The sequence below is a fragment of the Binatus soli (SeqCode) genome, assembly GCF_050015535.1.
Taxonomy (GTDB): Bacteria; Desulfobacterota; Binatia; order Binatales; family Binataceae; genus Binatus; species Binatus soli.
On sequence record NZ_JBEKBF010000009.1, the window covers coordinates 115,343 to 161,364 of the forward strand.

Here is a 46,022-nt window from a genome sequence, read left to right on the forward strand (position 1 = left end):
GATGGGGATGCGGGCGACGGCCAGCCACGACCTGGTGATCAAAGATGTCCGCGTGCCCGCGATCGCGATGGCGGAATCGCGGCCCATCGGTCCCGTCAACGACCAGGCGATTTCGCTGTTTGCATGGTTCGGTATTTCCGTCGCCGCGACCTATACCGGCGTGGCGATTGCCGCGCTGAAATTCGCCAAAGAATTTGCCGGCCGCCTCAAACCCCTCGCAATGCCGCGGACGATCAAATATTTGCCCGGCGTTCAGTTCGCCATCGCCGAGGCCGAAGCGCTGATCGCCCAGTCGCGCGCGCTCTATCTCGGCGTCGCCCGCGACTACATTCGCGATCGCGATTCATTCAAGGGCGAGACGGGATTGGCGCGAGTCGTGATGCCGAAGTATGTCGCGACCAACAACGCGATACGCGCGGTTGACCACTGCATGGAGGTCGTCGGCGCGCACGGGATGCTGAAAAAATTTCCCATGGAGCGCTACTACCGCGACGTTCGCGCCGGCCCGAATCATCCCCTGTCCAACGCCCGCGCGCGCGAGCTGCTCGGCAAGGTCGCGCTCGGCGTGGGCCTGGCCGAGACGCCGCGCTGGTAGATGCGAAACCGTGTCGCGCGTTGTCGATTGATCTGCGCGTCGCGCTGGACGCTTCCCCCCGCGAGTAATATCGTTCCAAAGCTGTGAACAATGAAATCGAACAGGTTGCGCTCCGCGCCGCGCGTGCCGCCGGCAGAATCCATCTCAAACGGCTCAGCAGAATAACAATAAATCGCAAGTCGAACTCGATAGATCTTGTCACCGAAGCCGACCGCGAATCGGAAGCCGCAATCATCGATGTGATCCATCGCGCGTTTCCAACCCATGCGATCCTCGCGGAGGAAAGCGGCGCCAGCGCGCATCAAAGCGACCATCGATGGATTATCGATCCGCTCGACGGCACCACCAACTTCGCGCACGGCTATCCGCAATTCTGCGTATCGATCGCGTACGAACGGCGCGGCCGCGTGCAGTTCGGCGTAGTCTTCGACGCGCTGAAAAAAGAATGCTTCATCGCCCAGCGCGGACAGGGCGCGCGCTTGAACGGCAAGCCGATTCGCGTCAGCACGACGCCAAACCTCTGCGCCGCGCTGCTGTGCACCGGATTCGCTTACGACCGGCGCGAACGCCGGCGCTTCTATCTCTGCTTCTGGGAAGAACTCATGACGCGTGCGCAAGGCGTGCGACGCACCGGGTCAGCCGCGCTCGATCTCGCCTACGTCGCGGCGGGACGCACCGATGGATTCTGGGAGTTCGGGCTCCGCCCCTGGGACGTGGCAGCCGGCGCAATCCTCGTCGAGGAAGCACGCGGACGCGTGAGCAACATGGACGCCTCCGAGCTTGACCTTGCCGGCGCGAATATCGTGGCGACCAACGGCCGGCTGCATGAACAGCTCATCGAAGCGATTGCTCAGGCGCGGCCGGAAGCCGACCGGCGCCAGGCCGAGATGCTTCGTGAGACCAAGGCCTCAGCGTAGAAATACTTGCTTGATTTTCGCAGCACGCCACAGATGAACGCGCAGATTCGACGCGCGACCCGCGACTAGCGCCGCGCGATGAACATCCCGGTATCCTTGCTGATTCGAATTTCGCCGCGCGCCGCGATTTCATTCTCAAGATGCCGCCGCAAGTCGGCAATCTGTTCGTTGGTGACTCTGCTTCGCACGCGCATCGAGCAGATATAGTCCATCAACGGCGCAGCTTCGGTCACAACCAGCGAGTCGGGGTAGCGTTCGAGCTTCACCTCGCCGAAAGCCCGGCGCATGTAAGCCTCGCCGCTCTCGAGGCCAAATCGCGCAGTCGCTTCCGTCATTCGCGGGACCGAAAAAAAGCGCGCCGCAAGTTCGTCGATCTCTCGCATGTTCGCTACTCCCATCGTGGCCGCATAGCAGAACCCTGACGGCTTGAGCACGCGCCGAACCTCGCCAAGAGCGCGTGGAATGTCGGGCACATGGTAGAGCATGTGATTCGCGATCACCGCGTCGAACGATGCGTCGCGAAACGCAAGCGCCTGCGCGTCGGCCTGTGCGAAGGTAAACGGATGGCCCAGCCGCGCGAGGTTGGCGCGCGTTTCGCGGATCATCCCGCCCGACATATCGGTTAGAACCACGCGCCATCCCGCAGGAACCTGCACCGAACTGCGCCACAATATGCCGGTGCCGCAGCCGAGCTCGAGTACGCTCGCGTTTTCAGGAATCCGAAAACAATCGAACATCCAACGCATCAGCCCGTAGCGATTGGTGCTGAAGCGCTGATGCAGCCGTATCCGCGCCGACAGGTTGGAGCCGTCCTTGTATTGCTCGCGCAGCAGCCGCCCAGAGTCGGTGTCGGTGTTTGTCGCCATCGCCGCGATGTTGGCGCGCGAATCCTTTTGCGTCAATCCATCGCGCTTTCTTGTCAGCTGCGATTCCTTGATATAGTGCTTGCGTCTGCGGCGCCGTTCGCCCCGGTAGTGAAAAGGACATCACGGAGGTCTCCGGAACCTCAAGTCCGGGTTCGATTCCCGGCCGGGGCACCAAAGTCCGGAAAACACCTCCAGCACACAAGATTGTCAGACGTTTCTGTTCACAGCATTCTTTGCCTTGTCGACCACGCGCTCCACGGTCTTTTTGATCTTGCCGGTGGCTTGGTCGAGCTTCCCTTCCCTCTTTAGACGTTTGTCATCTGTCAAAGCCCCAACTGCTTCTTTCACACGGCCTTTGATCTTGTCGCTCGTTCCGCTCATTACACTGTACTCCTCTTGGTCAAGGCCATTGCTGGCCAGCGTTAAGGTTCGCCAAATACATCTGCGCTGCTCGTCCGGTCACGATAAGCCGAGGCGCTGCCGCGTTGGATTAATCCCGCAGGCGCAGATCGTCCTGGACCGCGCGCACGCCCGGAACCGAGCGCGCTACCACTGCCGCCTCCAGGTTCCGCGCCCCGGTTGGGACGGTCCCAGTCAGCCGCGCGACGCCGTTCCTCATCTCCAGGCCGACGCCTCTGAACTCATGCTCGTCGAGAGCCTTCCTGACCGCGTGCTGTAGCTCGTCGTCACTCGCGTTCACAGCTTGCTGCTTCGCGCTCGGCACCACCTGCAGTTCGTTCACCACGCGCCTGACTCCGTCCACCTTGAGGGCGTCGGCCTCAGCGGCGCCCTTCGCGTCCTGTGAGGACACAATCCCGAACAGCGTCACCACCCCGTCCCACGAGTCGAGATCGATTTCGAGTCCCGGAACGTTGCTATCGGCCAGCAAGCTCACCCTCACGGCCGACGTGATCCATATGTCGCGGGCGGTGTCCCAAGCTCCGTATCCCGACCTGGGCGGCTGCGGCGTGGGCGCGCGCCAGATCTCCGCATCGGCCAGAGTGTCGGGACTCTGGATCTCGCTGGCGACCCGGCGGACACCTGGCACCGCGGCCGCAACCTCGACGGCGCGCAGGTGAGCGCTCAAGGTTTTTGCCGTGCCGCCCAGTAGCACGACGCCCTGGTTCACGGACTGCACAACGATATTGCTGCTCTTGAGTGAACGATCGGCCTGTAACGCCTGTTCGACCCGCTGCTTGAGGTTGTCATCAGACACTTGCATCGCCTTCTCATGCTGCGGGGCGACCACCTGTAGCAGGTTGCGCACGCCCTTAACGCCGTCGACTTTCCGAGCGATAGTCTCGGCCTTCGCCTTCTCCTCGGCGGAGTGCACCTTGCCGTACAGAGTGACTTGGCCGGCGATGGTGTCCACCTTAATGGCCGTCGCGCTCACGCCCTCGGTGGTCAACAGGGCCAGTTTGATTTTGGTGGTGATCCAGGCGTCCGGGGTCGCCGCCCCGGCCGGCGCGGCCAGCGCAGCGCCAAGCACCACAGCCATGACACTGTACCTAATCCACATCCACGATAGTCGCTGCATGATACTTCTCCTTAGATCGACAACGTTCACCGTATGAACCCGCCACCCATCACGATCCAGATCACCAGGACGATCAGCACGATGGTCAGCAAGCTCATTCCGCGCGGGCCGTAGTAGCCACCGCGGTAACCATAATAGCCACCGCCGCCACCGAAGAGCAAAATCAATAAGATGATCAGGAGCAACATAAGCAAGCCTCCATAGAGATCGAATTAGAACAAGTGCGCTAACTGTCAGCGCCTCTGGTAAAGCCCTGCGCCGATGAGAACGACGCCTAAGACAAGCGCGCCGGCGCTCAAAGCCTGAGGAACCACGTGCGTAGATTGCTCGGTGCTCTGGACTTTAAGAGCGCCCAGGTTTACAACGTCCTTGGTTTCTGAGGTTGTAAATACCGGGATGGTTAGTCCCAAAATCCCTAGCAACGCGAGCAGTGTACCCAGCCATACAATCGATTTCATCAGTATTGCTCCTTAATGCGGCGGGCCTACTGCTGGTTGCAGCCGGTCTTGCAGGCGGCGTATGCTGTGAGCAGCATCAACAAATTAAATGATATCTCGCCTGGGCGCGACATTCGCGCGCGACCCTGCCTTGCGGCGGCCTTGGTTTTGATGCTGGAAACGCTCGATGCTTAGTAGAGCCATGCTCAAATCCCACTAATATTCGGTCAGAAACGCGCGGCGCCGGGGATCAATTAGCAATCCTTACGTTAGCTGAGTTATAGCGCAAGGCCATGGATTTTTGACATCCAGATAGCCAAGGCGTGGTTCTCTAAAGAACCAAACCGGGAACGTATCGCAAGATTTCCTTTCCTTGAACAATCCGTGGCGATAAATTTATTTTCAACGCCCGCTTGCTCGAGCAGGCCCTTTATTCCTGGTTGCTGTTCACCGAGGGCATCTGACCCGGTGGCTCTTTGGCGGCATACTGCGGAGGGTCGCGATGCTGCCATCGCGGGTCAGATAATGACGTGGGTGAGGAAGAAGTTTGTGCGCAATCGATTGGAAACACCGTGAACCAAAACCGCGCAAACTCTTGCCGTGGGAAGCGGTCGGGGCTATAAGCCGAGTTGAAATCAGAGGGTAAAATGGAAATCGCGGTCAAAATGAAAATGGGAATTATCGGCAGTCGGAAAGTGACGATCCTCGGAGCGCTGCTCTTCGCAACTCTGGTGGCGGGTTGTTACGGCCCCGGATGGGGAGGCGGTGGCGGTTGGTGGGGCGGGGGACCGGGCTACTACTCGACCAACGTCTACCGGGGCTACGGCGGCTATTCGCACCCTGGTTGGTTCGGCGGCTATCCTTCCGCGCACGACACTTGGGCTGCGAGCACTCGCGGGCGGACCAGCTATGGTGGCGGAGGCGGCGGCCATGCCAGCGCTGGCGGAGGAGGCGGACATGCCAGCGGTGGAGGCGGCGGCGGGCATGCTGGGGGCGGTGGAGGCGGCAGTCATGGGCGCTAATCGTCGATCGCGGGAAGAAGCAATGCGTCAACCAATAGATGGTAATCGAAGAAGCACGGCCGCTTGGCTGGCTCTGTGGGTCCTGTCGGTCTGTTTCGTACTTGGGTTTTGCAGCGCCCGGACAGCCTTGGCACAAGAGTCCGGCCAGAAGACCTTCAGTTCGGCTGCGGAGGCGGCCGACGCTTTCGCCGTAGCCGCACAGAATAACGATGAGGCGGCGATGCTGGCGATTCTGGGGCCGTCCGCAGGGGACCTGATTTCCTCCGGCGATCCGGTCGCCGACAAGGAAAGACACGATACTTTTGCCGCCAAGTATCGTGCGTCGCATCAGTTTGCCGGCGCTGCCGATGGACGAACCTTCCTCTACATAGGCGCCGAGAATTGGCCGACTCCGATACCGCTGCGGCAAAATGGATCGCAGTGGTACTTCGACACTGATTACGGCAGGCAGGAGATTTTATTTCGGCGAATCGGCTCCAATGAACTGGACGTGATCAAAGTTTGCGGTGCGATCGCCGACGCCCAGCGAGACTATTACGGCGCGCTGCACGACGGTGCCTCGGAGCATCAATACGCTCAGAGGTTCCGTAGCACGGCAGGAACGCAGGACGGCTTATACTGGGAGGTCAAGGCGGGCGCGCAGCCGGACAGTCCTCTCGGTCCCCTGGTCGCTGAAGCGGCTAGCGAAGGCTATCAGCACACCGGCCAACCGCATCCCTTCCACGGCTACTTTTACCGGTTGCTGACCAGTCAAGGAGCCAACGCGCCGGGTGGCGCCAAAAGCTATATCGTCGCGGGCAAGATGACCGGAGGATTCGCGCTGCTTGCCTATCCTGCCAGCTATCGCGACTCTGGAGTGATGACCTTCATCGTCAATCAGGACGGTCAGGTCTATCAAAAGGACCTCGGTCCCAATACCGGCCAGATAGCCGGAGCGATGGCGGCGTACGATCCGGATGCGACGTGGCAACCAGCGAACAAAGCGACCGTTGCCGCGTCCAAATGAGAAAAGGATCGATCCTTGGTGAGAATCCACATGTGACTGAAACGGGATGATCCTCCTTAGAGTTTCGCGACCAGGGGTCGCCGAGCGGCTGGCCCGATTTGAGTGGGAACATCTGGTTGTTGGCCAGGCGCGGTGCCTCTTTGTGCGTGTGGAGCAACAAAATAAAGCCGCGAACATGCGCGTTGCCTAGCGAGTTCCCCGCACAGCTACAGATGAATCGAACGGCTGACAGTCGAATCGGCGAAGTTTCTAATCTCGTCGAACTTCTTCGCTGGCGCGCGCTCCAGCAGCCGGAGCAGCGGATGTACGCTTACCTGGTTGACGGAGAAATAGAAGGAGCGCATCTGACTTATGGGGCATTGGACAGGCAGGCACGGGCTATCGGTGCGCTGCTCCAAAGCTATAGAGCAAGGGGGGAGCGCGCACTGTTGCTGTATCCGGCAGGTCTCGAGTTCATCTCCGGCTTTTTTGGATGCTTATATGCTGGGGTAATTGCCGTTCCGCTGCCTCCGCCGAATATGGCCCAGCCGCAGCGGACTGTCCCGAGGCTTCGCACCATCGCAAACGATGCTCAACCGATGCTCGTGCTGACCACGTCATCGATCCTCTCCAAAGTTGAAGGCTTGTTCGCGCAAGCTCCCGAGCTACGAACGCTGCATTGGTTGGCCACCGACAAGGTTATCGGCGGCGCGGCGGATGAATGGCAGGACCCTGCGGTGACCGGCAACACGCTGGCTTTGCTCCAATACACTTCGGGCTCTACCGCATTACCGAGGGGCGTAATGGTCAGTCACGAGAACCTTATCCAGAACTCAGCCCACATCAGCCAGGCATTCGAGATTGCGCCGGATACTGTATCAGTGACATGGTTGCCGGTGTTTCATGACATGGGACTTACCAATGGAATTGTCCAACCCATATGCGGAGGAGGACGTCAGTGCATTCTCATGCCCCCACAATCCTTTCTTCAGCGGCCGTGGCGGTGGCTTCAGGCTATTTCGCGCTACAAAGCCACGATTAGTGGAGGCCCCAATTTCGCGTATGAAATGTGCGCTCGCAAGATTACTCCGGAGCAGCGCCACGGTCTCGACCTCAGCAGTTGGAAGGTGGCCTACAACGGTGCCGAGCCGGTCCGTGCGGACACTCTGAAACGGTTTGCCGCGGCTTTTTCATCCTGCGGTTTCCGACCGAACTTCTTCTACCCGTGTTACGGCCTCGCTGAAGCCACGTTGATCGTTTCGGGCGGACTTTTGAAAGAGGAGCCCGTTCTCTGCACAACGCGGGTGGCAGCGCTCGAGCACAACGGCGTCGCGGAGGCCTCGGACGCCGCGCAGAATGCACGGACACTGGTTGGATGTGGGCGCGCGATGGCCGATACGAAGATTGTTGTCGCCCATCCTGAATCGATGACCGCTTGCGCGCCCGATGAAGTCGGGGAGATTTGGGTATCAAGTCCGAGCGTGACTCAGGGCTATTGGAACCGGCCACAGGAAACCGAGCGCATCTTCCACGCCTACCTCGCAGATACTGGTGAGGGGCCGTTTCTTCGCACCGGAGACCTGGGATTCTTGAGAGACGGCGAGCTATTTATCACCGGCCGGCTGAAGGATCTGATCATCATCGGCGGCCGCAACCTTTACCCCAACGACATCGAATTCACGGTCGAACAAAGCCATGCGGCAGTACGGCCGGGGTGTTGCGTCGCGTTTTCAGTCGATGTCGCCGACGACGAACGTCTGATCGTCGCAGCCGAAGTGGAGCGCCGCTACCAACCGGAGCAGCACCAGCTCAACGGCGAATCGCGCGATCATTCACACGCGAGCAACCGGAACGGGCGGTCTCCAGCGGACCTCGACGCGGTGGTTCGGACCATTCGCCGCGCGGTCGCAGAAGAGCATGACGTGCGAGTCCATCAGGTCGTGCTCCTCAAGGCTGGAAGCATTCCGAAGACTCCCACCGGCAAGGTTCAACGTCGTGTTTGCGAAGCCAGGTTTCGGGACGGGACGCTGGAACAGTACGCGAAGAATAAGTAATGGCCGGAAATCAAATTGACGGCACTATCCGGCATGACGCGGAGCAAAATGGACGCCGCGAGAAGGGCAATCCCGCACCCGGCGCGGAAGCGATCCAGGCCTGGCTGGTATCCAAACTTTCCGAACTGCTGGAAATCGAAGCGAACGAGATAGACGTCGGGGAACCATTCGCCAGCTACGGACTGGGATCGACGGAGCTGGTCAGTCTCTCTGGTGAACTCGCAGAATGGCTGGGACGACAGCTTCCGGCCGAGTTGGCATATGAGTTTCCGACCATCGAAGCTCTCGCCCGCGGCTTGGCGGACTCATCAAGCCCGTCGCAGCCGGCCGCCGAGGTGAGCCGGGTTCGGGAGGCTAATGCCGAAGCGATCGCAATAATTGGGATCGGCTGCCGCTTTCCTGGCGCAAAGGACGCGCGAGCTTTCTGGAATCTACTTCGCAACGGAGTGGATGCAATCCGGGAAGTTCCCGCGCAACGCTTCAACCTGCACGATTTTTACGATCCCGATCCCGCGGCCCCGGGCAAAATGGTCACGCGCTGGGGTGGTTTTATTGAGCAGGTGGAGCAGTTCGATGCGCACTTCTTTGGTATCTCGCCGCGAGAAGCCGCACGCATGGACCCGCAGCAACGCCTGCTGCTTGAATTGGCCTGGGAAGCGCTGGAAGACGCCGGACAGGTGCGGGAGCATCTCGCGGGCACGCCCACCGGCGTGTTTATCGGCATCTCGAACAACGATTACGGCCGGATTCAATTCAATGATCTGGATCGTATTGACGCGTACGCGGGGACGGGCAATGCCCTGAGTATTGCAGCCAACCGTATCTCCTACGTATTTGATTTCCGGGGACCGAGTATTGCGATCGACACTGCCTGTTCATCGTCACTCGTTGCGGTCCACCAAGCCTGCGGCAGCCTGAGAAGCGGAGAGTCCACTCTGGCATTGGCCGGGGGCGTGAACCTGATCCTGTCGCCGGCGATTACGATCAATTTCACGAAGGCGGGAGCAATGGCGCCCGACGGGCGCTGCAAAGCCTTCGATGCGCGAGCCAACGGCTACGTTCGCAGCGAGGGCGCCGGGGTCGTTGTTCTGAAACCGCTATCGAGAGCCTTGGCCGACCGCGATCCAATCTACGCCGTCATTCGCGGGAGTGCCGTGAATCAGGACGGACGCAGCAACGGCCTGATGGCGCCAAATCCTCAAGCCCAGGAAGCGGTTCTGCGAGAAGCCTATCGGTGGGCCGCGGTCTCGCCGGGCGACGTTCAATACGTCGAGGCCCATGGCACGGGCACACTGCTTGGCGATCCAATCGAGGCGAAAGCCTTGGGCGCGGTGCTTGCTCTCGACCGTCCTCTTAAGCGCCCGTGTCTCCTTGGCTCGGTCAAAACCAACCTGGGTCACCTCGAAGCCGCCGCCGGTATCGCTGGATTAATCAAGGTGGCGCTGGCGCTTCAGCATCGCGAGATCCCACCGAGCCTGCATTTCGAGGAACCCAACCCTCATATTCCTTTCGATCAGCTCCCGCTGCGCGTGAACACGACGCTGTGCCCATGGCCTGCGCTGCCGGATACAGCCCTGCTGGCCGGGGTGAGTTCATTCGGTTTCGGTGGAACCAACGCCCATGTGGTTGTGCAAGGGGCTCCCACCCTCGATTCGGAAATGCATGCTGCGCAGCGCGAGAACGCAAATCGCGATGCCACGTGCACATACCTGCTGCCCTTGTCGGCACGCAGCGCGCCGGCTCTGGAATCTCTCGCGCGAAGCTACCACGATTTCCTGATTGATCCGGAGTTGACGGCGCCGCCCTACGACATTTGTTACACGGCTGGCGCGCGGCGAAGTCATCACGAGTACCGGCTGGCCGCGACGGGCAATTCAGCAGCGCAACTGGCGGATGGGCTTGAGACTTTTATCCGCGCAGAGGTTTGTCCAGAACTGTCTTCTGGCCGCAAGCTTTCCGATCGCCGGCGAAAACTGGTCTTTGTATTTCCAGGGCAGGGTTCCCAATGGTTTGGGATGGGGCGAACGCTCTTGCAGCAGGAAGCGGCCTTTCGAGAAGCCGTGGAACGCTGTGACCGCGCGATGCGGCCCCACGGAGACTGGTCCTTGCTTGCAGAACTCACAAGCACCGATGCGGCCGACTCCCGGCTGAACGAAGTCGACGTTCTGCAGCCAGCCCTGTTTGCGATTCAGGTGGCGCTTGCGGCGCTATGGCGTTCATGGGGTATCGAGCCGCACGCGGTGGTGGGCCACAGCATGGGCGAGGTCGCGGCCGCTCACGTCGCGGGCGCGCTAAGCCTCGAAGATGCGGCGCGGGTGATATGCTGCCGCAGCCGTCTTGTGAAGCCGACTATTGGTCGCGGAGCAATGGCTGCTGTGGAGCTTTCGATCGATGACGCGCGGCGCGCGTTGGCCGGCTATGAAGATCGGGTATCGATCGCCGTCAGCAACGGTCCCACTTCGACGGTTTTGTCAGGAGATCCCGCGGCGCTGGAAACAATCGTGAGTCGAATGCAGCATCAAGCCATCTTCTGCCAAATGATCAAGGTTGATTTTGCCGCTCACAGTCCGCAGATGGAGCCGATCCGCGCTGATTTGGAGCGCGCGTTGGAAGGACTACAGCCCCGACCCGCATCGGTGCCGATCTACTCGACAGTAACCGGCCAGGTTGCCGACGGCTTGAGCTTCGACCCGCTCTATTGGAGCAGGAATCTCAGAGAGCCTGTGCTCTTTTCAACTGCGGTTCAGCAGTTGCTGAAAGATGGACATGACATTTTTCTTGAGGTCAGTCCGCACCCTATTCTCCTCAGTAGCATTCAGCAGGGATTTCGTCATGCCGGGATAGAAGGCGCGGTAATCGCGTCGTTAAGGCGCGAGGAAGACGAAGGCAAAGTGTTGGCTCGGTCGCTGGGGATGCTTTACACCCTGGGACATCCAATCGAGTGGAGCCGCATCTATCCCCAGCGCGGACGATCCGTTCAGCTTCCGTCCTACCCGTGGCAGCGGGAGCGTTGTTGGATGGACACGCCAGCAGGCGAGGTCGGTGGTCAATCGCGATCGCAGTACGTCTCGAGCGATGGCGCGGAGAAGCATTCTCTTCTCGGCCGGCATTTCAAATCGGCGCAAACGGAAACCCACTTCTGGGAGAGCGCTCTGGACAGGAGCGCGCTATCTTACCTGGATGACCATCGCGTCGAAGGACTCGCGGTACTCCCCGCCGCGCTCTACGTGGAGATGGCGTTGGCGGCCGCCACTGAGGCGTTTCCGTCGCGGTCGTTTGTGCTGAAAGATGTGGAATTTCAAAAGGCGCTCTTCATCCCCGACGGCGGAACTCGGACGCTCCAGGTGATCCTCTCTCCCGGCGCCGACGCGGCGGCATCCGTTCATATCTACAGTTGCCCGCACGATGTAGAGCAAGCCAATCGATCGTGGACGCTACATGCGACAGCAAAGGTTTGTCCTGAGCCAGACAATGGAATTCCCGCGGCCATCGAGCAGGAAGCGCTCGCGGAGGTCCAGGCTCGATGCTCGGAACAGATCTCCGGACAGGACTACTATATGAGGCTTCGCGAAAGTGGTGTCGACTATGGCCCCTCTTTCCAGAGCATCACTCAGTTGTGGCGATGCAACGGAGAAATGCTGGGTGAAGTGAAAGTCCCCGATGGACCGCATGGAGAGTTCGACGCCTGTCAATTCCATCCGGCCCTTCTGGACGCTTGCTTTCAAACCCTTGGAGCGGGTGTAGCCGCTCAGGCGACGAGAAACGACGAACAGGGCACCTATATGCCCACTCATATAGATGAGATTCGGGTCCATGGTGGCCAGGGTTTGCATCTATGGAGTCACGCCCATCTGCAAGCACCCGACGCCTACAGCATCAAGGGAGACGTGCGGCTCCTGGATGAAACTGGCCATGTGGCGGTCGAAATTGTCGGACTGCGCTTCGATAGCATCGGCAGCGATACAAAGCGTGCCGCCGATGAGAACCTGGACGACTGGCTCTACGAATTCCAGTGGCAGCCAAGAGAGCGTCCGGATGAACAGCCGGCCCCGGAAGGGTCCGCGCCAGCCACTAGCGGCAACTGGCTTATCTTTGGGGACAGCAGCGGCGTCGGAGAAAAGCTTGAAGCACTGATCAAGACACAAGGAGACGGCAGCGTTCTGGTCACTCGCGGTGAATCGTACGAGCGCACGGACGGCCGGCATTTTCGCATCAATCCTCGACGGCCGGAGGACATCCGACAGCTCCTCGAGGCGGTGTTGGCGCCCGATCAGCCAATCTGCCGCGCGGTTGTCCATCTCTGGAGTCTTGATGCTCCTCTTCCAGAGGAGAGCACCGTAACTTCGCTGAAGACAGCTCAGACTCTTGGCTGTAGCAGTGTCTTACAGTTAGTCCAGGAGCTGGCTCGGGTCGAACGGAATCACTTACCCCGCTTGTGGCTGATCACGCGGGGATCTCAATCAGCCGGCGAAGAGACCTTGCCCCTGGACCCAGCCCAGTCGCCGCTTTGGGGATTGGGTCGCGTTGTCGCTCAGGAGCATCCCATGTTCTGGGGAGGACTGATGGACCTGGAACCCGGGCCTTCGGTTGCCAAGGACGCCGCTCATCAGTTGTGGAAAGAAATCACCGCTCCAGACGGAGAGGATCAGATTGCGTTCCGGCAAGGTCGGCGATACGCAGGCCGCTTGATCCGCAAACCTCGCTCGGCCACGGAGCCCGCTCCCCTTAGCTGGCGCACTGACGGCTGCTACTTGATCACCGGTGGACTGGGAGACCTAGGCCTTTCGGTAGCCCGCTGGATGGTGGAGCAAGGGGCCCGGCGGTTGATCCTTATGGGACGCACCAAGCTTCCGCCACGCGCGCGATGGAACTCAGCCGAAGCGGAAAGCCGGCTGGCCCGTCAAATTGCCGCGATTCGTGAGCTGGAAGCCCTGGGAGCGTGCGTTCATCTTGCTTCGGTGGATGTGGCTGATGAGGGACAGTTACGCGCCTATCTAGATGAGTTTCGAGCTGAGGGTTGGCCGCCTATTCGAGGCGTAGTGCATGCGGCGGGAGTACTGCAGGACGGACTGCTGGTGCAGCTCGACGCAGCCGCACTGGATTCGGTTTTGCGGCCCAAGATGATCGGCGGCTGGCTGCTGCATCGGCTCCTCAAAGACGACCCCCTGGACTTTTTTGTACTCTTTTCTTCCGCGGGTTCCCTCCTGGGCCAGCCTGGCCAGGGGAACTATGCGGCAGCAAACGCTTTTCTCGATGCGCTGGCTCATCATCGAAGAGCCCTGGGCAAACCGGCGCTGAGCATCAACTGGGGAGCGTGGAGCGGATTGGGCTTCGCGGAAACGCCCGGAGGAAAGCGCCTTGCCGCGCGCCTCGCGCTGGCGGGAATCAGGAGCATCGCACCCGCGCAAGCGCTGGAAGTGATGGAACGACTGCTACGTCAAGGCTCGACCCAGGTCGCGGCGGTGCCCGTTGACTGGGCGCTGTATCGCCAGTTTTATCCGGCGGGAACAGAGTCACCGCTGCTCTCTGAACTAGCACGTGAGGAAGCCGACACCTTAGCCCAGGCGGGTCATCCCGGCGAGAAGAGGAATACGATCCTTGCCGCTCAACCAGCGGAGCGCCTCCAGTTAATCCAGTCCTACTTGACTGAGCTAGTGGCTCGTGTGCTAGGGCAGTCAGTATCCAAGCTGGACGTACAGCAACCGCTCAGCAATCTGGGACTGGACTCCTTGATGGCAGTCGAGTTGAAGAACCGGATCGCGGTAGAACTGGGAGTGAACGTGCCGATGGTCACGTTTCTTTCGGGACCCAGCGTCGAACAGGCTGTGCCGCAACTGCTTGATCTGCTTACGTCCGAGACTCCTGGCTCATCAGCGCCTCTCGCCTCGGCAAATGGTCATCTCCAAGGGCAGCAAGGAAACGGCGGCATCGATGACCAGTTGTTGGAGAATCTTGACCAGTATTCGGATGAGGAAGTGAATTCGTTGCTCACTGAGCTGTTGGCCAAACAGGAAGTCAGTGAAAAGTGAATAGCAGCATTTCACAGCGAATCGCCGATCTTTCACCTGGCGAAAAGCGGGCCCTCCTTGCCCAGCTTCTTCGCAAGCAGGCGAGCAACTCCAAATTAATTTATCCCCTCTCGTATAATCAGCAGGGCATTTGGTTTCTTTATCAACTGGCGCCGGAGAACGCGGTTTACAACGTCAATTTTGCGGCGCACATCTCGTCCGAGGTAAACGTTCCGGCACTGCGACGCGCGTTGCAGAGCTTGCTCGACCGCCATCCTTCGCTTCGCACTACTTTTCCCGCACACGCCGGCAAGCCGGTCCAGCAGGTCCACGAACACCTGAAGGTCAGCTTCGAGGAAGTGGACGGCTCGACCTGGAGCGGCGACGAACTGAAGGCCCGACTGCTCGCGGAAGCGTATCGCCCGTTTGATCTGGAACGAGGGCCATTGCTACGAGTGAGCCTGATCAGGCGGTCGGCACGGGAGCATATTCTTCTGCTGGTCGTGCATCACATAGCGATCGACTTCTGGTCTCTGGCAATACTTTTGGATGAACTCGGCGTCCTATACCCGGCGGAAAGCGCCGGCGTGAAGGCCCATCTACCTCCTCTTGATTTGCAATACACTGACTATGTCCGTTGGCAGGCCGAAATGCTGGCAGGCCCGGATGGAGAGCGGCTGTGGGCATACTGGCGGGAGCAATTGGCCGGGGATCTACCGGTACTGAATCTTCCGACCGACCGGCCGCGTCCCGCGTTTCCGACTTATCAAGGGGCATCGCACGACTTCACTATGGACGCGGAGCTGAGCTCCGGGCTCAAGGCTCTCGCCAAGGCTCATGGAGCGACGCTGTACATGGTGCTTCTCGCGGCGTTCCAGGTACTGTTGTCCTACCATAGCGGCCAGGAAGACCTATTGGTGGGAACTCCCATGGTGGGCAGGAGCCGGGCCGAGTTCGAAGGTATCGTCGGCCTTTTTACGAACCCCGCAGTCTTAAGGGCGAATCTCTGCGGGAACCCTGCGTTCGCGGCATTTCTTGGCCAGGTTCGCCACACCGTGCTGTCTGCTCTCGAGCATCAGGATTACCCCACCGTTCTATTGGTTGAGCGCCTGCGGCCGCCCCGCGAACTCAGCCGCCCACCGCTGTGCCAGGCGATGCTCGTGCTCGACAAGCCCCACCGAATGGCGCAACCAGGCGCGTCTCCATTTGTGGCGGCCGAGACAGGGCTGCGCATGAATCCTGGGGGACTTGTTATGGAGTCGGTGGCGCTGGAACGCCGGGCAGCCACTCTCGACGTGGTGTTGTTGATAATCGAGACGCAGGAATCGCTTGCCGCTTCGATGCGGTACAACAGCGACCTGTTTGATAGCGCGACCATTGGCCGCATGTCGGAGCATTTCGAAACACTTCTGCGTCGCATACTTCAAGAGCCAACCGCCAGACTGGATGCGCTAAAGCTAACGCTCGCTAAGGCGGACCGGCAAGAACGGATGAACGTCCGGAAAGAGCAGAAGGAAGTCAATATTCAAAAGCTGAAACACGTCAAGCGCAAGAACATCATAACGTCGCAACTGAGCAGCTAAGCCGTCGCGCGAAAGTAGAACTACACGAATGGAAATGGACGTTATTGAAGGGTTCCGACTTTCACCTCAACAAAGGCATCTGTGGTCACTGCAGCAGGCAGGCGACGAACGACAGTATCGTGCGCAATGCGCCATCCTCATCGAGGGGAATCTCGACCTGCAGGTTCTAAGGGCTGCTCTGCGCGACGTCTGCGACCGACACGAGATCCTCCGAACCACCTTTCGTTGTCCGCACGGAACAAACATTCCTCTCCAAGGGGTGAGCGAGGAAAGTGCGCCCTGGATAGAGGAATACAACTTGAGCACGTGGGACACTTCACAGCAGGAGGCGACGATCGAGTCGCTGTTTGAGGAAGCCGGCCGGATTTCCTTCGACCTTGCGAACGGGCCGGTCCTGCGCATCTCCTTGCTAACCCTTGCGGCCGAGCGGCACATGTTGCTCGTCAACACGCCGTCTCTGTGTGCGGATGCGGCGTCACTCAGGATTCTGGTGCGCGAGATTAACCGCCGCTATTCAGCTTTCGTAGGTTGCCAAGAACCATCAGGCGACCCGTCTCAATATGCCGATCTCGCCGAGTGGGAAAATGACCTATTGGAATCGGAAGAAACGCACGAAGGAAAAAAGCATTGGCGCGAAGCGGAAGCCTCGCCTTGCCACGTTCCGAAGCTTTCTTTCGAACAGCGACCTTCCGCAAGGGCGGCCTTCGAGCCCCGGCTGCTGGCGTTGCCGCTCAATCCTGAGTTGACCTCGAAGATTAGAAAGCTCGCGGCTAAGTATGACGCTTCGGCCTCTGCGTTCTTCCTGGCTTGCTGGCAAATCCTGCTCCGGCGTCTCGGTGGCGAATCAGACCTTGTGGTCGGCTTGGCGTGCGATGGGCGTACTTACGAAGGCCTACAGGAAGCGCTGGGCCTGTTTGCGAAGACGCTGCCTGTTTACTGCCAGCTCGAAGAGCAGCTTCGGTTCAGTGAAGTTCTGGAACGGACTAATGAATCGGCGCAAGAAGCCGTTGAATGGCAGGAGTACTTCAACTTCGAACAACTTCCTCGATTGGATGATGAAATCGCGCCGTGTCACTTCTTTCCGGTTACTTTTGAATTCCAGGATGCGGAGGCGAACTATACCGAGGGTCACACGACATTTTCCATTCAGAAGCAATACAACTGTTTCGACCGGTTCAAGTTGAAACTTTCCTGCGTACAGCGAGGGGGCCTTATAGTCGCGGAGCTTCACTACGATTCCAGCTTCTTCTGCGCTGAGGATATCGACCGCCTGGCGCAAGAATTCCAAACTCTGATCGAGAGTGTCTGCGCAAATCCGGAATCATCAATCGCAGATCTGGATATCGTGAGTCCTAATGAGCAGCGCCAGCTACTGGCTGAGTTCAACGATAGGCGGACCGACTACTCTGAAAGCAGGTGTATTCACGAACTTTTCGCGGAACGGGCCCGGCAGGCGCCCGAGAATGTCGCGCTCGTTTTTCAGAACCGCCGTCTGACCTATACACAGCTCGAGGCGCGCGCCAATCAACTCGCGCATCACCTGCAAGGTCTCGGTGTCGGACCGGAAGTAGCGGTCGCAATCTGCATGGACCGTTCGCTGGAGATGGTCGTGGGGATCCTTGGCATTCTTAAGGCTGGCGGAGCTTACGTGCCGTTGGATCCGGAGTATCCCCAGGAGCGCATAGCCTACGTGATGGAAGATGTTCACGCGCGGGTGCTGCTGACGCAGGAAGCTCTGCGGGACAGTATGCCGGAGCTTGGGATCGAGATGGTGTGCGTGGACTCAGACTGGGAGACCATCGCGGGACATGGCGAAAATACCCCCCTAGCTAACGCAACCGCCAAAAATCTCGCGTACGTGATTTACACTTCAGGTTCGACTGGACGGCCGAAGGGGGTGATGGTCGAACACGGCGGACTGACTAATGCCATTAACTGGGTAATGGAGACACTCGAGCTGTCATCCAGCGACCGCTGTCTTTTGAAAACTCCCATCACTTTCGATGCCGCTGGACGCGAACTGTTCGCGACGCTGTTGGCGGGAGGGACCCTGATAGTTGCGGAACGTGGCGGTCATCGCGATAGCCGATACCTGGCAGACACCATCCGCGGCGAGCGAATCTCAATTCTCCACTGCGTGCCATCGCTTCTCCAGCTTCTGGTCGAGGAGCCCGCTTTCGACGAGAGCCTCGCGCTGCGCGCGGTTATGTGCGGCGGCGAGGCGTTGGCGGCCCAGATCGTCACGCGGTTCCAAAGCCGCATCGGGGCCAAGCTGTACAACGTCTATGGACCTACTGAGACAACCATCGACTCTACATTGTGGCCATGCGAAGAATGTAATCCTCATTCTGCAGTTCCTATTGGACGACCTATACCGAACACACAAGTATATATTTTAGACGACCTACTCCGCCTGCTCCCGATCGGCGTCGCCGGTAACTTGTGCGTCGGTGGCGTGGGTCTGGCTCGAGGCTATGTCGGGCGACCCGATTTGACCGGTGAGAAGTTTATTCCAGACCCCTTCAGCGGCGAGCCAGGAGCGCGGCTGTATAAGAGCGGGGACCTGGCGCGCTACCGGCCGGACGGGAATATCGAGTTCCTGGGTCGCTGCGATTACCAGGTAAAGATCCGCGGGTTCCGAATCGAACTTGGCGAAATCGAGGGAACACTCGGACAACACCCGGCCGTGCGGGAGGCTATCGTACAGGCTCAAGAAGTCGGCTCCGGAGAGAAACGGTTGGTGGCCTATGTAGTCGCTGGGCGAGAGTCACGCCCTACCGCAAGCGAGCTGCGCGGTTTTTTGAAGGATAAGTTGCCCGTGCACATGGTGCCTGCGGTCTTCGTGCTACTGGACACCTTCCCGTTGACTGCTAACGGTAAGGTAAACCGCCGCGCACTGCCGACGCCTGACAGCCGGCGACCGGAACCGGACGAGACATTCGTGGCATGCCGCACGCCTACCGAAGAGCTGCTAGCCGAGATCTGGGCCCAGGTCCTCGGCGTCGAACGAGTGGGTATCTACGATGACTTTTTTCAGCTAGGCGGGCACTCGCTGTTGGCTACCCAGGTCGTTTCCCGAATCCGCGAAGCCTTCCAGGTGGAGATGCCGCTGCGCCGCCTGTTCGAGGCGCCCACCGTTGCCGGCCTGGCTGAAAGCGTTGACGCAGGCCGCGGAGCAGGACTACAAGCTCCCCCCATTGTGCCTGTTCCTCGGGACGGAGAACTACCCCTGTCCTTTGCTCAACAGCGTCTGTGGTTCATCGATCAGCTCGAACCGGGCGGCTCTGTCTATAATTTCCCCGCCGCCGTCCGTCTCAAGGGACCGCTCAACGTGGCAGCGCTCAAGCAGAGTCTCGACGAAATCGTGAAGCGCCATGAAGTCTTGCGGACGACCTTTGCCATTGTGGATGGCCGTCCGGTTCAGGTTGTCGCACCGCACCTGACGTTGACCCTTCCAATAGTTGATTTGCGAGAGCTGCCCGAGACCGAGCGGGAGGCCGAGGTCCAGCGGCTGGCGACGAACGAGGCGCAGCGGCCCTTCGATTTGGCCGAAGGTCCGCTCGTGCGGGCTACAGTCCTACGGCTGGGGGAAGACGAGCACGTCGGGCTGCTGACGATGCATCATATTGTCTCCGATGGTTGGTCAACGGGAATCCTGATCCGGGAGATGGCGGTACTCTACGAGGCCTTTTGTTCCGAAAGGCCCGCATCGCTGCCTGAGTTACCCATCCAATATGCAGATTTTGCCCATTGGCAGCGCCATTGGCTGGAGGGCGAGGTTCTCCAAACCCAGCTTGCCTATTGGAAGCAGCGACTGCTTGGCGCGCCGCCGCTCCTGGAGCTGCCCGCGGACCACTCGAGGCCGCCTATACAAACTTTTCACGGAGCGCGCCAATCTATTCTATTGCCCCGGACCGTGGGCGATGCGTTGAAGGCGCTAAGCCGCCAGGAAGGGGTTACTCTCTTTATGACCCTACTAGCGGCGTTCCAGGTTTTGTTGCACGGGTACACGAATCAGGACGACCTCGTCATTGGCACGCCGATCGCCAACCGTAACCGGCTGGAGATCGAGAGGCTGATAGGGTTTTTCGTAAACACGCTGGTCCTGCGCACCGACCTGTCAGGCAATCCCAGTTTTCGGGAGCTTTTGCGCCGGGTGCGCGAGGTGTGCCTGGGAGCCTATTCCCATCAGGACCTGCCTTTTGAAAGGCTGGTCGAGGAATTGCACCTAGCGAGGGATCTAAGCCGTAATCCGCTCTTCCAGGTGATGTTCGTGCTGCAGAACGCCTCGCCGCAGGCGGTGAAACTGCCGGGATTGAGCTTCAGTCCTGTGGAAGTGGACACCCGAACGGCTCACTTTGATCTGACCCTGCATATCGTGGACACCGATCAAGGTCTCGCCGCAACACTAACATACAACACCGATTTGTTTGAGGGCGGCACTATTACGCGTATGCTCGGCCATTTTGGAACCTTACTGGAATCGGTGGCGGCCACTCCTGAGCGACGGCTATCGGACTTACCGCTATTAAGCGAATCAGAGCGACAACAAATACTGGTGAACTGCAACGATACCAGGAGGAATCGTCCCACCGAGTGTATCCATCAACTCTTTGAGGCGCAGGTCGAGCGAACACCTGACGCGATAGCGGTAGTACTTGAAGACCAGCAGCTGAGTTACCAGGAACTGAACCGCCGGGCGAATCAACTGGCGAATCATCTATGGGTTCTGGGAGTGGGACCGGAGGTATCGGTCGGAATCTGCCTCAAGCACTCATTGGAGATGGTCGTCGCACTGCTGGGAATTCTAAAGGCGGGCGGGGTCTACGTGCCCCTGGATCCAGCGTATCCGAAAGAGCGACTCGCCTTCATGCTGGAAGACGCCGAGGTCTTGGTGCTACTGACTCAGGAAGCGTTGCTGGCGGGATTGCCTGAACACAATGCGAAGGTGTTCTGTCTGGATTCAGACTGGGAGGTCATCGCCCAAGAGAGTCCGGAGAACCCGATTTCCTTAACCAAGCCTGAGAACCTGGCTTATGTAATCTATACCTCGGGGTCCACCGGCCGGCCAAAGGGAGTTCTCGTTTCGCATGGTGCGATTGCGGAGCACTGCCGCAATGTTAAAAGGCACTACGAGCTGGACACAAGCGATAGGGTGCTACAGTGTGCTTCATTGAGTTTCGATCTGTCATTGGAGCAAATCCTTCCTACACTTATAGTCGGGGCCAGGCTGGTTCTGGTGAGTCCCGACGCATGGCATACAACAGAATATCACAAATGGATTTCAGAATTTGGACTCACTGTACTCAATATTCCAACCGGCTATTGGCAGGAACTGGCGCAAGAGTGGGCAGGTGTTTCGGAGTTGGTCCCAAATGTTCAGCCCAGAGTTTTCATCGTGGGCGGAGATACGATGTTGCCCGAGTTCCTCGACCTTTGGCAGCGAACACCGATGAGTTCGATCCGTCTAATCAATGCTTACGGGCCGACGGAAGCCACTATAACAGCAACCGCCTTTGATATCACTGCGCGGCTTCGCGAGCTCTCAACTCTTAAGAGAATTCCTATTGGCCGTGCCCTCGCCGGCAGGGAGATTTACATTCTAAACAAGTACGGTAACCCTGTTCCGGTGGGAGTTCCGGGTGAACTGTATATTGGCGGCGCCAGCCTGGCTCGAGGTTATCTGAATCGAACCGATTTGACTGCGGAGAATTTTATCCCGAACCCCTTCAGCGGCGAGCCTGGAACGCGACTGTACAAGACGGGGGACCTGGCCCGCTATCTCTCCGACGGGAATATCGAGTTTCTGGGTCGAATTGATGATCAGGTGAAGATCCGCGGGTTCCGTATCGAACTTGGGGAAATCGAGGCAGCGCTTCGCCAACACCCTGCCGTGCGCGAGGCGGTCGTCTTGGCTCGGGAAAACGCTCCCGGAGAGAAACAGTTGGTGGCCTATATGGTCGCTCACCGGGAGTCCCAGCCAGCGGCTGGTGAGCTGCGTGTCTTTCTGAGGGAGAAGCTGCCCGATTATATGATGCCGGCAGTCTTCGTGCCGCTCGATGCTTTGCCGTTGATGCCCAACGGTAAGGTAGACCGCGGCGCGCTGCCGGAAGCCGGGCGAACACGATCCGAACCGGGCCGGGTCATCGTAGCGCCGCGAAATCCTTTGGAAGTCCAGCTCGTTAATCTGTGGGAAGAGGTCTTGGGTGTTCGACCCATCGGAGTAACTGATAATTTCTTTGAGCTGGGAGGTCACTCCCTGGCGGCTGTTCGTTTGTTCGCATTGATAGAAAAGAGACTGGGCAAGAAAGTTCCCTTAGCGACTGTGTTTCAGGGAGCAACGGTTGAGCATCTAGCGAATATTCTCCACCAGCGTGCCAGAGTCGCGCCAAGTTCATCTTTGGTAGCTATTCAGCCGGGCGGCAACAGACGGCCTTTGTTCTTGATACACCCGGCCGGGGGACATGTCTTTCCCTACGTCTCTCTGGCAAATTGCCTGGGTCCCGATCAGCCCTGCTATGGACTCCAAGCAAGAGGATTGGAAGAGGGACAGGAACCGCATAAGCGGATCGAAGAGATGGCCGCTTACTACATAAACGCAGTGCGGACCGTACAGGCTGAGGGTCCGTACCTCCTGGGAGGATGGTCCATGGGAGGAGTGGTGGCCTTCGAGATGGCGCAGCAGCTTCATGCGCAGGGGCAACGGACGGCATTGCTGGCCTTGCTTGATACGCGGATTTCCACGGCCGACGAGGAATTTGAAGACGAAGATTTCGAGGCGACGTTGCTGATCGATTTTGTCCGCTATTTCGGTCTTTCATTGGATCCCCGGGACTTTCTCGCCCGCCTTCCAAAGCACGAGCTGCTGGAGCGCGTGCTCGAGCACGCGAAAAGAGCCGGCCTGATGCCCCTGGATATTGAAGTCTCCCAAGCTCAGCCATTTCTCGAACTCTGCAAGGCCGATTTTCGCGCTACGCGAAACTACGTAATGAATCACTACCCGGGTCGAATCACGCTCTTCAAGGCTGCTCAGGAGCTTGCGGGAACCTCGTCTGACCCGACCTTGGGGTGGAGTGAGTGGGCTGCCGGAGGAGCTGACGTCCATGTCGTTCCGGGCAATCACGCTACGATGGTTTACCAGCCTCACGTCGAAGTCTTGGCTGACAAGCTACGGGCTTGCCTCGATCAGGCGCTAGCGAGTGAAGAATGGTTCGCCGATGAAGTCAGCCAATCGATCGGATCGATGAAGGACGCAATATGAATAGTGACGACAGCGAAGACTCGACAAGATACACAGTCGTTGTAAATCATGAAGAGCAGTATTCTATCTGGCCCTCCGAAAAGAAATTCCCGCTTGGCTGGACGGCTGCAGGCAAGACCGGTTCCAAGACCGAATGCCTGGCTTATATTAAAGAAGTGTGGACCGATATGAGACCACTCAGCCTGCGAAAACAAATGGATTAGCAGGACTGCTGGATCCGTTCATCAAAGAGTTAACTTGTATGTTCTAATTTGTAAGGACAGATTCTGAATGATCAGGTCGACAACCGCCGCTGCTTTTGAGCCATGGATTTCATGCCGCCAACTCGGGCCAAAGACCCGTCTTCGCCTGTTTTGTTTCCCGTACGCCGGAGCCGGTGCGTTGATCTTTCGCACCTGGTCTGACGGCTTGCCAGCGGATGTCGAGGTCTGTCCGGTTCAACTCCCGGGAAGGGGAACTCGGCTGATGGAGCGCCCCTTCACTCAACTCTCGCCTCTTATCGAGGCCCTCGCCCAAGCCCTGGTTCCATTCCTGGATAAGCCTTTTGCCTTCTTCGGCCACAGCCTAGGAGCATTAGTCAGTTTTGAACTCGCCCGCCGGGTCCGCAGACAGTATGGCGTGCATCCTCTTCGCCTATTTGTATCTGCTGGCCGTGCGCCTCAAATCCCTCATCGCGGGCCGCGTATCCATACCCTGCCAGACAAAGAATTCTTAATGGAACTGCGGCGGTTGAACGGCACGCCCAGCGAGCTGTTGGGCCACGAAGAATTAATGGAGATCATGCTCCCTGTCTTGCGGGCAGACTTCGCGCTGTACGAAACCTACCTGTACTCGACTGAGCCGCCCCTGAACTGTCCCATCACCGCGTTTGGTGGCTTGCAGGATCACAGAGTGAGCGATAGCGACCTTGAAGCTTGGAGTGCTCAGACGAGTGTTTCGTTCTCGAAGCGGATGTTTCCCGGCGACCATTTCTTCTTGAAACAGCCGCTTCTACTTCGGGTGCTTTCCCAGGAACTGCAATAAAGCCGGTAAGAACGGCCACATGAAGACACTACCCATCACCTCAACTCCTACACCGTGGGGCGATCCACCGGCGACGATAATATTAGGTAGTAACGAAGTGCATGTCTGGCGGGCCTCTTTGGACGAGCCCCCGCCGCAGATAGATAGCTTCCTGCATACCCTTGCGGCAGATGAGCGAACAAGGGCCCAGCGGTTTTACTTTCAGACAGACCGCGAGCGCTTTATCACCGCTCACGGAGTACTCAGGGCTATCCTCGGTCTCTACTTGAATAGAGAGCCAAAATGCCTGTCCTTCTGCTACAGTTCTCATGGAAAGCCCGCCTTGGCCTGGGAATATGGCGGAGATGCGATCCGCTTTAACATGTCCCACTCTCAGGGAGTGGCCCTTTATGCGGTTACTCGTGGCCGCGAGATTGGCATCGACCTCGAATTCATCCGCTGCGATTTGGAAGTCGAGCAGATCGCCGAGCGATTTTTCTCGCCACGCGAGATTGCGACGCTTCGGGCGCTTCCTGTCTACCTTAGGAGACACGCGTTCTTTCTTTGTTGGACCTGCAAGGAAGCCTACATCAAGGCGAGAGGCGAAGGACTCTCCATCCCCTTGGATCAGTTCGACGTGTCGCTGATTCCCGGAGAACCTGAAGCGTTGTTGAGCACCCAACCAGATGCAGACGAAGCCCTTCGTTGGTCTCTACGGGGGCTGACCCTTGCCTCCGGCTACTCGGCTGCTCTTGCTGTCGAAGGACGCGGCTGGACTTTGGCCTGCTGGCAATGGCCGCGACCACTTCGAAGCACCGTTGACCCCGTGCCGCGCTCCGAGATTAAGCGCTAATCGCGCTCCACTTCCCTCATCAAGGGCCTTTGCCTCTGGAGTCCATTGGTGTACAATTGATTTACCTCGTCTCAGAGTTTTCTCACACCTCAACACTTTGCTCGAGGTAGGAGAGTCGCCGCCGACACGCGGTATGCGTTTTGGGCACTTGCGCCAAAGCAGACGCCTAAAATGCATAAAAACGCGTATCAGGCTGCGGCCCATGCTCGTCTCTTAGGAATGTGGATTTCAAAATGAAGGTCTTATCATTCCGATTCTGGATTCTGATTCCTTCGTCTACTGTACTGGCAGCAGTGTTAACTCTATGGCCTGCTGTCGGCCGCACGGATGTTGTTCTGGCGCCGGGCACAGAGTCGAGTGCAGGTGGCGCAACCGATGCCTGGCTTGTGGCGCGCGGTCTGATCGGCCACAGGATGATCGGCGAACAATCCGGCACTGACATAATGACGCCGCCGCCGGGCACCGAGGTAGACGAAACCCGGCAAACAGAGAACCGGACGGGCGAGATCCTGAACCAGGTCAAGTCGTGGAACGAAATGGTCGACGACGATACGATCCATATCGAGGTGACTACCCTATCGGCGCATCAGTTCGAAGTCGCCTTCTGGCTGTTTCCCAATCATCGTCAGGGTTGCACCATGTATCAATGGACGCTGTACGATCATGGTCGCGCGCTGCAGAGCGCGTTCTGGCGTAACGATGCGACGGTGCTGCGGCTGGCCGGAGCCTCAGACCTGCCACATGACTTGTATCCGGACTCGGTTCCGTGGGTGGCGTTTCTACGCGTCCTCGACGCGCCGCGCGACGGCGCCGAAGGTATGATTTATCAGCAGATCACGCCGTACAGCTATGTAGGTCAGGAGGTTTGGGCCAACCGGTCCAAACAGATCAGCGTGCCGGCCGGCAGCTTCTCCGCCCTCAAGGTGACCGCACAAGTCGATGTCGCGACGGTGATGCCGAACTGGCCGCGCTTCGTCCTGCACGTCATCGAGCCGGTAGTTCCCAAAAACACCCTCTATTTCGAGGCGACGCCGCCCTACCGGCTGCTCAAGCAGCAAGGCACCACCTTTGTCGGCGGCCCTGAGGTCACCACGGAACTCATCCGCTTCTACATCGCAAGCGCAGCACAGCCGGTTGCAACTACAGCGGCTCTGACGACAGCCCACGCGCCGATCGCTGCGGTGCTCGAGGGTGTATCGATTCCCAAATGACAATTTTCTGTAGTCAGACGGCGTCTCCCTTTGCCGCCACGCCAGCCGCTTGCCTGTCACGCGTCTCGTCGCTTGTTATCTGACCATCGCGCAGGCGGATGAAACGGTGAGCCCGTTCCATGACCTGGGGATCATGCGTGGAAAAGATGAAAGTCGTACCTGTCACACGATTGAGATGTTCCATCACATCGAGGAGGGCGATAGCAGTGGCAGAGTCCAGATTCGCCGTGGGCTCATCCGCCAGAATGAGCGCAGGTTCTGTAACCATGGCGCGAGCCACGGCAACCCGTTGTTGCTGCCCACCGGACAACTCCGCTGGACGACGATCTTCGAGGCCGGCGAGGCCGACTTCAGAAAACAGTTTTTCCACCTTTTCTCTGCGCTTGTGCGCAGGCACCCCCTGGAGGAGCAGCGTAAACTCAGCGTTTTCCAAAGCGCTCAGCACAGGCAGCAGGTTGTACGTTTGGAACACAAAGCCGATGCGCTGCAAACGTAGATGCGCCAGTTCACCTGAAGATAAGAGCTGAAGGTTTTGCCCTGCCACCCAGACCTCGCCCGCATCCGCCCGGTCGAGTCCGCCAATGATGTTGAGCAAGGTGGTTTTGCCGGAACCTGACGGACCGGCAACGGCCGCGAATTCCCCGGCAGCAATCTGTAGAGAGACGCCACGCAGTGCCGGAACGTCGATAGGTCCGGTTCGGTAGGTCTTCCTCACCTCCTTCAGTTCCACCGCCCACTCTGCCAGCACCATCGCCCTCCTTTCTAAAGCCCCTTCAATGCGTCTGGCAGCTCTGTTCGCGCCGCCTTGAGCGCCGGATAAAAGGAAATGATCGTCGCCATCGCGAATACAATACTAACGGACCAAATGATTCGATTCGAGCTTAAGCGCGAGTAGAGAATAGGATCCAAAACAAGCGCGGATGGAAGATCTGTCTTGAATATCCAGCGCAGATCCAACCCCGAGGTAGCGAAATAGTGCTCGACGCTCAAACCCAACGCCAGTCCCAAGGCCAGGCTTATCGCCGTGAGGGCCAGAGACTCGCCTATGACCATTACTGCAAGTTGCCCGGGCCGAAGACCGAGAGCTTTACAAACGCCGAACTCATACCTGCGCTCCAGTACTCTCATGAGAATCGTGTTGAGTATTCCCAAGCCTACCATCGCCAGTATTACGCCGTTCATTATGTAGTTAAAGGCGTGGTCCAGCCCAAGAATCTGAGCAAGCATCGGGATTGATTCTCGCCAAGTCAGGACTTCGACTGTTCCTCCCGTCAGCTGCTTCCGCAAAGCTCTTGCTACCATCGCCGAATCACCTTCCTGCTGAAGCAGGAGGGCTACCTGAGTCACCTGGCCGTCCGGCAATCCGAGCAGGGTCTGAGCCGCGGGCAACGGTAGTTGAATGATGTTAGCGTCGACCGCTCCCAGGCCCGTGCGAAAGATGCCACTCACCCGCAAAAGAGTGCTTTGCATCTCTTCCCCGGCGCCATTTTTGGTTTCAATGCCGGGCTGTCGCAGCGCCTGAGTCATGAGCACCACTCGCGAACCTATCTTTACCTCGAGCTCGCGAGCCAGCTCGGCGCCAATGACAACGCCTGAAGGCCTGTCATCACTTAGATATGTCCCTTCAACTACCCGCTGTGGGATAAAGGATACGGCCGGTTCGTCTTGTGGAATAACCCCCATGATTCTCACGCCGGCAGAATTGGCTGAGGAACTTAAAAGCCCGGTCGCCAGAAGCCTCGGACTAACTCCTCGCACAAGCTTCTTCATTTCCGCGGTTTGCAAAAACCCTTCGATCCCGGATACCACTTGGGCCGGAAGCAGCAGCTCGTCAGAACCGGAGTCTTGATACCCCTTCGCCTGGATCACTACATGGCCGGGACCAAGCCGCACACCGTCGGCAATAGTTTGCTCGTGCCCGCCGTCGAGCAGACCCAGAGAGATCAGCAGCAACGCAAGACCCAAACCCAGCGCCGAGGCGGTCAACAGAGTGCCGCGGGGATTGCGCCAGAGATTGCGCCAGCCGATTTTCACAAGCAGGAGTGCGCTTCTCACTGTTAGACCTTACGAATCGCTTCCGTCGGCCGAAAATGAGCGGCTCGCCAGGCAGGATAGAGCGCAGATACCAGGGCTGTGGCGGCCAGCCCGAGTGCCGCTTCACCGTAGGCGGGGAAATCCTGCCGGCCGTACCAGAGGCGCCCTACCACTACTCCTGCCAGAGAGATTACTCCGCCGCTAGCGCCACCCAAGTCCAGACCGTGCTCCTGCAAATACCAGAGGACCGGGACGCCAAGCGCGCCTCCCACAACGAGGCTCGCCACCGCCAACCCTGCCGCCTCTGTCAGGATCAGAACAATCACCTGAACTGGGCGCATTCCCAAAGCCATCAGCATGCCCAGTTCACGCGTGCGCTCAAACACCGCCATGAGCATGGTGTTCATGATACCGAGCACCGCCAACAGGAAGAAAATGAAGAAGAGAACAAAGGTGATGGCGCGATTGAACTCCACGTAATTGGCCAATTCCGGCGCCAGCTCAGGCCATGCCATTGCCTGTACGGGAAGAGTTTTATCCAGTTGGAGATCAAGTGCGGCAGCCACAGTAGTAGCTGCCGTTATGTCATTCAGCTTGATACCAACTTCGTGGATCCTCGCAGGCGCCAGATGCAGAAGGTCCTGTAGAGAAGACAGGGACATGAGAACCAGCCCCCGGTCTACAGCATCAAGACCGCTGTGAAAAATCCCCACGACCGTGTATACGTCATTGCCCATCGAACCGTCGGCCGCCTGCGTCAGCAGAACGATCTCCGAGCCCACGTCGATGCCAATCGTGCTCGCGAGTTTATCTCCTATCACTACCCCCTTTGGCATCCGCGCACTCAGATAACTACCTTTTGCTATCTGACTATTTAGAATAGTAACCTTCGGTTCCTGATCGGGGGCGACTCCCATCAACTCCACACCAGCGGAGCGATGAGCCGCACTTAGCAAGCCGTATCCGTACACTCGGGGAGTGGCAGCATAAACCCGGCGATCGGCGCTGATGGCGGCCAGCATTGCGCTGACATCTGTCCCTTGCCTCCCGCCCAGAGTCTTTTTAATGGAACGGCTAGGGTAGTAACCGGGAGCATGCACCTGGATCTGGGACATGATGAGACAGGTGCCGTTCTGGATCATCTGCCATCTCAGGCCGGCCATCAGGCACGCAACGAACAGCAGCATGACATAGCCAAACGCGATGGCGGCCATCGTGATAAAAGTACGCCGAGGGTTGCGCCAGAGATTGCGCCACGCAAGCTGTGGAAGCCGTCCGCTTATCATTTCAGGTCAGGCAGTGAAAACATCCCCTCGCTGATCGGCACATCGAACGCGATATCTTCGTACTCGATCGTCGTCTGCGCGCCAGCCTTGTTTGCCGCTCGCATGACCAGACGCGTCGGAATCAGCCTGCCGCTCATTGGTTTGTATTCAGAAAAGGTAAGCTCTCGGACGAGCTGCCCGTCTTCGTCATAGAAACCCTGCCATGTGGGCACGGCATCGGCTTGGCGAATCTGCACAATAATCTTCCCCCACACCACCGCCGCATCCGGCTTCGGCGTCAGAGTATATTCTTCCACCGCAACCCCGCCGCGCTTTCCTTCGAAAAAGGTGCTAACAGAGTAGTCGCGCGTGAGGAAAGTCTCTTTAACCAGATCATCGATAGTGAAGTCGCTTCCCATCCATGAGGCCATTGCCATCGAAGGGGGAACTTTAACCGTGCGATTCGATTTCGGTAGATAGTACCAGATGTCGCTGCCTACTTTCAGGATGGCGGTGCCTGCTTCATCTTGAGGACTGGTGATGCGGACCAGCACCTTTTCTCCGAGCGACCAGATCTTCATCGAGAGATTGCGTTGTCCATCTTCATTGGAGATCTGCATTTTCACGGTAGCGATGCTGGACTTGCTGCTAAAGAGACGCGCGACCCGTTCCAGGGTCTCCCGCGCCTGTTGATCGTCCGCAGCATGAGACATCGGAGCCACACTCAACAGCGCCAGTCCTAGAAACACGGCGACGCTTCCCTTTTGCCAACGCAGGAGAGTCATAGCTGTCTGACCTTGCGCTTGGTCACTAATTCGCTCTCGACCTCGGCTGCTTCTTCCACCAGCGGGGCGCCCATGGCTAGTCCCATCGGTATGCGGACCAAAAGGTTGAAGGCGCTAACGGCCAGGGACAGCGCGAACAGATTGTCCTTGCTGCCGAACCGGGCAAAAGCCAGGGTGAAGACCAACTGAGTCGTTCCGATTCCGCCTGGCGAGATTGGCGAACTTCCGATCGCCACAACGAACGGCGTTAATGCCAATGTCTGCATCAGTGGGACCCCGATATGAAAGCTGACGAACTGTCCATAGAGCGCAAAGCCCGCTCCCAAAACAATTAGAAATCTGACGGCAAGGAGCTTGATGTAATGCGACGGCCGAGCCATACGGAAACTCGCCATCGAGGGCCGCTCGTAGAGCCATCGGAGCCAATTGCCGGCGCCGAGCCGCGCTCCCCATAAGAGCCAGAACGAGGCGATGAGACAGCCAGCGCAGAGTACGCCGGCCGCGTAGCCGAGACCCAGCCGAATCGGTGACGTCGGCACGAGAGCGATCGCGAAGAGCGACAATGTGGCCAGCAGCATGGCGTCGAGATAGCCTTGGAACAGCAAGGTGCATCCGCCCATTATCCAGGGCACACGCTTGCGTGCATGCAGAAAAAGCACAAGCGCGCCGCCTGCGACATAGGAGTTCACAAGCTGAAGAAAACAGACCGCGGCCATGGTCGGAAGCAGTTCCAGCGTTCCGGTCGGATCGTGAAAATAACTGAACAAGCGGGAATACAATACTGTCTCGCCGATAAACCAGCATAGAAAGCCGCCCAGGCTGGCGATGACAAAAATCCAGAGCGTGGCGTGGCTTCCGGCGCCCACCACCTGCCTCCAGGAGATGCCGCGTGCCGCGTAGCATACGATTGCCGCCGCTATCGCATAGGCTGCAAGGTTTCGCACCACGGTTTTGCGCACCGGACTTTCACTCACTCAGGCACAACAGTCTACACGTCGCGGAATTTCTATTATAGGCCGTTCATCACAAGCATGATTTACGCCCGATCTACATACTGCGCAGGATGGAGGAGCAGGATCGCACAATTATTAATAGCAGGCTGTCGGAAAATTCCCTTCCCGTCGGATCGACGGATAGGTATGCATCTGTATAGTGGAACGAAGCGTGATACGCGCCTCGAGCGATGGCGGACCTGCAGAAGCAACGCGCCGCAAACGCGAAGTCGATGAACGCAGTAGACATCGTCATGTGGGGCTCGGCCCACTGCCGTTGAAGTTTGCGGACCTCGTCCACTCCGCCGCCTCTGAAAGTTATAAACGTACAGTAGGTAGGTAATTCTTACTGTTCGCTTTATCTATGGTATTTTTCTTGGCCGCTTTTAGATGTTTTAATAAACTATACATCTAAATACATCTCATGGCTCCTTTAGTCTTGCTTCAGTCCGTAATCACTGGCAGAATTCGTGTGTGATGAAAGCCGAAACGCAAGAAAATCCGATTCTCGTGCCGCAAGAAGAGTGCGAGGTCCTCAATTTAATTCGGGACGACCATGAACTCATCGATCGCCTCAAGATAACCACTGAGGAGCTCGAGGCGCTGTCGAAATGCGCGATGTTCGGAACCCTGACCTGCAAGCAGCATATGCTTGCCATCTTGCGTCAGATTCGCGAGGCGGGCGGTCCCGCGGCGGGTGGACCCGCGATCGCTCAGACGCCCCTCTTTCCTGAGCCGGCTATACCCGAGGAGCAGGACGACCCCCCCCTCCCGGACTGCCGAAAAATGTTGATTCGTCTTGCTGGCAACGGCGTGCCCGAGCCGGGTTCGCTTGAGAGTGTTGTTCGTCGCCGCGTGCCCGAGCAGTACGGCATTCTTCTTTGGACACTCGTCCTGGTCGTGGGGCTGGCGTGGAATCTCCTGATCTTGATGTCGCGCTGGCGTGATGGCTTCCTGACCAGGATCGGAATGACCGCCAACCAGGCTTCTCCTTCGGCTGCGTGGTACAACAATATCGACCGGTCCTACATTCTGCTCTGGGGCGAAGTTCTGGTCGTGGTAGGCATTGCAGTTGTGATGTACCTCAAATCCCACAGAAGTTACCGCCGCTTCAAAATCAGACCGCGCGGAAGCTGGCGCTAGCCAGTCTCTCGACCTGTTGGCGCATCTGCTGATTGGCGCGCTGACCGAAGCTGCCATTTTTTATCGCGCACGCGGACGACCAGCCCGCCGCCCGCCGCGAGGTCGGCGAAAATGTCGTGCGACTGCTTCTGGGCCTTCGTATCGACAATCGGAAATGCTGGTCCAACACGGATTGCCCGCGCGCTCGCACCGGACTACGACTACGAGCTGCGCAACAGCTTGCACGGGAAATCGCGATGGAATATCGAATCACGCCTGGCAGATTGGAAATCGGCAAGTTCTCGCTCTACTACGAACGCGTCGGCGCCGGCGCGCCGATCGTCTTCCTGCACGGCCTCGGCGGCAGCCATCTCTCATGGTGGCAGCAAGTTCCCTACTTCATGCGATCGTTCGAGTGCATCACGGTTGACCAGCGCGGCTTCGGCCTCTCGCCTGACCCCGACGGCCTGTTCAATGGCGCGCATGCGAGCGATCTCGGCGCCCTGCTCGACCATCTGAAGATCGACAAGGCCGTGCTGATCGGGCAATCGATGGGCGGATGGACGATCGTCGGCTATGCGCTCGAGCATCCCGAACGCGTCGCGGCGATGGTGATGGCGGATACACCGGGCGGAATCTTCACGCCCGAGATGAAGTTCGAGCGGCCGCGCGAGCCGATCTCCGTCGATGCGACGCCACCTATCGGATCGTTGCCGACCTATGCCGCCGATTATTTCTCACGGCGCCCCGAGATGGCGTTCCTGTACGATGAAATCCGGATTCATGGCGCGCGGCCTCCCGCCGACGCGGGCGTGCGGATAATCGGCCTGCGCTACGATCTCGCCGCCGTAAAGCGACGCCTGACGATGCCCATACTGTGCATGGTTGGCGAGGAGGACACGCTTATCGCACCCGAGATCGTCAAGGCGCTTGCGTCGGCCCTGCCAAATTCGCGGCTGCGCACGGTCCCCGGCAGCGGCCATTCGATCTATTTCGAGAATCCCGCCGTTTTCAATCAGCTGGTGCGCGATTTCATCGTCGAGATCGGCTACGCGAAATAGCCGGCGCGGCCGTTCATCGTGAAATGAAACGAAATAGCCCGGAATTCGTCGAATTGTTAGGTGAGTGACTCAGGACTATAATGAATTTATGAGTCGCATCGCAAATGCCTTGGCGGCCTTCGGGCTGGCGGTGGCTCTGGCCGGATTGGCCTCTTGCGAGCCCGTGCAGAATCCCTATGGAACCACCGGTGGGACGAAAGCGGTGCCTCTGGGGACCTCGAGGGGCTTCGATTCCAGTTCGAGTCTGCCGCCGCCGTCGAGCGCGGGCACTGTTGCCGGCGGCACGATCGATTCGCCGCAAAGCCAGGGTCTCTCTGATTATCTGAAGCATCACTCGCTGCCGCTGGTCGGTGCGCAAGTCGTCACCAGTACGAGCGGCGGCAAGCAGGTAATCCTGTTTGGCTTCGTCGCGAGCGACTTCGGCAAGACTGACGCCGAGCAGAAGGCTCGCTACTATCTGAAGGATCCGTCGCTGGTGGTGGACAACCGGATCAAGATCAGCCCTGAACTGGCTGGCAGCAGGGCCGGTTCCGGATCGACGGTCAACGGAGTTCCGTCCGCGAATGCAATGCCGTCCGATGGCTCCGATCCGTACGCCGCGTCCGGTTCGATCCAAGATTATCAGAACAACGAACCGCCCGGTGCGCAGGCCTACCAAGCCCAAGGCCAGTATCAGCAGTATCAGCAATACAACAGCGCTCCGCCGAGCATGTTGACGACGATTCTCCCGCGGCTGCTCGGCGGAGGTATGTCGATGGGCAGCGGCGGCTACAGCGGAGGTCTGGGTGGATTCAGTTCCGGCTACACGCCGGGTTACGGCAGTTACGGCTTTCCAACGTCTCCACCGCCGATGCCGAGTTCCGGGTTTGGCGGGTCTGGATATCCTTACTGATTCGGCCGCGCGCTTTCGATCAATCGCTCCCGCTATCTCGCCAGCTTGAATCGCTCGCCCAAAAACACCTGGCGTACTGCGTCGCTGGCGACGATGTCGCGCGGTTTGCCTTCGAACAAAATCTTGCCCGAGTGAATGATATAGGCGCGATCGATGATCGACAGCGTCGCGTGCACGTTGTGATCCGACATGAGCACCCCGATCCCGCGCTCTTTGAGATAAGACACGACGCGCTGAATCTCGACGACGGTGATTGGATCGATTCCCGCGAACGGCTCGTCGAGGCATAAGTACACCGGATCGAGCACGAGCGCCCGCGTAATTTCTACGCGCCGGCGTTCGCCACCGGACAGCACGCCCGCTTTGGCCTTGGCCAGTTTCGCGATTCCGAGTTCGTCGAGCAGCGATTGAAGACGCGTGTACCGCTCCTCTTCGGTAAGCGGCAGCGTTTCGAGAACCGCCAGCAGATTTTGCTCGACGGTCAGCTTGCGGAATACGCTGGGCTCTTGCGGCAGGTAGGAAATCCCGCGGCGCGCGCGCTGGTAGAGCGGCAGGGTCGTGATGTCCTCGCCGCCGAACATGACTCGCCCATGGTCCGGCTTGAGCAGTCCCACCAGCATGTAGAAGGTGGTCGTCTTGCCCGCGCCGTTGGGTCCCAGGAAACCCACCACCTCGCCCGGCCTCACGACTACGTTGACGTCGTCGACGACCGCACGGCCGCCGTAAACCTTGGTTAAGCCGTCGCCGCGAAGCGCCAGCGTTTCGGCCTTTTCAGCCGCGCCGCTGATCTCGCCCGATTTAATGCTTTCGACTTTCGCCATTCTCAAATACCGGTGAACATCTTAGAACTTATCGGCTTTGACCGGGATATGGAACGCTTCGCCGGGATTGCCGCTTTTCCGCGGCGCTGTGGGATGCTAGTCGATAGGGTCGTGGCCAACGAAAACGAATACGACAGCGAGCGCTTCCCCGGAAATTTCTACCAGGGGATGATTCTCACGCTCGACCGCGCCTGCGGCCGTGGCGTGGTGCGCTCACACAGCGGCAAGGAGATCCCCTTTGAGTTTCCATTCGTGGCCGTTGTGGGCGCACCAATTGGCGGCGAAATGCCGGGAATCGATCTGATTCGCGAAGGCGACATCGTCGGCTTCGATGTCGGCCAGACCTCCAGGGGACTGCGCGTCACGACCATCCGTCCGCGGCAGGGGCAGGAGCAGGGGCAGGGCTGACCCCTGGCCGTAGGCACGGCTGGCCAGTATTAAGAGACCGCGCGCCCGCTGGCTCTTCGATCGCATAGTCGCGAAAAGATGCGCTGCGCAGATTTTCGCGTCTTCTCAATGCGGGTGCAGGGGCCGCAGCCCCTGCCGCCCACCGCGCAGGTGATTCTTCCTTCATGCCACCGCCAACGGCCAGGGCTCAGCCCTGCCGCTTGCGCTGATACATCCGCCACTGCCTGACGCCCAACGGATACAGCTCGCCCAGGATTTCGTAGCCCTTGGAACTGTAGAACGCGACGTTGGCTTCGGTCCCGGTCTCGAGGTAAACGCCGGCTATTTCAGGCCGCACCCGTGCCTCCAGCGCGAGCCGGTCGAGCAACGCCTTTCCGTAGCCCTTGCCCTGAAAAGCCGGATCGACCCCGAGGGTTTGCAGATACAGATGCGGCTCCTTGGGGTGATGCTTTGCGAGCACGCCGACAATATTCATCGCGCGGATCATTCCGCCCCATCCGACTCCCCGGACCAGCCGCGGAAACTGTGGCAGCCCGGCGGTGATCAACCCAAGCACGCCTGAATGCCCGACGCCTTCAGTCACCGCGGCTGCAACGACGCGTCCATTATTGACCACGCCGAAGACCGGCTGTCCTGTCCGGCGCTCTACACCCAGCTGCGCGCGAAACAAGTCCGCCAGATGCTCGGCGCGCGCGACCGGCTCGGTAATATCCGGAAGAATCACCTTGAAGGCCGGATCGTGGATGAAGGCGCGGCCGAGCGAGACCGCGGCCTGCTCGTGTTGCTCGGGGTACAGGATGCTTACGATCGGTTTCCCATTTTCAGGCATTTTTTTTGATACCTCGATTCAATCCGATGGCTTCGTGAGCGTGCGCGCGACCGCGTCGCGCCATCCGGCGAGCAATTGTTCACGTTCGGCAGTTTGCATTTTCGGCTTGAACACCTTCCCTCCCCCGGCGATCGCGTGCAACTCATCCGGTGATTTCCAGACTCCCGTGGCCAGGCCCGCGAGCATCGCCGCGCCCATCGCGGTGGTCTCGGCGATCTTCGCGCGCCGGACCGGCTTGCCAAGGATATCCGCCTGGAACTGCATCAGGTAGCGATTCGCGGTGGCGCCGCCGTCGGCGCGCAGCTCGCTCATCGGACGGCCGGTGTCGGATTCCATCGCAACGATCACGTCGCGCACCTGGTAGGCGATGCTGTCGAGCGTTGCGCGCACGATATCGGCGCGGGTCGTGCCGCGGGTGATTCCCACGATTGCGCCCCTGGCCGATGCGTCCCAATGCGGCGCGCCGAGTCCAACGAACGCCGGCACCACGTAGGGATGCGTGCGATCTTTATTTTTCGCAAGACTCGCGCGCGCTTCGCCGTATGTATCCGCGGCCGTGCGCACCAGCTTCAGGCCGTCGCGAAGCCATTGCACGGCCGCGCCCGCGATAAACACCGAACCCTCGAGCGCGTACGCGGGCTCGCCGGCGGGACCCAGTGCCGCGGTCGTGAGCAACCGATTCTCCGACCGCACCATCTTGTCGCCGGTGTTCATCAGCAGGAACGCACCGGTGCCGTAGGTTGCCTTCGAGTCACCGGCCGCGACCGCGCCCTGCCCGTAGAGCGCGGATTGCTGATCGCCGATTACCGCCGCGATTGGAATCGCATGCGGTGCGATCGTGCCCGGCGCCGTCTGGGCCAGCGGGCCGCGCGAACTTGCGGCCCGCGGCAGCATCTCGCGCGCAACCCCCAGCATCGCGAGCATCTCGTCGTCCCATTCCCGGCGCGCCAGATTGAACATCATCGTTCTCGACGCGTTGGTGTAATCGGTCACGAACTCCGCGCCGCGCGACAATTTATGTATCAGCCAGGTGTCGATCGTGCCGAAGCACAGCTCGCCGCGCGCGCCGCGCGCGCGTAGTTCGGGCTTCTCGTCGAGCAGCCATTTCAGCTTCGTGCCCGAGAAGTAGGGATCGATCACCAGTCCCGTCCGCCGCGCGACTTCGGGCTCACGCTCGCGTAAAGCGTCGCAGATAGAGCCGCTGCGCCGGCATTGCCATACGATCGCGCGATGGATCGGGCGGCCGTTGCTCCGCTCCCATACCACGAACGTCTCGCGTTGATTGGTGATGCCGATTCCGGCGATCGCGCCGGCCGGCGCCTTCGCGGCGGCGATCGCTTTTTTCGAAAGCGTGACGACCGAACGGTAAATTTCCTCAGGGTCATGCTCGACCCATCCCGGTTTCGGATAGTACTGCCTGATTTCGGCGTAAGCTCGGCCGCGGATGCGGCCGCGGCCATCGACGACGAAAACCGTCGTGCCCGTGGTTCCCTGGTCGATCGCAAGTATCATTTCAGGCATCGCAAATTTTCTCCCGCCGCCCTCCTAAATTGCCTCTCCCTGATAGAGAGAGGCTAGGAAATCCTAATTGCACGACGGCTCCGCGACAATCATCCACTCCCCGATGGCAGTGCAATCACGGCTGATTTCCGAAATAAGGGGGCTCATTTGCCGGGGTTCAGCCGCGAATGTTTCACGCGACGGCGCGGCCATGGTTACCCATTAAAACCGATGCGCGCTGATAGAACAGGCCAAGTCAGGCCAAGTCTACCAGTCCCGATTGCGGCGTGATAAAATTTATTCTCTGCCGCCTTCACGCGCGCCATCGTCGCCGAATCGCGCCGATTTTCGGAGCATAGGCATTGCCGTCGATAGTTAAACGTATCCGTGTTCAGTTGATGCTCGCACTGAAGAACCGGGCGACTGCCGCGTTCGTCGCCGTCGCGGTGCTTGCGCTGGCAGCCAGTCGCGCGAATGGAGGTAGCAGCGCAAGCTCCAGTGAGCCGTCGGTCCTCTTCGCGGGCGGAATCACCAAGTATAGCACTCTGGCCAGTGCCGAGCTGTTCGAGCCGAATCACGGTCGGTCGGGTTCGTTCGTTGCCACCGGACGAATGAAAACGGCAAGGGTGGATCATACAGCCACTCGTCTGAATAGCGGACAGGTACTCATCGCCGGTGGGGCCAGTAAGATGTTTCCTGCTGGCACAATTTTCAGGAGTGCCGAACTATATAATCCGTCAAAAGGGCGGTTTTCCGACACCGGCGGAATGCTTGCGGCCCGCACCGGGCACACTGCAACGCTTCTCGCCGACGGCAGGGTCCTGATTGCCGGAGGCAGCGATGGCACGACATCGTTGTCCAGCGCTGAACTGTACGATCCAGCCAGCGCAAAGTTCAGCGCGACGGGGGCAATGACCATACCCCGGCAGGAATGCACTGCCACGCTCCTCGCAAATGGCGAGGTTCTGATCGCTGGCGGGATCACGGTGGAGTCAGATGGCAACGACAATGTGCAAGATACAGCGGAGATCTATGATCTCTCTGCAGGCTCGTTCAGCTCGACCGGTACTATGACATCGGCCCGAACCGGTCCTACGGCGACCCTGCTTCCCGACGGTCAAGTGCTGATCACTGGCGGCATCGACAACGACGACACGGTCCTCGACACCGCTGAACTATACGATCCGGCGACTGGCCTGTTCAGCCAAGCCGGTCAGATGACCACATCGCGTTACGGGCACCTCGCCGCGGCGCTTGGCGATGGAGACGTGCTGGTGGCGGGCGGGATCGACAATGCAGGCGACAGCCTCGCGAGCGCTGAAGTCTTTGTTGCCAAGAGTGGGAGCTTCGTTGCGATCGCGCCGATGTCCCGCGATCGCTTTTTGGTTGGCGCGACCGTCCTCTCCAGTAGCGAGATTCTAATCGCCGGCGGTTATACACAGTGCCCTTCGTCCCAGATTTCCTTCTGCGCCAGACCCGTAAAGTCCGCGCTGATTTTCGATCACCAGAGCAATGTGTTCCGATCGATAAAGTCGATGAGGTCGCCGCGCGGCTCATTCGCCTCGGCAACGCTCTCCGGTGGCGCACACTAGAATCCAACCGGTAGTGCGGCACTCCCGCCGACAGAACGGCTACGACGCCCTCCTCCGCCTTCTCCCGCGCTATCGTCGCCGAATCGCCGCCGCCATCCCGCCACGCAGAGGATTCCGCATCCTCTGCGGTGCCGAAAGCCCCCGAAATTACGCCCTGATCTTTAAGTCCGTGCCTGCCCCTCTGCCCGAGATCGGAGACGCCCACTGCCCGCTTTGTGCTTGCCTCCCATGTTTGCTGACGCCATTATACGCGCTTGGCGTAGCCTCTTTTCAGGGAGTCGCGATTGGATTTGGCTCATGAGTGAGTTGCTCGAAAAAAAAGAGGACCTGATCCGCTACTTCCAGCAAGGCGGCAAGCCGCGCGAACGATGGCGGATCGGCACCGAGTACGAAAAAGTCGCCGTCCGCACCGCCGACTGCACCGCCATACCCTACTCCGGTCCCGGCGGCGTCGAAGACTTGCTGCAACGGATGGCGACCAAGTACGGCTTCGAGCCTGAAGACGAGCACGGCCGCATCATCGCGCTCAAGGGTGAACGCGCGGCGATCACACTGGAGCCGGGCGGTCAGATCGAGTTGTCCGGCGAGCAGTGCGACACCATCCACTGCGCCTATGCTGAGTTTGCGCTCCACGTGCGACAAATGATCGATATAACCAGCCGGATCGGCGCGACGGTGCTTGGACTGGGGATGCAGCCCTTGAGCCGCATCGACCAGATCGAACTGCTGCCGAAGGTCCGCTACCGCATCATGTACCCGTACATGGCGCGGATGGGCACGCTCGGCCAGCGCATGATGAAGCAGACTGCGGGCGTGCAGGCCAACCTGGACTATAGCGACGAGGCCGACGCGATTCGCAAGCTGCGCGTCAGCATGGGTATCGTGCCGCTCCTCTACGCGATCTTCGCCAACTCGCCGCTGAGCGACGGCGGCCTCAACGGCTATCACAGCTTCCGCGGACACATCTGGACCGACACCGACAACCAACGCAGCGGGGTTCCGGAGTTCGTGTTTCGCCCCGATTGTTCGTTCGAGGATTACGCCGACTACGCGCTCGACGTGCCGATGTACTTCCTGATTCGCGATCATGAGTACATCGATCTCACCCGGCCGCCGGGCCTCACCTTCCGCCAATATCTCGCGCGCGGATACGGCCGCGAGCGCGCCACCGTTGACGACTGGACCAATCATCTGACCACGATTTTTACCGAGGTCCGCCTCAAGCAATACGTCGAGGTGCGCACCGCCGACAGCCAGCCGCCGCAATTCATGCTCGCGTTGCCCGCACTGCTCAAGGGCACGCTTTACAACGACGATTGCATCGAGGCGGCGTGGGACCTGGTCAAGGGATGGAGCTATCGCGAGCGGCTCGAAATCGCCGACGCCGCCCATAAAAACGGACTCGACGCGCGGGTCGGACGAATCAAGCTGCAGGCGCTCGGCTACGAGCTGATGCAGATCGCGGCCAAGGGACTCGAGCGCCAGCGGGCATTGAACAAAAGCGGCCAGGATGAGAGCATCTACCTGTTGCGCCTGATGGACTTGGTCCGCGGCGGTCACAGCCAGGCCAGCTTTGTGATCAGCCGCTGGAAGGGTGAATGGAACTACGACGTTGGCCGTCTAGTCAAAGGATGCGCTTACGAGGCTGAATCGATCCTGTAAATGGAAATCAGGTTCACACAACTCCACGTCACGATTCTGAACTTCGTCCTGGTCGGAGTACTGGCGATCGTTTCGGCCATGTGCGTGCGGGACATCATCGCGCGCACCGTTTCAAATGCACCCGTAGCTCGGGCCGCGCCGCCGACCGCGCCGCAGGCCGCATTCGGCCTGCGCACGCGCGCCTACTACGACGCAATCGTCAAGCGCGACATCTTCAACCAGGTCCCGCAGGAAAGCGCACCCGCGCCGGTGGTGGAAGAGGATCTGCACCTGAAGCTGATCGGCACTTCGCTGCAGAGCAAATCGAAACCGTACGCGATCATCGAGGATCAAAACAACACCGAATCGCTCTACCAGTTGGGAGAAGACATCCCGGATGCGGGGAAGCTCGTAGGCGTCGAAACCAACCGTGCCATCATCGACCGCGACGGTCATCGCGTCGCCATCGAGATTCCGGTCTCGGACATTCCCGAAGCGCCGGCTTCCGCTTTGACCGGCGCGGCCAAGGCGCCCCGGCTCAGAGGCCTTCCCGCCGGCATGCGGCGCAGAATGCGCGGGGTTGGTCGTCCTGCGGCCGGTGATGACAACGGCGACAGCAACGTCAGCAACAGCAAACTCGAGCTCAAGAAAGTCGGCCCCGGAAAATTCGAGGTCAGCCGCGCCGAAGTTGCGCAGACGATGGAAAATCCTGCCCAGTTCTTCTCGCAGATGCGCGCGTTGCCCCATTTCGTCAACGGCAAGACCGACGGCTTCTCGATCTCCCAGGTCGCGCCGGGCTCCGTCTTCGACCAACTCGGCCTGCACGACGGCGACTTGGTGACCTCGATCGACGGAAAGCCCGTCACCAATCCAATGCAGGCGTTGGGCCTGATGCAAGCGATGAAAACCCAGCCGGCGCTCGATCTCACAATTAATCGCGGCGGAGCGCCAACCTCGGTCCATCTCGACCTCCGCTAAGCGATGGAAGTCCGATCCGCGCACCACGGCGAGCGTGACCAGGTGCTCGACCTGCTCGCGGGATGGCACAACGACCGCGAATTTTTCGCCCGCTACAACCATAACGATTCGAGGTTTCGCGATGCGTTGTGCCTGGTGGCGTGCGACCGCGGCCAACTGGTTTCCACCGTCCAGATTTTCAATCGCGCCATAAACCTCAACGGGCAATCGGTTCCGATGGGCGGCATCGGCTCCGTCTTCACGCTCGAAGAGTACAGGCACAAGCGCGTCGCCTCGGCGCTGATGCGCCTGGCGGTCGATACCATGGTGCGCGAGGGCTTCGAAGTATCCCTGCTGTTCGCGGATCGGCTCACCTTCTACAACCAATTCGGATGGCGGGAGATCGAGCGCAAGCTCAGCATCCTGGCGGGCGCCCCTTCACTGAACGCGCCCAATCGTTTCGTCATCGACAGTTTCGAGATTGCGCGCGACCTTGCCGAAGTTGCCGCGATTCATCGCGGCTACAGCGGCCGATTCAATGTCACCGCGGTCCGCGACGACGCCGCATGGCGCGCGAATCTCAAATTCGCCGGCAATCAGCCGCGCTATCCCGGCGAGGGCTCCGAGGAGTATTTCGTGGTGTGTCGCGACGGCGGACCAGTCGCGGCGTATGCGCGAGTGACGCTCCTTTACGGCCTCTCGATGGTGATGGAGTTCGGATACGCTGCCGACGCGGTTGACGCGATGCTCGCGACGTTCAAGTGCCTCGGTGAGGAGGCGGCCGGCGTGCCGGTCACCAGCGCGCGCACCGGCGATCATCGGCGCGCCGCCCTGCTCCACAGCGCTTCCACGTCCGCCGCGCCGTCGCCTCTCGTTACGCATACGGCGCACGATCCCGCACTCGAAAAAGCACTTGACGGCGCGGGATGCCCCGTCGTGCATCACACCGACAATTTCTACATGTGGCGGGTTCTTGCGCCTGACAAACTCGCGCGCCGGTTCGCGATGGCTTCGGAGGCCGCGTCAGCGCGCGCGTTCGATATCTTCGCCGATTCGCGATCTTTGTACTGGACCGCCGACCGCTTCTGACCAAAAGATCATCCCCCGGCTCATCGGCGCCCGCCGCATCTTTTCGCGACTACGCGATGGCTGGGGTGACCCCTGCACCCAATGTTCAGGCCGCCCGGAGTTGGCGGGCCAGGAACCGCTGGCAAGATTGCGGTAATCGGCGCAATCGCCCGCAAGGGTATGGTGATCGCGAAAGTGATCGAGAATACCGACACCGCGACTCTCGACGGTTTTGTGCATTCCGCAGTCGGCCCAAATGTCAGTCTGGTCGCGACTGATGAGCATTCAGGATACCGCTTGCTTGGCCGCGATCTGCCGCATAGCGTCGTGCGCCACAGCGCGGGACAGTACGTAGTCGGCGCGGTTCACACTCAAACCATTGAGGGTTTCTGGTCGCTGCTCAAGCGCGGAATCATGGGCAGTTACCACAAAATCAGCAAAGATTATCTGCCGCTGTACGTGAACGAATTTTCGTGGCGTTACAACAATCGGGCAAATCCGAACGCATTTGCCGAATTGATTACGACGTGCAGCAACTAGCCGTCCAGACCTCGAAGCGCTAAAGTATCGGGGTGGCTACGCGAAAGGGCGCGGGCGGCACGGCCCGCACAAAGAAGTACGTTCCAAGCGCAAAACAGCGCGCCGAAGACGAGCGCATAAAAGAAAAACTTGAGCATTTGTCGGATTCCGATTTGAGGGAATTCGACAAGCTGTTGGAGAAAGCGATTAAATCTTCAAATGGCTGAAACCAAAAAATATAACGTCGGGGGTTTTTCTCTAGACGTTGTCGAAGTGAAGATCGTCAATAAGGACGAACACTTTAATGAGTATGAACTCGAAGACGGTAGTGTGATTCGGGTCAGCAGTCCGGTGGCGGTAGTTTATAGAGTGGACGCCCAAAAAGACGCTGAAGGGAACCCAGGATATTTCGTAAAAAATGGAACTTCCCTAGTCGTGGTCAATGGTCCGAAGAATCTACAAAAGAAGTTTTAACTGATGGCCGCCGCGCCACAAATAATAAGACAAGTTCAAGAGGAACTTGACGAAGAGCGGGCAAAGTCGCTTGAACCTCTTGCACAGTGGGCAATCCGAATATATCCGCCATCTGCCTTTGTGCATCGCGATCTCAAGGCTACAAATACGCTCGTGCCGTGGTCGTCGTTGCCGTCGTATACGCTTGTCCCCTTGACAAAAGATGCAGCGTTCTATCCTCTTGCGCTTATGGAAACGACTCGCCTTGAGGATGATTTCCACGGGTGGCTTGTTGATCAGGCCAAGGTGCTCCATGCTCACCGAAGCGATCTTTTAGATTGGAATGCACTAGCCGAGGAACTTGAATCCATGGCAGCGGGGGAAAGACGCGAGATGCGCAAGCAGCTTAAGAGACTGCTCGCTCACTTGCTCAAAATGAAGTCCCAACCAGACGAAGTTAAGCGACATCACAGCTGGCGCACTTCGATCAGGGATGCCAGAGAGCAAATACAAGATTTGCTCATGGAGTCGCCCGGTCTATTTCAAGGCAAACGCGATGAGTTCTTAGCGACAACCTTTGAACGCGCTCGCATTAAGGCTAGCGACGAAACTCATTTGCCACTCAAAGATTTCCCAAAAGACTGTCCTTGGTCTTTTGAAGAAATAATTTCAGACGATTTCGGGCTCGAACCAGAAGCGCGGCCCGCACCAGATTCTTCAAGCAATTAGCGCGGACGGTCGCTTTGGCCTGCGAGGGTGCGGCCCGCGTTTATCTGCCGATAGGCCGCTCTTTCATGCGCTGAGCGAGCAATTCCATAAACTGGCGTGTGCGGGTCAGCGCGTTCAATGCTTCGGGTGCATTGTACGGGCCGCGAGCATGCGAGACTTCCTTTCGCCAAATTTCGTTCAGATAGTTGGCGTGGCTGGATGCGTCCGCATAGAATTTAGTCTCTTCCGCCTTCCGATTATTTCTCCCCGGCGACTGTTGAAGCGCATTCAGTTTGCCGCGCAGAGCGTTTAAGATTGCTCCCCATTCCGCGTATTCGAGAGGATACTTCTGTTTGCCGATTTGCCGCAGACCTAGTCTCCACGCCAAGGCGCGCAAGCCGTGTTCGGCAATCCGCATAGAATGAAAAACAGCGGCAGTATTGCAGTCGAGTGCGTAACATTCGGTCGCTGCTTGAATATCAGTCTGCGCTCTTGAAAACTTTTCGAGTACCAGTCGCCAATCTATTGGTATCTTTTCGATTAGCTTTGCTTTGTCTAGAGGAATGAACGCGAATTGTCTTCGATGTAACTGACCCTCAATTGTTTCGCACAAGACTCGCAATTGAACGCTAAGAGTTTCATATTTGGCGGTCTTAGGCCAAAGGTCCAGATGAATTTCAATTCGTTCAATCGCTGCATCAAGCTCAAGCGCTTCGCAACACACTCGCAGGTCTGCGGCCATTTCCCTAAGATTTGAGAGTGAAGATTCCGGAACAGGTCCGACTTTCTTCGAGCCATCGATAACGGCCCAAAGCTGCTGGAACATCAGCACTCCGTTGAGGAGTCGCGCCACGGGGAATTTCAGCATTTCATCTAATCGATGGAAGCGCTCAGCAGAGGGCCAATGTGATTCAATTTGTTCCCCGTCAGCACAAGTTGGACAGTTTGCAGCGATTGAGGAAGAGAGGGTTTTTGGCTCATCTTAACCCCAAAAGGAGCGGAGATGAGATCGAAAGCAGATACGCATTCGGAGGAAGCGGAAAA

Annotated in this window: 37 protein-coding genes and 1 tRNA gene (1 of these 38 cut by a window edge); 24 read left to right on the plus strand and 14 right to left on the minus strand. The window is 58.9% G+C overall.

From position 1 onward, the window contains the following. Both ABR989_RS08860 and ABR989_RS08865 read left to right on the plus strand, forming a co-directional pair. A protein-coding gene (locus tag ABR989_RS08860) for an acyl-CoA dehydrogenase family protein (protein WP_428127653.1) crosses the window boundary here: on the plus strand, nucleotides 1-595 show its 3' portion. 584 nt of this gene lie to the left of the window's left edge; only the last 595 of its 1,179 coding nucleotides appear in the window; its start codon lies beyond the left edge, outside the window; the stop codon is at nucleotides 593-595. A gap of 83 nt (nucleotides 596-678) precedes the next feature. Further along, on the plus strand, nucleotides 679-1,512 hold the full coding sequence (locus tag ABR989_RS08865; RefSeq protein ID WP_428127655.1) for an inositol monophosphatase family protein: 834 nt from the start codon (nucleotides 679-681) through the stop codon (nucleotides 1,510-1,512). A gap of 65 nt (nucleotides 1,513-1,577) precedes the next feature. Here ABR989_RS08865 and ABR989_RS08870 read toward each other — a convergent pair whose 3' ends face one another. Beyond that, on the minus strand, nucleotides 1,578-2,414 hold the full coding sequence (locus tag ABR989_RS08870) for a class I SAM-dependent methyltransferase (protein WP_428127657.1): 837 nt from the start codon (nucleotides 2,412-2,414) through the stop codon (nucleotides 1,578-1,580). A 63-nt stretch (nucleotides 2,415-2,477) separates the two neighbouring features. On the opposite strand from ABR989_RS08870, the gene ABR989_RS08875 reads away from it, so the two are divergent. Next, nucleotides 2,478-2,552: transfer RNA gene (locus tag ABR989_RS08875), tRNA-Arg, on the plus strand. Between the two features lie 33 nt (nucleotides 2,553-2,585). On the opposite strand, the gene ABR989_RS08880 is transcribed toward ABR989_RS08875, so the two are convergent. The 4 genes from ABR989_RS08880 to ABR989_RS08895 all read right to left on the minus strand — a co-directional run bounded on the left by ABR989_RS08880 (nucleotide 2,586) and on the right by ABR989_RS08895 (nucleotide 4,373). Then, nucleotides 2,586-2,759 (minus strand): CsbD family protein, encoded by a 174-nt coding sequence (locus ABR989_RS08880; RefSeq protein ID WP_428127659.1) that lies wholly within the window; start codon nucleotides 2,757-2,759, stop codon nucleotides 2,586-2,588. Between the two features lie 109 nt (nucleotides 2,760-2,868). After that, nucleotides 2,869-3,876: a BON domain-containing protein gene (locus ABR989_RS08885; protein WP_428127660.1), complete on the minus strand. Its 1,008-nt coding sequence runs from the start codon at nucleotides 3,874-3,876 to the stop codon at nucleotides 2,869-2,871. A 65-nt stretch (nucleotides 3,877-3,941) separates the two neighbouring features. Then, entirely contained in the window at nucleotides 3,942-4,103 is a 162-nt protein-coding gene (locus ABR989_RS08890) for a DUF3309 family protein (protein WP_428127661.1), read from the minus strand. Between the two features lie 45 nt (nucleotides 4,104-4,148). After that, nucleotides 4,149-4,373 (minus strand): hypothetical protein, encoded by a 225-nt coding sequence (locus ABR989_RS08895; RefSeq protein WP_428127663.1) that lies wholly within the window; start codon nucleotides 4,371-4,373, stop codon nucleotides 4,149-4,151. Between the two features lie 644 nt (nucleotides 4,374-5,017). On the opposite strand from ABR989_RS08895, the gene ABR989_RS08900 reads away from it, so the two are divergent. From ABR989_RS08900 to ABR989_RS08945, 10 genes are all read left to right on the plus strand, one after another. Continuing rightward, on the plus strand, nucleotides 5,018-5,374 hold the full coding sequence (locus tag ABR989_RS08900) for a hypothetical protein (protein ID WP_428127665.1): 357 nt from the start codon (nucleotides 5,018-5,020) through the stop codon (nucleotides 5,372-5,374). Nucleotides 5,375-5,501: 127 nt separating this feature from the next. Further along, complete coding sequence (locus tag ABR989_RS08905) at nucleotides 5,502-6,380, plus strand: DUF2950 domain-containing protein (protein ID WP_428127666.1); 879 nt, start codon at nucleotides 5,502-5,504, stop codon at nucleotides 6,378-6,380. A 212-nt stretch (nucleotides 6,381-6,592) separates the two neighbouring features. Continuing rightward, nucleotides 6,593-8,413 carry a fatty acyl-AMP ligase gene (locus tag ABR989_RS08910; protein WP_428127668.1) on the plus strand — a complete coding sequence of 607 codons (1,821 nt, stop codon included), beginning with the start codon at nucleotides 6,593-6,595 and terminating at the stop codon, nucleotides 8,411-8,413. Further along, nucleotides 8,413-14,442, plus strand: coding sequence for a beta-ketoacyl synthase N-terminal-like domain-containing protein (locus ABR989_RS08915; protein WP_428127669.1), 6,030 nt, complete (start codon nucleotides 8,413-8,415; stop codon nucleotides 14,440-14,442). Before ABR989_RS08910 ends, ABR989_RS08915 begins: the two co-directional genes overlap by 1 nt. Then, nucleotides 14,439-16,004, plus strand: a complete 1,566-nt coding sequence (locus ABR989_RS08920) for a condensation domain-containing protein (RefSeq protein ID WP_428127671.1) — start codon at nucleotides 14,439-14,441, stop codon at nucleotides 16,002-16,004. The genes ABR989_RS08915 and ABR989_RS08920 overlap by 4 nt, the downstream gene beginning before the upstream one ends. Before the next feature lie 28 nt (nucleotides 16,005-16,032). Further along, nucleotides 16,033-23,265 (plus strand): amino acid adenylation domain-containing protein, encoded by a 7,233-nt coding sequence (locus ABR989_RS08925; protein WP_428127673.1) that lies wholly within the window; start codon nucleotides 16,033-16,035, stop codon nucleotides 23,263-23,265. After that, on the plus strand, nucleotides 23,262-23,468 hold the full coding sequence (locus ABR989_RS08930) for an MbtH family protein (RefSeq protein WP_428127674.1): 207 nt from the start codon (nucleotides 23,262-23,264) through the stop codon (nucleotides 23,466-23,468). Before ABR989_RS08925 ends, ABR989_RS08930 begins: the two co-directional genes overlap by 4 nt. Nucleotides 23,469-23,535: 67 nt before the next feature. Next, nucleotides 23,536-24,288, plus strand: a complete 753-nt coding sequence (locus tag ABR989_RS08935; protein ID WP_428127676.1) for a thioesterase II family protein — start codon at nucleotides 23,536-23,538, stop codon at nucleotides 24,286-24,288. A gap of 19 nt (nucleotides 24,289-24,307) precedes the next feature. After that, on the plus strand, nucleotides 24,308-25,120 hold the full coding sequence (locus tag ABR989_RS08940; protein WP_428127678.1) for a 4'-phosphopantetheinyl transferase family protein: 813 nt from the start codon (nucleotides 24,308-24,310) through the stop codon (nucleotides 25,118-25,120). A gap of 233 nt (nucleotides 25,121-25,353) precedes the next feature. Next, entirely contained in the window at nucleotides 25,354-26,331 is a 978-nt protein-coding gene (locus tag ABR989_RS08945; RefSeq protein WP_428127680.1) for an MBL fold metallo-hydrolase, read from the plus strand. A 13-nt stretch (nucleotides 26,332-26,344) separates the two neighbouring features. Here the strand turns inward: ABR989_RS08945 and ABR989_RS08950 are convergent, their stop codons facing one another. The 5 genes from ABR989_RS08950 to ABR989_RS08970 form a co-directional block, all read right to left on the minus strand. After that, nucleotides 26,345-27,082 carry an ABC transporter ATP-binding protein gene (locus ABR989_RS08950; RefSeq protein WP_428127682.1) on the minus strand — a complete coding sequence of 246 codons (738 nt, stop codon included), beginning with the start codon at nucleotides 27,080-27,082 and terminating at the stop codon, nucleotides 26,345-26,347. An 11-nt stretch (nucleotides 27,083-27,093) separates the two neighbouring features. Then, nucleotides 27,094-28,365, minus strand: a complete 1,272-nt coding sequence (locus ABR989_RS08955) for an ABC transporter permease (protein ID WP_428127684.1) — start codon at nucleotides 28,363-28,365, stop codon at nucleotides 27,094-27,096. A 23-nt stretch (nucleotides 28,366-28,388) separates the two neighbouring features. Further along, entirely contained in the window at nucleotides 28,389-29,579 is a 1,191-nt protein-coding gene (locus tag ABR989_RS08960) for an ABC transporter permease (protein ID WP_428127686.1), read from the minus strand. Nucleotides 29,580-29,647: 68 nt separating this feature from the next. Next, nucleotides 29,648-30,415, minus strand: a complete 768-nt coding sequence (locus ABR989_RS08965; RefSeq protein ID WP_428127688.1) for an outer membrane lipoprotein-sorting protein — start codon at nucleotides 30,413-30,415, stop codon at nucleotides 29,648-29,650. Next, nucleotides 30,412-31,389 carry a lysylphosphatidylglycerol synthase domain-containing protein gene (locus ABR989_RS08970; RefSeq protein ID WP_428127690.1) on the minus strand — a complete coding sequence of 326 codons (978 nt, stop codon included), beginning with the start codon at nucleotides 31,387-31,389 and terminating at the stop codon, nucleotides 30,412-30,414. Before ABR989_RS08970 ends, ABR989_RS08965 begins: the two co-directional genes overlap by 4 nt. 495 nt (nucleotides 31,390-31,884) lie before the next feature. Here ABR989_RS08970 and ABR989_RS08975 point away from each other — a divergent pair, with 495 nt between their 5' ends. The 3 genes from ABR989_RS08975 to ABR989_RS08985 all read left to right on the plus strand — a co-directional run bounded on the left by ABR989_RS08975 (nucleotide 31,885) and on the right by ABR989_RS08985 (nucleotide 34,482). Then, entirely contained in the window at nucleotides 31,885-32,550 is a 666-nt protein-coding gene (locus tag ABR989_RS08975) for a hypothetical protein (protein ID WP_428127692.1), read from the plus strand. A 236-nt stretch (nucleotides 32,551-32,786) separates the two neighbouring features. Then, nucleotides 32,787-33,590, plus strand: a complete 804-nt coding sequence (locus tag ABR989_RS08980; RefSeq protein ID WP_428127694.1) for an alpha/beta fold hydrolase — start codon at nucleotides 32,787-32,789, stop codon at nucleotides 33,588-33,590. A gap of 88 nt (nucleotides 33,591-33,678) precedes the next feature. After that, on the plus strand, nucleotides 33,679-34,482 hold the full coding sequence (locus ABR989_RS08985; RefSeq protein WP_428127696.1) for a hypothetical protein: 804 nt from the start codon (nucleotides 33,679-33,681) through the stop codon (nucleotides 34,480-34,482). A 32-nt stretch (nucleotides 34,483-34,514) separates the two neighbouring features. On the opposite strand, the gene lptB is transcribed toward ABR989_RS08985, so the two are convergent. After that, entirely contained in the window at nucleotides 34,515-35,303 is a 789-nt protein-coding gene (gene lptB, locus ABR989_RS08990) for an LPS export ABC transporter ATP-binding protein (protein WP_428127698.1), read from the minus strand. 93 nt (nucleotides 35,304-35,396) lie between these two features. Here lptB and ABR989_RS08995 point away from each other — a divergent pair, with 93 nt between their 5' ends. Next, nucleotides 35,397-35,711, plus strand: a complete 315-nt coding sequence (locus ABR989_RS08995; protein WP_428127700.1) for a hypothetical protein — start codon at nucleotides 35,397-35,399, stop codon at nucleotides 35,709-35,711. 187 nt (nucleotides 35,712-35,898) lie between these two features. Here ABR989_RS08995 and ABR989_RS09000 read toward each other — a convergent pair whose 3' ends face one another. Further along, nucleotides 35,899-36,540, minus strand: a complete 642-nt coding sequence (locus ABR989_RS09000) for a GNAT family N-acetyltransferase (protein WP_428127702.1) — start codon at nucleotides 36,538-36,540, stop codon at nucleotides 35,899-35,901. An 18-nt stretch (nucleotides 36,541-36,558) separates the two neighbouring features. Beyond that, a complete protein-coding gene (gene glpK / locus ABR989_RS09005; RefSeq protein WP_428127704.1) occupies nucleotides 36,559-38,061 on the minus strand; it encodes a glycerol kinase GlpK in 1,503 nt (500 codons plus the stop codon). Nucleotides 38,062-38,402: 341 nt separating this feature from the next. On the opposite strand from glpK, the gene ABR989_RS09010 reads away from it, so the two are divergent. From ABR989_RS09010 to ABR989_RS09040, 7 genes are all read left to right on the plus strand, one after another. Continuing rightward, complete coding sequence (locus tag ABR989_RS09010; RefSeq protein ID WP_428127706.1) at nucleotides 38,403-39,632, plus strand: Kelch repeat-containing protein; 1,230 nt, start codon at nucleotides 38,403-38,405, stop codon at nucleotides 39,630-39,632. Between the two features lie 297 nt (nucleotides 39,633-39,929). After that, entirely contained in the window at nucleotides 39,930-41,294 is a 1,365-nt protein-coding gene (locus ABR989_RS09015; protein ID WP_428127708.1) for a glutamate--cysteine ligase, read from the plus strand. Then, complete coding sequence (gspC, locus tag ABR989_RS09020) at nucleotides 41,295-42,251, plus strand: type II secretion system protein GspC (RefSeq protein ID WP_428127710.1); 957 nt, start codon at nucleotides 41,295-41,297, stop codon at nucleotides 42,249-42,251. Between the two features lie 3 nt (nucleotides 42,252-42,254). Beyond that, a complete protein-coding gene (locus ABR989_RS09025) occupies nucleotides 42,255-43,319 on the plus strand; it encodes a GNAT family N-acetyltransferase (RefSeq protein ID WP_428127712.1) in 1,065 nt (354 codons plus the stop codon). 81 nt (nucleotides 43,320-43,400) lie between these two features. Continuing rightward, entirely contained in the window at nucleotides 43,401-43,838 is a 438-nt protein-coding gene (locus ABR989_RS09030; protein WP_428127714.1) for an IS1595 family transposase, read from the plus strand. 198 nt (nucleotides 43,839-44,036) lie between these two features. After that, on the plus strand, nucleotides 44,037-44,291 hold the full coding sequence (locus ABR989_RS09035; protein ID WP_428127716.1) for a hypothetical protein: 255 nt from the start codon (nucleotides 44,037-44,039) through the stop codon (nucleotides 44,289-44,291). A gap of 3 nt (nucleotides 44,292-44,294) precedes the next feature. Beyond that, nucleotides 44,295-44,999: a DUF29 domain-containing protein gene (locus tag ABR989_RS09040; protein WP_428127717.1), complete on the plus strand. Its 705-nt coding sequence runs from the start codon at nucleotides 44,295-44,297 to the stop codon at nucleotides 44,997-44,999. Nucleotides 45,000-45,039: 40 nt separating this feature from the next. Here the strand turns inward: ABR989_RS09040 and ABR989_RS09045 are convergent, their stop codons facing one another. Next, on the minus strand, nucleotides 45,040-45,846 hold the full coding sequence (locus ABR989_RS09045; protein WP_428127719.1) for a hypothetical protein: 807 nt from the start codon (nucleotides 45,844-45,846) through the stop codon (nucleotides 45,040-45,042). Nucleotides 45,847-46,022: the final 176 nt, after the last annotated feature.

Coding starts and splice junctions, on each gene's coding strand:
- ABR989_RS09000 (WP_428127702.1), bottom strand. CDS start 36,540: ATGCCTGAAAATGGGAAACCGATCGTAAGCATCCTGTACCCCGAGCAA.
- ABR989_RS08910 (WP_428127668.1), top strand. CDS start 6,593: ATGAATCGAACGGCTGACAGTCGAATCGGCGAAGTTTCTAATCTCGTC.
- ABR989_RS09015 (WP_428127708.1), top strand. CDS start 39,930: ATGAGTGAGTTGCTCGAAAAAAAAGAGGACCTGATCCGCTACTTCCAG.
- ABR989_RS09045 (WP_428127719.1), bottom strand. CDS start 45,846: ATGCTGAAATTCCCCGTGGCGCGACTCCTCAACGGAGTGCTGATGTTC.
- ABR989_RS09030 (WP_428127714.1), top strand. CDS start 43,401: ATGTTCAGGCCGCCCGGAGTTGGCGGGCCAGGAACCGCTGGCAAGATT.
- ABR989_RS08900 (WP_428127665.1), top strand. CDS start 5,018: ATGAAAATGGGAATTATCGGCAGTCGGAAAGTGACGATCCTCGGAGCG.
- ABR989_RS08975 (WP_428127692.1), top strand. CDS start 31,885: ATGAAAGCCGAAACGCAAGAAAATCCGATTCTCGTGCCGCAAGAAGAG.
- ABR989_RS08950 (WP_428127682.1), bottom strand. CDS start 27,082: ATGGTGCTGGCAGAGTGGGCGGTGGAACTGAAGGAGGTGAGGAAGACC.
- ABR989_RS08915 (WP_428127669.1), top strand. CDS start 8,413: ATGGCCGGAAATCAAATTGACGGCACTATCCGGCATGACGCGGAGCAA.
- ABR989_RS08930 (WP_428127674.1), top strand. CDS start 23,262: ATGAATAGTGACGACAGCGAAGACTCGACAAGATACACAGTCGTTGTA.
- ABR989_RS08895 (WP_428127663.1), bottom strand. CDS start 4,373: ATGAAATCGATTGTATGGCTGGGTACACTGCTCGCGTTGCTAGGGATT.
- ABR989_RS08935 (WP_428127676.1), top strand. CDS start 23,536: ATGATCAGGTCGACAACCGCCGCTGCTTTTGAGCCATGGATTTCATGC.
- ABR989_RS08925 (WP_428127673.1), top strand. CDS start 16,033: ATGGAAATGGACGTTATTGAAGGGTTCCGACTTTCACCTCAACAAAGG.
- ABR989_RS08985 (WP_428127696.1), top strand. CDS start 33,679: ATGAGTCGCATCGCAAATGCCTTGGCGGCCTTCGGGCTGGCGGTGGCT.
- ABR989_RS08890 (WP_428127661.1), bottom strand. CDS start 4,103: ATGTTGCTCCTGATCATCTTATTGATTTTGCTCTTCGGTGGCGGCGGT.
- ABR989_RS08960 (WP_428127686.1), bottom strand. CDS start 29,579: ATGGCCGCCATCGCGTTTGGCTATGTCATGCTGCTGTTCGTTGCGTGC.
- ABR989_RS09025 (WP_428127712.1), top strand. CDS start 42,255: ATGGAAGTCCGATCCGCGCACCACGGCGAGCGTGACCAGGTGCTCGAC.
- ABR989_RS08980 (WP_428127694.1), top strand. CDS start 32,787: ATGGAATATCGAATCACGCCTGGCAGATTGGAAATCGGCAAGTTCTCG.
- ABR989_RS08995 (WP_428127700.1), top strand. CDS start 35,397: ATGCTAGTCGATAGGGTCGTGGCCAACGAAAACGAATACGACAGCGAG.
- glpK (WP_428127704.1), bottom strand. CDS start 38,061: ATGCCTGAAATGATACTTGCGATCGACCAGGGAACCACGGGCACGACG.
- lptB (WP_428127698.1), bottom strand. CDS start 35,303: ATGGCGAAAGTCGAAAGCATTAAATCGGGCGAGATCAGCGGCGCGGCT.
- ABR989_RS08885 (WP_428127660.1), bottom strand. CDS start 3,876: ATGGCTGTGGTGCTTGGCGCTGCGCTGGCCGCGCCGGCCGGGGCGGCG.
- ABR989_RS08880 (WP_428127659.1), bottom strand. CDS start 2,759: ATGAGCGGAACGAGCGACAAGATCAAAGGCCGTGTGAAAGAAGCAGTT.
- ABR989_RS09035 (WP_428127716.1), top strand. CDS start 44,037: ATGGCTGAAACCAAAAAATATAACGTCGGGGGTTTTTCTCTAGACGTT.
- ABR989_RS08940 (WP_428127678.1), top strand. CDS start 24,308: ATGAAGACACTACCCATCACCTCAACTCCTACACCGTGGGGCGATCCA.
- ABR989_RS09040 (WP_428127717.1), top strand. CDS start 44,295: ATGGCCGCCGCGCCACAAATAATAAGACAAGTTCAAGAGGAACTTGAC.
- ABR989_RS08965 (WP_428127688.1), bottom strand. CDS start 30,415: ATGACTCTCCTGCGTTGGCAAAAGGGAAGCGTCGCCGTGTTTCTAGGA.
- gspC (WP_428127710.1), top strand. CDS start 41,295: ATGGAAATCAGGTTCACACAACTCCACGTCACGATTCTGAACTTCGTC.
- ABR989_RS08945 (WP_428127680.1), top strand. CDS start 25,354: ATGAAGGTCTTATCATTCCGATTCTGGATTCTGATTCCTTCGTCTACT.